This window comes from Pseudomonas sp., from assembly GCF_030683065.1.
Lineage (GTDB): Bacteria > Pseudomonadota > Gammaproteobacteria > Pseudomonadales > Pseudomonadaceae > Aquipseudomonas.
The window spans coordinates 1-49,939 of record NZ_JAUXMX010000048.1; the positions used below are offsets into that span (position 1 = coordinate 1).

43 protein-coding genes are annotated in these 49,939 nt (G+C 60.6%); 18 read left to right on the plus strand and 25 right to left on the minus strand.

Annotated features, from left to right (window positions below; all coding sequences use genetic code 11):
• Positions 1-205: 205 nt before the first annotated feature.
• Both adk and ppc read right to left on the minus strand, forming a co-directional pair.
• A complete protein-coding gene (adk, locus tag Q8K09_RS16070; RefSeq protein ID WP_305255992.1) occupies positions 206-853 on the minus strand; it encodes an adenylate kinase in 648 nt (215 codons plus the stop codon).
• Between the two features lie 400 nt (positions 854-1,253).
• Positions 1,254-3,890, minus strand: a complete 2,637-nt coding sequence (gene ppc, locus Q8K09_RS16075) for a phosphoenolpyruvate carboxylase (RefSeq protein ID WP_305255993.1) — start codon at positions 3,888-3,890, stop codon at positions 1,254-1,256.
• 186 nt (positions 3,891-4,076) lie between these two features.
• Between ppc and Q8K09_RS16080 the strand changes: the two genes are divergently transcribed.
• Positions 4,077-4,421 carry a pilin assembly protein gene (locus Q8K09_RS16080; RefSeq protein ID WP_305255994.1) on the plus strand — a complete coding sequence of 115 codons (345 nt, stop codon included), beginning with the start codon at positions 4,077-4,079 and terminating at the stop codon, positions 4,419-4,421.
• A gap of 72 nt (positions 4,422-4,493) precedes the next feature.
• On the opposite strand, the gene Q8K09_RS16085 is transcribed toward Q8K09_RS16080, so the two are convergent.
• Positions 4,494-4,793 (minus strand): hypothetical protein, encoded by a 300-nt coding sequence (locus Q8K09_RS16085; RefSeq protein ID WP_305255995.1) that lies wholly within the window; start codon positions 4,791-4,793, stop codon positions 4,494-4,496.
• Between the two features lie 132 nt (positions 4,794-4,925).
• On the opposite strand from Q8K09_RS16085, the gene Q8K09_RS16090 reads away from it, so the two are divergent.
• Both Q8K09_RS16090 and Q8K09_RS16095 read left to right on the plus strand, forming a co-directional pair.
• Positions 4,926-5,300 carry a YajD family HNH nuclease gene (locus tag Q8K09_RS16090; RefSeq protein ID WP_305255996.1) on the plus strand — a complete coding sequence of 125 codons (375 nt, stop codon included), beginning with the start codon at positions 4,926-4,928 and terminating at the stop codon, positions 5,298-5,300.
• A gap of 249 nt (positions 5,301-5,549) precedes the next feature.
• Positions 5,550-6,017 (plus strand): RNA methyltransferase, encoded by a 468-nt coding sequence (locus tag Q8K09_RS16095; RefSeq protein WP_172149172.1) that lies wholly within the window; start codon positions 5,550-5,552, stop codon positions 6,015-6,017.
• Positions 6,018-6,043: 26 nt separating this feature from the next.
• Here the strand turns inward: Q8K09_RS16095 and Q8K09_RS16100 are convergent, their stop codons facing one another.
• From Q8K09_RS16100 to Q8K09_RS16125, 6 genes are all read right to left on the minus strand, one after another.
• Positions 6,044-7,279, minus strand: a complete 1,236-nt coding sequence (locus tag Q8K09_RS16100; protein WP_305255997.1) for a hypothetical protein — start codon at positions 7,277-7,279, stop codon at positions 6,044-6,046.
• A 279-nt stretch (positions 7,280-7,558) separates the two neighbouring features.
• Positions 7,559-8,008, minus strand: a complete 450-nt coding sequence (locus tag Q8K09_RS16105) for a YcgN family cysteine cluster protein (protein WP_305255998.1) — start codon at positions 8,006-8,008, stop codon at positions 7,559-7,561.
• Positions 8,009-8,241: 233 nt separating this feature from the next.
• Positions 8,242-9,174: a D-2-hydroxyacid dehydrogenase gene (locus Q8K09_RS16110; protein ID WP_305256000.1), complete on the minus strand. Its 933-nt coding sequence runs from the start codon at positions 9,172-9,174 to the stop codon at positions 8,242-8,244.
• 5 nt (positions 9,175-9,179) lie between these two features.
• Positions 9,180-9,473 carry a YcgL domain-containing protein gene (locus tag Q8K09_RS16115; protein WP_305256002.1) on the minus strand — a complete coding sequence of 98 codons (294 nt, stop codon included), beginning with the start codon at positions 9,471-9,473 and terminating at the stop codon, positions 9,180-9,182.
• Positions 9,470-10,603 carry a ribonuclease D gene (gene rnd / locus Q8K09_RS16120; RefSeq protein ID WP_305256003.1) on the minus strand — a complete coding sequence of 378 codons (1,134 nt, stop codon included), beginning with the start codon at positions 10,601-10,603 and terminating at the stop codon, positions 9,470-9,472. Before rnd ends, Q8K09_RS16115 begins: the two co-directional genes overlap by 4 nt.
• A 71-nt stretch (positions 10,604-10,674) precedes the next feature.
• The gene (locus Q8K09_RS16125) at positions 10,675-11,418 is read right to left on the minus strand and encodes an SDR family oxidoreductase (RefSeq protein WP_305256004.1); all 744 of its coding nucleotides are present in this window, start codon (positions 11,416-11,418) and stop codon (positions 10,675-10,677) included.
• Between the two features lie 149 nt (positions 11,419-11,567).
• On the opposite strand from Q8K09_RS16125, the gene Q8K09_RS16130 reads away from it, so the two are divergent.
• Complete coding sequence (locus tag Q8K09_RS16130) at positions 11,568-12,482, plus strand: LysR family transcriptional regulator (RefSeq protein ID WP_305256005.1); 915 nt, start codon at positions 11,568-11,570, stop codon at positions 12,480-12,482.
• A gap of 164 nt (positions 12,483-12,646) precedes the next feature.
• On the plus strand, positions 12,647-13,708 hold the full coding sequence (locus tag Q8K09_RS16135; protein WP_305256006.1) for an SMP-30/gluconolactonase/LRE family protein: 1,062 nt from the start codon (positions 12,647-12,649) through the stop codon (positions 13,706-13,708).
• 303 nt (positions 13,709-14,011) lie between these two features.
• On the opposite strand, the gene Q8K09_RS16140 is transcribed toward Q8K09_RS16135, so the two are convergent.
• Complete coding sequence (locus tag Q8K09_RS16140; RefSeq protein ID WP_305256007.1) at positions 14,012-14,692, minus strand: spermidine synthase; 681 nt, start codon at positions 14,690-14,692, stop codon at positions 14,012-14,014.
• Positions 14,693-14,909: 217 nt separating this feature from the next.
• On the opposite strand from Q8K09_RS16140, the gene Q8K09_RS16145 reads away from it, so the two are divergent.
• From Q8K09_RS16145 to Q8K09_RS16155, 3 genes are all read left to right on the plus strand, one after another.
• The gene (locus Q8K09_RS16145; RefSeq protein WP_305256009.1) at positions 14,910-15,776 is read left to right on the plus strand and encodes a sulfurtransferase; all 867 of its coding nucleotides are present in this window, start codon (positions 14,910-14,912) and stop codon (positions 15,774-15,776) included.
• 344 nt (positions 15,777-16,120) lie between these two features.
• Entirely contained in the window at positions 16,121-16,600 is a 480-nt protein-coding gene (locus Q8K09_RS16150; protein WP_305256010.1) for a hypothetical protein, read from the plus strand.
• 183 nt (positions 16,601-16,783) lie between these two features.
• On the plus strand, positions 16,784-17,401 hold the full coding sequence (locus tag Q8K09_RS16155) for a response regulator transcription factor (protein ID WP_305256011.1): 618 nt from the start codon (positions 16,784-16,786) through the stop codon (positions 17,399-17,401).
• Between the two features lie 133 nt (positions 17,402-17,534).
• Here Q8K09_RS16155 and Q8K09_RS16160 read toward each other — a convergent pair whose 3' ends face one another.
• The 5 genes from Q8K09_RS16160 to Q8K09_RS16180 all read right to left on the minus strand — a co-directional run bounded on the left by Q8K09_RS16160 (position 17,535) and on the right by Q8K09_RS16180 (position 23,412).
• Positions 17,535-19,292, minus strand: a complete 1,758-nt coding sequence (locus Q8K09_RS16160; protein ID WP_305256012.1) for a hybrid sensor histidine kinase/response regulator — start codon at positions 19,290-19,292, stop codon at positions 17,535-17,537.
• A 48-nt stretch (positions 19,293-19,340) separates the two neighbouring features.
• On the minus strand, positions 19,341-20,411 hold the full coding sequence (locus Q8K09_RS16165) for a lipase secretion chaperone (protein WP_305256013.1): 1,071 nt from the start codon (positions 20,409-20,411) through the stop codon (positions 19,341-19,343).
• A gap of 47 nt (positions 20,412-20,458) precedes the next feature.
• The gene (locus tag Q8K09_RS16170; protein WP_305256014.1) at positions 20,459-21,385 is read right to left on the minus strand and encodes a triacylglycerol lipase; all 927 of its coding nucleotides are present in this window, start codon (positions 21,383-21,385) and stop codon (positions 20,459-20,461) included.
• Between the two features lie 123 nt (positions 21,386-21,508).
• On the minus strand, positions 21,509-22,060 hold the full coding sequence (locus Q8K09_RS16175) for a glutathione peroxidase (protein ID WP_305256015.1): 552 nt from the start codon (positions 22,058-22,060) through the stop codon (positions 21,509-21,511).
• 209 nt (positions 22,061-22,269) lie between these two features.
• Positions 22,270-23,412, minus strand: a complete 1,143-nt coding sequence (locus Q8K09_RS16180; RefSeq protein ID WP_305256016.1) for a DUF5610 domain-containing protein — start codon at positions 23,410-23,412, stop codon at positions 22,270-22,272.
• Between the two features lie 327 nt (positions 23,413-23,739).
• On the opposite strand from Q8K09_RS16180, the gene Q8K09_RS16185 reads away from it, so the two are divergent.
• Complete coding sequence (locus Q8K09_RS16185) at positions 23,740-25,002, plus strand: OprD family porin (protein ID WP_305256017.1); 1,263 nt, start codon at positions 23,740-23,742, stop codon at positions 25,000-25,002.
• A 65-nt stretch (positions 25,003-25,067) separates the two neighbouring features.
• On the opposite strand, the gene Q8K09_RS16190 is transcribed toward Q8K09_RS16185, so the two are convergent.
• A complete protein-coding gene (locus Q8K09_RS16190; RefSeq protein WP_305256018.1) occupies positions 25,068-26,276 on the minus strand; it encodes an ammonium transporter in 1,209 nt (402 codons plus the stop codon).
• Between the two features lie 382 nt (positions 26,277-26,658).
• Here Q8K09_RS16190 and Q8K09_RS16195 point away from each other — a divergent pair, with 382 nt between their 5' ends.
• The 6 genes from Q8K09_RS16195 (at position 26,659) to Q8K09_RS16220 (ending at position 33,394) form a co-directional block, all read left to right on the plus strand.
• Positions 26,659-26,976 (plus strand): YqjD family protein, encoded by a 318-nt coding sequence (locus Q8K09_RS16195; RefSeq protein WP_305256019.1) that lies wholly within the window; start codon positions 26,659-26,661, stop codon positions 26,974-26,976.
• 11 nt (positions 26,977-26,987) lie between these two features.
• On the plus strand, positions 26,988-27,374 hold the full coding sequence (locus tag Q8K09_RS16200) for a phage holin family protein (protein WP_305256020.1): 387 nt from the start codon (positions 26,988-26,990) through the stop codon (positions 27,372-27,374).
• Positions 27,371-27,706: a hypothetical protein gene (locus Q8K09_RS16205; protein WP_305256021.1), complete on the plus strand. Its 336-nt coding sequence runs from the start codon at positions 27,371-27,373 to the stop codon at positions 27,704-27,706. Before Q8K09_RS16200 ends, Q8K09_RS16205 begins: the two co-directional genes overlap by 4 nt.
• 199 nt (positions 27,707-27,905) lie before the next feature.
• Entirely contained in the window at positions 27,906-29,237 is a 1,332-nt protein-coding gene (locus Q8K09_RS16210) for a deoxyguanosinetriphosphate triphosphohydrolase (RefSeq protein WP_305256022.1), read from the plus strand.
• 3 nt (positions 29,238-29,240) lie between these two features.
• Complete coding sequence (locus tag Q8K09_RS16215) at positions 29,241-30,305, plus strand: FUSC family protein (RefSeq protein WP_305256023.1); 1,065 nt, start codon at positions 29,241-29,243, stop codon at positions 30,303-30,305.
• A gap of 137 nt (positions 30,306-30,442) precedes the next feature.
• The gene (locus Q8K09_RS16220; RefSeq protein ID WP_305256024.1) at positions 30,443-33,394 is read left to right on the plus strand and encodes an HD domain-containing phosphohydrolase; all 2,952 of its coding nucleotides are present in this window, start codon (positions 30,443-30,445) and stop codon (positions 33,392-33,394) included.
• 138 nt (positions 33,395-33,532) lie between these two features.
• On the opposite strand, the gene Q8K09_RS16225 is transcribed toward Q8K09_RS16220, so the two are convergent.
• On the minus strand, positions 33,533-33,877 hold the full coding sequence (locus tag Q8K09_RS16225) for a YggL family protein (RefSeq protein WP_305256025.1): 345 nt from the start codon (positions 33,875-33,877) through the stop codon (positions 33,533-33,535).
• Positions 33,878-34,112: 235 nt separating this feature from the next.
• On the opposite strand from Q8K09_RS16225, the gene dacB reads away from it, so the two are divergent.
• Complete coding sequence (dacB, locus tag Q8K09_RS16230) at positions 34,113-35,552, plus strand: D-alanyl-D-alanine carboxypeptidase/D-alanyl-D-alanine-endopeptidase (RefSeq protein WP_305256027.1); 1,440 nt, start codon at positions 34,113-34,115, stop codon at positions 35,550-35,552.
• A 28-nt stretch (positions 35,553-35,580) separates the two neighbouring features.
• On the opposite strand, the gene Q8K09_RS16235 is transcribed toward dacB, so the two are convergent.
• The 7 genes from Q8K09_RS16235 to recQ all read right to left on the minus strand — a co-directional run bounded on the left by Q8K09_RS16235 (position 35,581) and on the right by recQ (position 44,549).
• The gene (locus Q8K09_RS16235) at positions 35,581-36,009 is read right to left on the minus strand and encodes a hypothetical protein (RefSeq protein WP_305256028.1); all 429 of its coding nucleotides are present in this window, start codon (positions 36,007-36,009) and stop codon (positions 35,581-35,583) included.
• A gap of 107 nt (positions 36,010-36,116) precedes the next feature.
• Positions 36,117-37,250: a CynX/NimT family MFS transporter gene (locus Q8K09_RS16240; RefSeq protein WP_305256038.1), complete on the minus strand. Its 1,134-nt coding sequence runs from the start codon at positions 37,248-37,250 to the stop codon at positions 36,117-36,119.
• Between the two features lie 198 nt (positions 37,251-37,448).
• Positions 37,449-37,736 carry a SelT/SelW/SelH family protein gene (locus Q8K09_RS16245; RefSeq protein WP_305256029.1) on the minus strand — a complete coding sequence of 96 codons (288 nt, stop codon included), beginning with the start codon at positions 37,734-37,736 and terminating at the stop codon, positions 37,449-37,451.
• Between the two features lie 127 nt (positions 37,737-37,863).
• Positions 37,864-39,969: a FimV/HubP family polar landmark protein gene (locus Q8K09_RS16250; RefSeq protein WP_305256030.1), complete on the minus strand. Its 2,106-nt coding sequence runs from the start codon at positions 39,967-39,969 to the stop codon at positions 37,864-37,866.
• A 396-nt stretch (positions 39,970-40,365) separates the two neighbouring features.
• Positions 40,366-41,769 carry a DHA2 family efflux MFS transporter permease subunit gene (locus Q8K09_RS16255; protein ID WP_305256031.1) on the minus strand — a complete coding sequence of 468 codons (1,404 nt, stop codon included), beginning with the start codon at positions 41,767-41,769 and terminating at the stop codon, positions 40,366-40,368.
• Positions 41,769-42,215 carry a MarR family transcriptional regulator gene (locus Q8K09_RS16260; RefSeq protein ID WP_305256032.1) on the minus strand — a complete coding sequence of 149 codons (447 nt, stop codon included), beginning with the start codon at positions 42,213-42,215 and terminating at the stop codon, positions 41,769-41,771. Before Q8K09_RS16260 ends, Q8K09_RS16255 begins: the two co-directional genes overlap by 1 nt.
• A gap of 207 nt (positions 42,216-42,422) precedes the next feature.
• Complete coding sequence (gene recQ / locus Q8K09_RS16265) at positions 42,423-44,549, minus strand: DNA helicase RecQ (RefSeq protein WP_305256034.1); 2,127 nt, start codon at positions 44,547-44,549, stop codon at positions 42,423-42,425.
• A gap of 154 nt (positions 44,550-44,703) precedes the next feature.
• Between recQ and Q8K09_RS16270 the strand changes: the two genes are divergently transcribed.
• Positions 44,704-45,291 carry a YecA family protein gene (locus Q8K09_RS16270; protein ID WP_305256035.1) on the plus strand — a complete coding sequence of 196 codons (588 nt, stop codon included), beginning with the start codon at positions 44,704-44,706 and terminating at the stop codon, positions 45,289-45,291.
• A 15-nt stretch (positions 45,292-45,306) separates the two neighbouring features.
• The gene (locus Q8K09_RS16275) at positions 45,307-45,708 is read left to right on the plus strand and encodes a YbaN family protein (protein WP_305256036.1); all 402 of its coding nucleotides are present in this window, start codon (positions 45,307-45,309) and stop codon (positions 45,706-45,708) included.
• Positions 45,709-45,813: 105 nt separating this feature from the next.
• Here the strand turns inward: Q8K09_RS16275 and Q8K09_RS16280 are convergent, their stop codons facing one another.
• Positions 45,814-49,932 carry a VCBS domain-containing protein gene (locus tag Q8K09_RS16280; RefSeq protein WP_305256037.1) on the minus strand — a complete coding sequence of 1,373 codons (4,119 nt, stop codon included), beginning with the start codon at positions 49,930-49,932 and terminating at the stop codon, positions 45,814-45,816.
• Positions 49,933-49,939 lie beyond the last annotated feature (7 nt).

Consider the following 49,939-nt stretch of genomic DNA (forward strand, 5'->3'; position numbering starts at 1 on the left):
GAGATGACCAGTAAAAAGGCAGACGCGTCTGTAGGAGCCAGCTTGCTGGCGATCCGGGCCAGCAAGCCCATGCAACAGCATCGCCAGCAAGCTGGCTCCTACAGGGCATTGCTGCATGCAACACATAACGGGTACATAGCCAAACAAAAGCCCCGGAAACGACGACGGCCCGCAAGCGGGCCGTCGGTCAAGCAGTGCAGCGGGCTTAGCTGAGCGCGGCCAATACCTTGGCAGTGATCTCGTCGACCGTACCGACACCAGCAATGGCGCTGTATTTCGGTGTGCCGTTGGCGGCTGCAAGCTTTTGGTAGAAATCCACCAGCGGCTTGGTTTGCGAGTGGTAGACCGACAGGCGGTGACGCACGGTCTCTTCCTTGTCGTCATCGCGCTGGATCAGCTCTTCGCCGGTTTCGTCGTCTTTGCCGGCGACTTTTGGCGGGTTGTGTTCGGTGTGGTAGACCCGGCCAGACGCCGGATGCACGCGACGGCCGGCGATGCGGCTGACGATTTCCTCGTCTTCGACGGCGATTTCAACTACGTGATCGATATTCACGCCAGCGTCCTTCAGGGCTTCGGCCTGGGGAATGGTGCGCGGGAAGCCATCGAAGAGGAAGCCGTTGGCACAGTCGGCCTGAGTGATGCGTTCCTTGACCAGGTTGATGATCAGATCATCGGAAACCAGGCCACCGCTGTCCATGATGCCTTTGGCCATCAAGCCCAGTTCGGTGCCTGCCTTGACCGCGGCACGCAGCATGTCGCCGGTGGAGATTTGCGGAATACCAAACTTCTTGGTGATGAAACCGGCCTGAGTACCTTTGCCGGCACCGGGCGCCCCTAGCAGAATCACGCGCATCGATGTGCTCCTCAAAATGAAAGAAAAAAGCGTCGGACTCGCCTCGTGGGGCCAATCTCAGAATGGTTCGGACAACCCTGGCAAGCAGCCAAGTTGCCTGTGCCCAAGTGTCCAGGGGACTAAAAGGTTGATCAAGATACACAGCGCACCCCCACCGCACAAGCCACCAAAAGTCGGATAAACAGGGGCTTTCCAGACGTGATCAGGCGGCGCTCGGGTGCACCTGGAACACGCGACCACGCCTGACCCTGCGAGGCTGACAGCTCGCTATGAATGCGCAGACGCGGCAGGCTATACAAGGCAAAAATGGCCACAAAAACGCCATTTACTCGTGTAAATGTGCATTTTTAGGCCATTTTTAACGCAGTAACGCCCAATTGATTAATTTTTCAACAAGCCGCTAGCCAGTGTTGCGCAATCCGGCGGCGATACCTGCGACGCTGACTAGCAAGGCCTGCTCCAGAGGGCTGTCGGCCTGGCTATCGCGCTGCCTGGAGCGTGCCAACAGCTCGGCCTGGAGCAGGTGCAAGGGGTCAAGGTAGGTGTTGCGCACACTGATGAACTCCAGGGTCTCGGGACTGTGCGCCAGCAGCTGTGACTGGCCGGTCAAACCCAGCACTGCAGCAACCGCCTGCGACAATAAGTCGCGTAAGTGTTCGCCTAATGGCTGCAGGGACGGGTCGACCAAACGCTCGTCGTAGAGCCGCGCGATAGCGCCATCAGCCTTGGCCAGAACCATTTCCAGCATGTCGATACGGGTACGAAAGAACGGCCACTGCTCGCGCATCTGCTCCAGCAGTTCACCTTCGCCGCGTTGCATCGCGCTGCTCAGGGCGTATTCCCAGCCGAGCCAGGCCGGCAGCATCAGACGGGTCTGGGTCCAGGCGAAAATCCACGGAATCGCCCGTAAACTCTCCACCCCACCTTCGCGACGCTTGGCCGGACGGCTACCCAGAGGCAAACGACCAAGCTCTTGCTCCGGCGTGGCCTGGCGAAAATAGTCGACAAACTGCGGATGCTCGCGCACCACGCTGCGGTAAGCCGTGACGCCATCGGCGGCCAGCTTGTCCATCAGGTCGCACCAGGCCGGCTCAGGTGTCGGCGGTGGCAACAGGGTGGCTTCCAGCACTGCAGCCAGATAGAGGTTGAGGTTTTGCTCGGCGATATCCGGCAGGCCGAACTTGAAGCGAATCATTTCACCCTGTTCGGTGGTACGAAAGCGCCCCGCGACCGAGCCCGGTGGCTGCGACAGAATCGCCGCATGGGCCGGGCCGCCACCGCGGCCGACGGTGCCGCCACGGCCGTGAAACAGCAATAACTCGACCTGTTGCGCAGCGCAGATCTGCACCAGTTTTTCCTGGGCACGGTACTGCGCCCAAGCCGCCGCGGTGGTGCCAGCGTCCTTGGCCGAGTCGGAATAGCCGATCATCACCTCCTGTGGGCCATGCAGGCGTGCGCGGTAGCCCTTTAGACCAAGCAGGCGATCAATCACCGGACCAGCGTTATCCAGGTCGGCGAGGGTTTCGAACAACGGCACCACGCGGATCGGCCGCTGCAGTCCGGACTCTTTCAACAACAGTTGCACGGCGAGCACATCGGAAGGGGCACCGGCCATGGAGATCACATAGGAGCCCAGCGAGGCCGCTGGGGCGGCCGCCACCTCGCGACAGGTGGCGAGCACTTCGGCAGTGTCGGCGCTGGGCTTGAAGTGGCTGGGCAACAGCGGCCGCCGGTTGTCCAATTCCTTGACAAGAAACGCCTGCCGCGCCTCTTCATCCCACTCGGCGTAGCGTCCAAGCCCTAGATAGTCGGTGATTTCATCGAGCGCCGCGGCGTGACGACTGGAGTCCTGACGCACGTCCAGGCGCACCAGGAACAAGCCAAAGGTGGCGGCGCGGCGCAGGCAATCGAGCAGCGGGCCATTGGCGATCACGCCCATACCGCACGCGTGCAGCGACTGGAAGCAGCACTCCAGCGGCTCGATCAGGTCACGGTTGTCGTGCAGTACCGCATCTGACGCTGCGAGCGGTGCGTGCAACGCCTCCTGAGCCCAGCTACGGGTAGCACGTAAACGTTCACGCAGCTGCTTGAGCAGGCTGCGATAGGGCTCGGCACTGTCGCCAACCCGGGCCAGCAACTCGGGACTGGCTTGCTGCATGGACAGCCCGGCAGCCAGTTGGTCGATATCGCGCAAGTACAGGTCGGCCGCCATCCAGCGCGCCAACAACAGCACCTCACGGGTCACTGCGGCAGTGACATTAGGGTTGCCATCACGGTCGCCGCCCATCCAGGACGCGAAGCGAATCGGCGCCGCGTCCAGCGACAGGTGCATGCCGGTGGCTGCATGCAGCGCATGGTCAGCCTTGCGCAAGAAACTCGGCACCGCCTGCCAGAGCGAGTGCTCGATCACGGCGAAGCCCCACTTGGCTTCGTCCACCGGACTGGGCCGGACGCGACGAATTTCTTCGGTATGCCAGGCCTCAGCGATCAGGCGCTGCAGGTGCTCGGCAACCTGCTCGCGCTCGGCAGCCGACAGGTCGCTGTGATCACCTGCGGTTAGCTGCGCGGCGATCGCATCGTATTTCTGGATCAGGGTACGCCGCGCCACTTCAGTCGGGTGGGCGGTCAGTACCAGCTCGATGTCCAGACGGCCGAACTGCCGCGCTAGGGCATCGGCGCTATGGCCGCTGGCCAGCAGGCGCTGCAGCAACTCGGGAAACACTCGCGACTCGAACGGCTCTGGCTCGTCAGGGGCGCGCCGGCGAACCCGGTGGTATTGCTCGGCGATATTGGCCAGGTTGAGAAACTGGTTGAACGCCCGCGCCACTGGCAACAACTCATCGTCGGCGAGCTGCTCAAGGCTGGCGTTAAGCTGCTCGGCACCAGCGGCAGAGCCGCGCCGCGCCGCCTTGGCGCCCTTGCGGATGCGCTCGATCTTGTCGAGAAAAACCGCTCCGCGTTGGGCGCTGATGGTATTACCCAGCAGCTCGCCGAGCTGATGAACGTCCTCGCGCAGGCGCGCGTCGATTTTTGCCATGACTGACTCTCCGCTGAAGCGTGAGCCTCAAGAGTGCCCAGCGCGGCAACATCTTACAAGGGCGCGACACGATGCCGACAAGACCGCCCGACAGGACTAGGCTCTAAGCAGGCACGCCGCAAAAGGGCTAGGCTGGGGCACACACGTATAACCACCTACCACGAGTAGGTAAAGGATGACGCAGTCATGAAAATTCGCGAACTGGTCCACCACTGGGAACAAAACGCCAAGGGCCGTATGACCCGCAACCTGTATCAGATCAACCTCGATATTGAAGCAGCTGCGCGCCTGGCAGCGCTGGCCGAGATGTACCCCAAGCGCAGCCCGGAAGCACTCCTCGGCGAGCTGATCGGCGCGGCACTGGAAGAGCTGGAAACCCGCCTGCCCTATGTCCAAGGCAGTCAGGTAGTAGCCACCGACGAGGAAGGCAATCCGCTCTATGAAGATATCGGCCCGACCCCGCGCTTTCTCGCCCTGTCGCGCAAGTACTTGCAGGAGCTGAGCGCACAGCAGGCCAATACCAATCATTGATAACCGCTGAAAACCTCGCGCCGACCGAGGCCACCTGCACGCATCAGGAAGTGGCCGCGCGGCGGGGCTTGATCAGCGCTGATTGTCACCCTGGCGCTGTTGCTCCAGCAGGGGTAACTCACCATCTGGTGGCGCGAGGGAGCCGCCAGGAGGCTTGGTCTTGTAGCCCGTGCCATCGTTGAGCAAAGGGGGATTATACGGTGCCGGTGTCGGCAGGTTGCGCGGCTGCGCCGGGGTGAAAGGCTCTGGTGTAGCGGTGCCAGGCGAGCCGGCAGGCCGCTCCCCGCGCGGCTTCGCGGGATAGTCTTGGGCCTGAGCCAGCGCGCCGCACAGGACAGTCAGGCTCAGCAGTAGCACACTGATCAATCGCATCATCAACCTCCTTTATAGCGAAACTCTTGGCCATTGGGCCACGCATTAGGTCGATTAGTGCCCGCCCGGCTGTTTTCGCCGACCATCGGCAAGGCTACACTGTGGGTATTAGTAGTTAGCCAGAGACAAGTCATGAGCACGGACAAATCACCCTCGCCCACCGCCAAACTCGACCGCATCCTCGCCGATGCCCAGCGCAGTCGCGAAGAAGGCTACCGCGATAAAGCCCTGAAGATGTACCCGCATGTCTGCGGCCGTTGTGCCCGGGAGTTTTCCGGCAAGCGCCTGAGCGAACTGACCGTGCATCACCGCGACCACAACCACGATAACAACGCGCAGGATGGTTCCAACTGGGAATTGTTGTGCCTGTATTGCCACGACAACGAGCACGCGCGCTACACCGACCAGCAGTACTTCAGCGAAGGCTCAACCGCCAGCCCAACAGGGCCTAAATCGACCCACAAGGCCTTCGCCGACCTGGCCGCCCTACTGAAAAGCAAAGACTGAAGCGGCGGCACTGCCCCCATCTAGCGGCAGGCTGATCTGTGATGGGTATCGCTTCGCTCAAGCCTGCGCGGGATCACTGCTCAGTCAGCGCGCTCGGGGCTTTTGTAGGATGGCGTTGAGCGCAGCGATGCCCATCGGCACCAATCAATGCCATATCCCCAGCAGCCCCGGCATGCAGCTTCATCCGATTGCCCTGCCAGTGATGCCTGCAAGCCTTATACTGCCGCCTTTTGCGTAAAGGCCTGCTTCGTGGCGAACAAACGATACAGCTGCATTGGTTTATTCAACCCCAAATCCCCAGAGAACGTCGGTGCGGTGATGCGCGCGGCCGGTTGCTATGGCGCGGCCTCGGTGTTCTACACCGGCACCCGCTATGAGCATGCCCGCGACTTCGTCACCGATACCAAGAAAGTCTTCCAGGATATTCCGCTGATCGGCATCGACGATCTGCAGAAGATCATCCCGCTGGGCTGCACACCGGTTGCCGTGGAATTGGTGGAAGGTGCGCGACCACTGCCGCAGTACACCCACCCGGATCGCGCGATTTACATCTTCGGCCCGGAAGACGGCTCGCTGAACAAAGAGATACGCGCCTGGTGCGAGGATGTGATCTACATCCCCACCCAGGGCTGCATGAACCTGGCTGCCACGGTCAACGTGGTGCTGTACGACCGTATGGCCAAGGGTAACAACACCAAGTCCGGGCCGAAATTCTAAAGCGTTCGGCCCAGCCGGCGTAGCCACTACCTCAACAGTTTACTGTCGAGCACCTTGGAAGCCCCGCCCATCACGTTCTCGCTGATTTCGATAAAGTCCTTGGTGCTGACCTTATCCAGGCGCATCAAGCCACGGGCTACATCGTCCAGCGAACGTGGCTGGGTACTGCCCTTGGTCTTCTGGCGGATTTCCCGGTCCAGCTCGTGCAGCAACAGCACCGCTCGGGCGGTGACTGGCCCCTTGGAATTCGCCGTGCGCAGGCTTTTTACCGGCTTGCTCCATTTGACCAGATGCTCGCGGACATTCTGATAACGATCTTCGCTCAAGCCACCCGCGCGGCGTACCAGCTCGATCGCGTAGTACTCGGCCAGCCCTTCGGTGATCCAGTCGCTGCGATCACTCGACTGGATGCGGCTGAACACGTGCACCAGTTCATGGACCAGCGAGCTGGTGCCGTTTTCGCTGACCAGCGGGCGGTCAGCATGCATGTAATAGGAATTAGGCGCCGACAGGCCACCACGCCACATCGGATCGCCCGCACCAACGATCAATAGCTTGGCGGGGTCACGCGGGAATACCGCCTGGAGTTCCGGCCAAACGAAGGTCAGCAGGGTAAGAATGTCCATGCGACGCATGCCCTCACCAACCGGTGCGGCGATGGTCACATCGGTCTCGCCAAGCTTGGCGCGGCGTGTACCAATCTTGCCGGCGACAACCCAGCCGGTTGGGCGATCGAACTTGCGCTGCGGATTGTCGATGCGGAACTTGTTCTTGCCGATGCGCGGCCAGCCGGTCTCCACGCTACGCCAGCCTTTGGGCAGTTCAAACTGCAGGCGCGCGACCAGTTCGGTCTTATCCTGCTGACGCAACACGGCGCTGGGCACCAGATCATCGCCGCGCAGTAAGGCCCAGTCAGCAGTCATGCGTGCGTCGAAGCGATTCTCCAAGGTTTTGTGGGGATGACTGACCTGCACCCGGTACGTCAGCTTCGCCACGCCCTTGCCAGGTTGCCAGACCCCACGCTCTGGGCTTTCCTGGGTCCACTCCCCATCACCGCTAAAGTCGCTGTAGTAGCCCTTGTCGCCCAGATTGAAGGCCAGGCTGCGCACGCGCTCGCCGTCGCCAAGGGTCAGGCTGACCTCGGCCTGATCGCTCTCGGGCAGAAAGCGCACGTGGTAATCCAGGTCGACTTTCTGCGCCGCCCATAACGGCGTGCACAGGCTCAGCAGTAAGGCGGACAACACGCTGCGGTGGATCATCATGAGTATTTCCTTGGCGCGACGGGACAGTGAACAGACCCGCTATGGGCCAGGCAATTCAATAATAACCAACCGTTGTGCCGGCACCCGGTTATGTGTTGCCAGGGTGTCGGCCTTACATAGACGCGCTTGCGCCGCGAATTATTCGATTCACCGCAAACAGTGTGGCACGGCAAAAGCTTCGCGGCTGAAGCGCGCTCCTACGGGGTTGCAGGGGCGATTACTCTGGATTTCCCCATCAACAGATAACGTGCACATCACGTGTCTAAACCGCAACCCACCTCAGCCTGCGCGGAAAATCAGGTGTTCTTCCCAATCGTCCTCGGCCACGCTGTTTTCGCTGAGCATGCGCCCTGACTGGGAAATACGTTGCGTGTGCACCTGCTCCGGATCGCCGCAGACCAGGTGATGCCACAACAGCAGATCCTTGCCCTCACTCACCAGGCGATAGGCGCAGGTCGGCGGCAGCCACTGGAACTGGTCCGCCTGGGCCGGGGTGAGCTGAATGCAATCGGGCACGGACTTGCGCCGCTCGCTGTAGTCCGTGCAGCGGCAGGTCTTCAGATCCAGCAGTTTGCAGGCAACGCGCGTGTAATAGACGCTACCGTCCTCGTCATCTTCGAGCTTTTGCAGGCAGCACAAACCACAGCCATCGCACAGCGATTCCCACTCGGCCTGATCAAGTTGCTCGAGGGTTTTGCGTTTCCAGAAGGGTTCAACTTTGGCGGCCATGGCGAGGGTACAGTGACTGGCGAAAAGGCCGGCAGTCTAGCGTGCCGCCTGCCCAAGTCCAAGGCCGGCGGGCCGAATGGCAAACAATGCGGCAACACGTCAGCGTAGGGTGCGCCGTGCGCACCAGGTGCCCTCAATCAATCGGTGGTGCGCACGGCGCACCCTACCCGCTGGCGAAATCGAGATAGTTGCGTAGCCCGGATGCAATCCGGGGAAGACAGCAAGGCTGCGATTCAATAGCCGCGGGCAAGATCCACAGTGCCTTGGAGCTGGCCGCCAGTCTGGTAACGACGCAGATTGTCGAGAAACAACTGGGCCATCAACCGCGGCTCGGTCGGCGCGGCGCTGTGCCCGGTGAGCAACAGACGCGGCGTGTTCCAGAACGGATGCCCGGCGGGCAGCGGCTCCTCGCGGCAGACATCGATCACCGCAGCGGCCAATTGGCCCTGCTGCAGCGCCGCGACCAGGTCGGCATCGACCACCGCCACGCCACGCCCCGCGTTGATCAGCAGCGCGCCGGGTTTGAGCTGGGCAAACAGCGCGGCATCGTAGATATCGCGGGTGGCCGGGGTGTCCGGCAGCAGGTTGATCAGGTAATCGGCCTGACTGGCCAGGCGCGGCAACTCAGCGAGCCCGGCCACTTCGAGAAAAGGTGCAAGGACGCGCGCGCTACTGGCTACGCCGTAGAGCTCAATGCCGAATGGAGCGAGAAAGCGTGCCACGCTGAGGCCGATATCGCCGCTGCCGACGATCAGGGCCCGACGCCCGGCCAGGCTCTGCGGCAGACGGTTATCCCAGCGCTGTTCCATCTGGGCAGCCAGACGGGCGAACAGCTCACGCTCGTGGGCCAGCAGGTGGCACAGCACGTACTCGGCCATCACCTGGCCGAAGATACCAACCGCGCGACTCAACGAGTAATCACGCGGCAGATCGGCGGCCAGCAGCGGCGTGATGCCAGCCCAGGTCGACTGCAGCCAGTGCGGTTTGTGCCCCTGACGCAACAAGGCAGCGAGCAGAACCGGCTGGCCGAGCCAGAGCGGACAACGGCCCGCCCAATGCGCCAACTCAAGCGGATCGGCGCTGCCGTGCAGCTCCAGCTCGGGCACAGCCTGATGCAGCAACTCGGCATAGCGGGCATGTTCGGCTTCGCCGATCAGTACGCGCATGGCCGTTACATCGGGTCGTTGCGGCGTAGCAATTCGTCCGGCAGGTGCTCGATATAGTCATCATCCGGTGGCGGCATCTGCAGGTGATAGCCCTGGGTTTCGAGGTTTTCCAGGACCTTGTGAATATCCTCGCTGGCCAGCTCGCGCTCCGGCGTGAGCACCATACTGAAGGCCAGGGTCGGCGCACCGAATGCGACCAACAGCGCTTCCGGCACCCGCTCCAGCGCATCGCTTTTCAGCACATAGAGGTACATCCCGCTCTTGCGCGGACTTCTGTAGATCGAGCAGATGCGCTTCACGCAGATTCTCCTTCAACGGCCAGGCAGTCGAGCAGCACCTGACCCATCAATTCACGACGCCAGCCGCGCAGCGAGTCCGGCAACTGGTAAGGGCCATTGGGGTAGCCGGTTTTCAGCAGGGCTTCGAGGGTTTTCTTACGCAGCATCAGCTCTGGGGCGATGTTCAACCGCTCACCTTCACGCTGGCCGATGGCGCGCAGCTTCTTCAACAATCCCGCGGCTTCCAGCGGCAAGGGCTCGGGCAATGCCTCAGGCCAATCGACCGATGGCGTGGCCGCAGCGTCCTTGATCAGTTGGAGCAGGAACTCGCCATCCTGACGCACGGTTTTCGGGTGCATGTCCTCGATCCGCGCCAGGCTCACCAGGTTATCTGGCTGGGTGCGGGCCAGTGGCCACAGCGAATGCTCGCGGATAATCCGGTTACGCGGCTGGTTGCGCGCCCGCGCCTGACGCTCGCGCCAGGCGCAGAGTTCGCGCAGCACCGTGAGCTGCGCGCGGGACAGTTTCCAGGCCAGCTTGGCCTCGCGATAGGCATCCTGCGGAGCGACTTCACGCCCCAGATTGGCCACCAACTCGGCGCCGTCTTCCAGCACCCAGGCATTTTTCTCGGCCGGCAGCTGTTGCTGCAGCAGGTTATAGACCTCGGCCAGGTGCAGTACATCTTCGGCGGCGTAGCTGACCTGGGTTTCGGTGAGCGGGCGCTGCAGCCAATCCGAGCGGGTTTCGCCCTTGGGCAGTTCGATGTTGAGCACTGCCTGAACCAGGCGTGAATAGCCCATGGAGAAGCCGAGATTGAGGTAGGCGGCGGCCAGCTGGGTGTCGAACAGGGCTACTGGCAGGCTGCCGGTCAGGCGCAGGAAGACTTCCAGGTCTTCACTGCAGGCATGCAACACCTTGACCACGGCTGGGTCGTGCAGCAGTCCAGCGAACGGCGCCCAGTCGTCGATCAGTAGCGGATCGATCAGGTAGGCACGCTCGCCTTCGCTGACTTGCAGCAGGCCGGCGATCGGGTAAAAGGTGTCGACCCGCATAAATTCGGTGTCTACCGCCACAAAGGGCAGGTCGCGCCAGTTGGCACAGTGCTGTGCCAGGCTGGCGTTGTCACGAATCCAGTGAATATCAATAGCCACGCGGCGCTCCCATCAAGAATGCCGCGCAGTATATATCGCCCCGGCCATTTGCCGGGGTATTGCGTCCGGAATCAGAAGTCCTGACAGGTTGGGCGCAACACCACTTCATTGATTTCTACCTCGGCCGGCTGCTCGATGGCATAGGCAATGGCGCGGGCTACCGAGTCAGACGGGATGGCCTGCTGATAGAAATCCTTGACGGCCTTGCTCGAGGCTTCGTCGGAGCTGCCGTTTTTGAGTTCCGAATCCACTGCACCAGGGGAAATGATGGTGGTGCGAATCTTCGCCCCCACTTCCATACGCAAGCCCTCGGTAATGGCACGCACCGCATATTTGGTACCGCTGTATACCGTACCGCCCGGCGCGAAGACCTTGAGCCCCGCCACCGAGGCGATATTGATGATGTGCCCGCTCTCTTGCGTCTGCATGTGCGGCAAGGCAGCCGCAATGCCGTAGAGCACGCCCTTGATGTTGATGTCGATCATCCGGTCCCACTCGTCGGTACGCCCCTGGGCTATCGGCGCGATGGCCATGAGCCCGGCGTTGTTGACCAGCACATCAATGCGGCCAAAGGTGTCCAGCGCGCCCTGCACCAGCGCATTGACATCGCTGGCCACGGTGACGTCGGTGGCAAAGGCCACTGCCTTGCCGCCTGCTGCGGTGATCTCACTGACAATCCTGTCAAGGTTGTCTTTGCGCCGTGCACCCAACACCAGGGAGGCGCCGAGAGCCGCCAGATGGCGTGCGGTGACTTCGCCGAGGCCGCTGCTGGCGCCGGTAATCACAACAACTTTTCCGGCAATATTGTTACTCATTGAAATTCCCTCTCTGACAGTTACATAAGAACTAACGTGTCTGGAGTATGCCTGGCCATTTCAATCCTATTAATGGAATAGTATGGATTTTGGAATTCCACATAATGGAATAAACCAATACTCCCCATCCTTCAAGCAAGGCCTATGACGTGCTCAATCGAATGGAAATGTTGCGCATCTTCACCGTTGCCGCGCACACCAACAACTTCCGCGAGGCCGCCAGCCGCCTCGGTGTTTCCCCGCAAAGCGTGACGCGGGCGATCAAGGAGCTGGAAGAGCTGTTCGGCGAACTGCTGTTTCACCGCAGCACCCGCCAGGTGCAGATTACTGCGTTCGGCGCACGGCTGGCTGGCCAGGCGCAACAAACCCTGAACAGTTTCGATGAGCTGTTCCAACACAACCGTCAGCAACCAATCAACGACCTGGCGGGGCGCGTGCGCATCACTGCACCGCAGGCCGTGGGCAGGCGTTTTGTCATGCCGGTGCTCGGCGAACTGATGAGCGAATACCCGCAGATCGACTTCGACCTGCGCCTGTCGGACGCGATGACCGATGCCGTTGATGCACAAATAGACATCGGCGTGCGCATCGGCTTCATCCGCGATCGCCGCTACATTGCCCGTGCAGTAGCGCATATTCCTCTGTTCGTCGTGGCCACCCCTGCACTACTGGCCAGAAGCGGCACGCCTGACAGTCTGGACGCCCTGCATACACTACCGACCAGCACCCTGGTTGACCGTGGCAGCGGCCGCCCCTGGCCTTGGTATTTCGCCAATGACCATCACCTGCAACCGGCCAAACCGAGCTTCACCACCGACGATCAAGAGGTCGAACTGGACGCCGTACTGGACGGCTTGGCGATCGGCCAACTACCCAGTTATCTGGTGCTGCCAGCGCTGCGCAGCGGCAGGTTGCGCAGCCTGCTCGATGAACACCGGCCAGCGCCCTGGGAGCTGTTCATCTACCGCCCGCAGCGCGGTCCGGTAGCCCCGCGTGTACGCCTGGTCTACGACCGTCTGAGCGAACGCCTGGCTGACCCGGCCCTGCTGCCCAGCGAGGCCTGAGAGGCTGTGAAAAAGCGTTCGCCTACTGCGAACGCCTCTGCGGACGCCTGGAGTCGCTCTCGCAACGGCGCTCGATCTCTGAGCACCGGCCAATCTCGCCTTGCGACCTGCTTACTGTGTAATCTGGCGGCCGCCCGCACGCTTCGGCACAAGGAATATGCACAATGAACAAACTGCTTGGTCTACTCGTCCTGCTGATCGCCGCCACAGCGATCTACCTGGCCATTACCCCCAGCCCCATCGACCCGCTGGCCTGGCAGGCACCGCCTGCCCCGGCGATGACCGGCGTGCTGGAGCCCAACGACACCCTGATGAAAGCCGAACTACTCGGCCGCGGCCAACTGCATGGCCCGGAAGATACCGCAGTGGACGCACAGGGTCGGGTCTACGCCGGCCTGCATGATGGCCGCATCGTGCGCATCGAGGCCGACGGCAGCGTCGCGACTTTCGCCGACACCCGTGGCCGGCCACTGGGTATGGACTTCGACGCGAGCGGCCAGCTGATCGTCGCCGATGCCTACAAGGGCCTGCTGTCCATCGACCCGCAAGGGCAGATCAAGGTACTGACCACTGAAGCCGAAGGCCTGCCCTTCACGTTCACCGACGACCTGGATATAGCCAGCGATGGCACTATCTATTTCAGCGACGCCTCCTCGCGTTTCGAGCAACCGGATTATTTGCTCGATCTGCTCGAAGCCCGCCCCCATGGCCGCCTGCTCAGCTACGCGCCAGGCAGCGGCGAGACCCGCGTACTGCTCAAGGACCTGTACTTCGCCAACGGCGTGGCCCTGTCGGCCAACGAGGATTTCGTGCTGGTCAACGAAACCTACCGCTACCGCATCACCCGCTACTGGCTAAAGGGCGATAAAGCCGGCAGCCATGACGTGTTCATCGACAACCTGCCGGGCCTGCCGGACAACCTGCAAGGCGACCGCGCCGGCACCTTCTGGGTCGCTCTGCCGACGCCGCGCAAGGCCGATGCCGACTTTCTCCATCGCTACCCCTGGCTCAAAGCGCAGCTAGCCAAGCTGCCGCGCGCACTGTGGCCGAAGGCGATTCCCTACGGTTTCGCCATCGCCATCAACGAACAGGGGGAGATCGTACGCAGCCTGCACGACACCAGCGGTACGCACCTGCGCATGGTCACCTCGGTCAAACCGGTGGGCGACTATCTGTACTTCGGCAGCCTGGATAACGACCGCATCGGCCGCCTGAAGATTCGCTGAATATAAACGCCGCGCGGCAGCGGCTGCGTAGCCCAGCTGAGCGTCAGCGCAATCCCGGGTGGTCGCGGCCCTGGATTGCGCCGCACTGGCCGGGCCGCGCAGGTGACAGGCCATCAATCGCGGCCTGCGGGTACAGACCAACCGTAGGATGGCGTTGAGCGTAGCGATACCCATCAAGCGACTTATGCCTGTACTCGACGTCATGGCCACTATCGCTAATGGGTTACGGCGCCATTGCTCTTGTGGCAACAGGCCAATTTGCGCGCGCCTAGCCGCGGCCTGTCCAACGTGGCCCGACCCTTCCTACAGCTTCTCGGCAATCCAGATGGTGTGGCGGGTGCCCTTGTTGCCGTGGGCGTAGACCTGCACCTCGTCGACCTTGAAGCCGGCTCTGCGCACCTTGTCGGCGAACTTGCTGTCGGCGCTGGCCGACCACACGGCGAGCACACCCTTGGCGCGCAATGCCTGGTGACAACGCTGCAAGCCTTGCGCGCTGTACAACCAGCTGTTGCGTTTCTGGGTCAGGCCCTCGGGACCGTTGTCGACGTCCAGCATGATCGCGTCGTAACGCTTGTCCGCCGTCATCAGGCTGTTGGCAACATCCTCTTGCAACACCCGCGTGCGCGGATCGAGCAACGGGTAGCCAGCCTTGGCCCCCAGCGGGCCACGGTTCCACTCGACCACGCCCGGCACCAGCTCGGCGACTTCCACCTCGGCAGTCTTGCCCAGGTTCTGCAGGGCTGCAGCCAGGGTGAAGCCCATGCCCAGACCACCGATCAATACCCGCGACTCAGGGCGGCCAGCGACTTTTTTGCAGGGGATCGCCGCCAGGGCATCTTCGGAGCCATGCATACGCGTGTTCATCAACTGACCGCCATCGCCACCGGCAATCTTGATCACAAAATCCTCGCCGTACTCGAACAGGCAGAGCGCCCCGGAGCCATCAGGAATCTGGGCGGTGTCCAGCAGTACGAAGCGCTTCATGGTTGTCTCATGCCTGATTGGTTGAATGAAGAAAACAGGGCGTGCAGCATGCACAGAAACGGCCAAAGATGCAGCGCCGCACATAATAAAAATCTCGCCTTGCCGAGCTGCTGCCGCTCAGGCTTCGCGGCCGCGGCGCCCGTTTTTCTGCAATCGCATAAGTCCGACACAGCCTTTATCATGCCTGCAGTCTTCAGCGAACCCCCGGACGCCCGCCATGCCCCTCGCCCAACTGCTCACCGCCGCTCAACTCCAGGCCCGCCTAGGACAACCCGAACTGCTGATCCTCGACTGCCGCTTTGCCCTTGATGACCCGGCCTACGGTCAGCGCAGCTATGCCGCCGGGCATATCGCCGACGCCCAGTTCGCCGACCTCGAACGCGACCTGTCCGGATCGGTGCATAAGGGCGTCAGCGGCCGACACCCGCTACCGGAGCCGACCCAACTGCTGGCACGGCTGCGCGCATGGGGCTTGCACGATCACAGCACAGTGGTGCTCTACGACGATGGTCCCGGCACCTTCGCCGCTCGCGCCTGGTGGCTGCTGGCATGGCTGGGCAAGCGCGAGGGTGTCTATCTACTCAACGGCGGCCTGCGGGCCTGGCGCGAAGCCGACTACGAACTGAGTCAAGCGCTGCCGAGCCCCGCCCCCGGAAACTTCGACGGACAGCCTGATCCCAGCCTGCTGGTCGACGCTAGCCAACTGCTACAACGCCTCACCGACAGGCAACTGACCCTGCTCGACGCCCGCGCGCTGCCACGCTTTCGCGGCGAGGTGGAACCGCTGGACCCGGTTGCCGGACATATCCCAGGTGCCCGCTGCGCACCTTGCAGCGACAACCTGGACAGCAGCGGGCGCTTCCTGCCGGCGGTCGAGTTGCGCCAGCGCTTCGCCGCGCAACTCGGCGAACGCCCAGCCAGCGAACTGGTGGCCTACTGCGGCTCCGGCGTCACGGCCTGCCACAACCTGTTCGCCCTGTGCCTCGCAGGCTACCCGCTCGCGCCACTTTATGCAGGATCCTGGAGCGAGTGGATTACCGACCCAAAACGGCCTGTAGCAGTGGGTGATGAACCGGCTATCTGAGAGCCGCAGCTGGTGTCAATTACAGGTTAGCGCGGAGCAACGAAGCCCAGGCGGACTGAGGCTCGGCGACCGCTGCAGGCGCACTCCAAACCAGTTGGCGCGACGCCAATCAGCCGGACAGTGACGATTGACCAAGCACAGCACCGCCGGGCAGCCCTAAGTACCAAGAGGAATATGCAAAATATCCGAAAGCATAAATCAATTTAAAAACAGTATTTTACAATCGAAAGGTCGCACTACACTTCAAATCAAGCGGCTAAACCCGCTTCCGGTGGGGCCTTTCCAAGAGTGATCACAAGCTGCCACGCGCCCCGGCCTCACCGGTCATTTTTCACGAGGGCTATATGGGAATTGCAGCCTGCGAGTTAACCCAGCACGTCATACGCCCCACACTGATTTATCTGGGCCGTCACTCACCTGCTGCCGAAACACTGCTCTTGGGTGCCGCCGCCTGCCAATCGGCACTGGGCTCGGCACTCGACGACCAAAGCGGCCACGGCCTCTACCGCATCGCCGAACTGCGTCACCAACAGCTCTGGGATCACTACCTGGCACTCGATCCAGACATGGCCAGCCAGATCCGCGGCCTGGCCAGCCAGCATGCCTTTCTGGCGTCGCCGCACCTTGAACTGACCGTCAACCTACGCTACGCCACAGCCATCGCCTGGATGCTGATTGAGGTGGAGCGTCGCGAACTGCCCGCAGCCGACGACCTGTTCGCCCTGGCCCGGGTCTGGCACCGGGTATTTTGCCCACAGGGTGACCCGCGCGACTTCATCGAAGCCTGGCAACGCTGTATCGGCAACTTCAGTCAGGTCGCCTGACCTGGTAGCCTGCTGTGATCAGGCATCCCGCAGCGCCAGCACGAACTAGGCGTCCCCCTGGCGCCTGCACATCCGGCTCCCCTGCCCTGCCCCTTCTATTAATGACCTGGCGCCTAAACCAGCCAGCGCATTGGGTTACACTCGGCTGGCGACCATAACCACAAAAAACCGCGTGAAACTGCCATGACAGCACTCTGTACTGCCTTGCCCAACCAGCTTCGCCTGTTGCTGGTGGACGACCATCGGATTTTTCTCGACGGCCTCAGCCTGGCCCTGGCGCCACTCTGCCCGGACCTGCAAATCCAGACCGCGCAGAACGCCAGCGAAGCCGAGGCCTGTCTGCGCCAGCACGACTTCGACCTGATTCTCCTGGATTTGCGTCTGCCGGACATAGCCGGCCTCGAATTGCTGCAGCGCTGGCAGCAACAGGGGCGCATGACGCCGGTGGCGATTCTCAGTGCCAGCGACTCCAATCTGGATGCTCAGGCGGCGATGACCGCAGGTGCCCTGGGCTTCATTCCGAAAAGCGCCAATAGCGAAGAGCTGCGCCAGGCAGTGACCCGCGTGCTGCTCGGGGAAACCCTGCCGGCGCCGACAGCCGGGGGGAAACCACAGCTCACGCCGCGACAACTGCAGATTCTCCTGCTGCTGGCCGATGGCTTGCCGAACAAGGCCATCAGCAGGCAACTGGGGGTTTCCGAAGACACGGTAAAAACTCACCTGAAGACCCTGTTCCAGGAACTCGATGTGCACACCCGCACCGCCTGCGTCAGCGCCGCGCGCCAGCGTGGATGGCTGTAGCGCTGATAAATGAAAAAGGCCTGATCCACACCGCTCCCGTAGCCCAATGAAATCCGGGAGCGGTCGAACAGGCGATGAACTTACCGGACTTCATCCGGGCTACCTGGCTGTAGGAGCGGCCGGCGCTCCGCTTCTAGGCTTTTTCAGCGATCGGCAACAGCACCGCCACAGCCTGACGCAAACGTGCCGGCAGCAGGGGTTTACCAAGCAGGGTGACGTGTGCGGGCATGCAGCGCTCCTGCAGCTCAGGGCTGATATCGGCGCTGATCAACAAGGCCGGGAGCATGCGCCCGGCCTCTTCGCGCAACCGCTCGATGGCGCGCAGACCATCTTCGCTGGCGGCCAGACGGTAATCGCTGATCAATAACTGTGGCATCGCCTCTGCCAGGCACTCCAGGGCCGCCTGCAGATCGGCGCAGGCCCAGACCTCGCAACCCCAGCGGCGCAACAGACCGGACAACGCCTCGCGCCCGGCCTCGTCATCCTCCAACAGTAAAACCCGACCGCTCAAGGCAGCAGCGACTGGCTTGGCTGCCTGCCACGCCCCCACGGCGGCGCGCGGCAGGCGCAAAGCGAAGCAAGTGCCCTGGCCCGGACTGGAGTCCAGCTGCAGCGGATGCTCCAGTAGCGCTGCCAGTTGCTGGACGATAGCCAGACCGAGGCCCAAGCCGCGCTCGGTATTGCGTCCGGGATTGTCCAGTTGGCGGAACTCCTCGAAGACCTGCGCCTGCTCTGTTGCGCTCAGACCACGACCGTCGTCAGCGACTTGCAGCAGCACGCTGCCCCCATCCTCCCGGGCGCTTAACCTCACGCACCGCGCCTGGGCATGGCGCAGGGCATTGTTGAGCAGATTGCGCAGCACCCGTTCGAGCAGCAGCGGGTCGCTGCACACCCATAGATCCGCGCACTGCAGGTCCAGCTCGACACCCTGCAATTCGGCCTCGCGGCGGGTCTCGCCGCTCAGGCGTTCGAGCAGCGGACGCAGGGCGAACACTTCACGCTTGGCCTGCACCCCGCCGGGCAAGGTGAGTCGGGTGTAATCGAGCAGCGATTGCAGCAAGCGGCTGAGCTGCTCCACCGAGGTTGCCAGACGAGCGCTGACCCGACGAATGCCCGGTTCCTGGCTTTGCTCAAGCAAGTGCTGGGCGAACAGGCCCATAGCATTCAGCGGCTGGCGCAGGTCATGGCTGGCCGCCGCGAGCAGGCGCAGCTTGCGCGCGTCATCGGCTTCGGCGCGCTGCCGCGCCAAGTCGAGCAGGCGCAGATTGAGCCAGGCGCCGCGCTGCCCGTGCTCCTGCAGGTAGGCGCCGGCACTGCCAATCAGGTTGGCGCAAATCAGGAACAAGCCCTGATAAGCCAACTGGCTGCCCGGCTCGGTCAGCAGCAACCCAAGTGCCAGAAACAACAGGCAAAAGCCCCAGGCCGCCAGGCTCACTGCGCGAAACGAGACGCCGAGCAACACATAACCGAATAACAGGATCAGAAACAGCCCGTCATAGGGCATAGCTTCGCCCTGAGCCCAGCACAGGTGAATGATCACCGCCACGCAGGCGCCGTTCAGCGCGTAGGCGCCGGTGTAGGCGAACAACGCACGGCGCGGCGGGCTCTGCGGACGACGGCAGTAGACGAAAACAGCCAGTACGCCAAGGATACCCAGCACGCGCAGGGGGACTACGGACAGACTCACCGCCAGCGGCATCAGCAGCAGATCAAGGACGCTGTAGATCAGCTGAAAGACAATCGCCGTGCTGACGATCAACAGTAAGCGGCGGTGCATGCGCTGGACCCGGTGCTCGACGAAACCCAGCTCCAGCTCCGGGACAAAGCACAAACGCCGGTAGCCGCGGCGCTGTTGCGCCAGTAGCAGACGTTCCTCCTGCTCCAGAGTCATCGGTCGTCGCCCGCCTGAGCCAGGGCCAGCACTGACCCCGGCCCAGACTCAAGGCCTGGGAATCTCGCTGACCTGCTGTTTGGCGGCAATCGCATCATAGGTGTCGACTCGGTGTTGATCGGCGGCGTCGAACAAGCGCTGGCGCAGACGCTGCTGCTCATGTTGCTGATCAGCCGGACTCAGGCCGGTGCTGCGCAGCGTGGCCAGTTGCTCGCGATAAGCGCTGTAGCGCTGTTGCCAGGCGCGCTCGTTGCGTTGTTCGAGCAGCAGGCGTTCGACGGTTGACGGATCATAGGTCAAAGCCAGGGACTGACGCACCTGCTCCTCGCTCGCCCCTTCGCGCCACAGCCGCTCGCTTTGCGCCTGCTGCATCTGCGCCTGACTGTGCCGTTCCTCGCTGGCGCGCATGGCGGCGGGCAATTGCTCACGCAAGCGCTCCTGGGCGGCGGCTTTGTCCTGTTCACTCAAGTCTTCGCGAGCGAGTACGGCCAGACTGTCGAGGGTATAACGCGAGTAGGCCTCCTCGGCACCGAACAGGGCTTCCACCGCCCCAGGGGAAAAGTGGTTACGGCGCAGCTGAGCCAAGCTGTCGAAGGCCTGCTGCAATGCCACCAGCTGCGCCTGCGGCAGGGCTTGCTGGTGGGCGCTCAGCGGTTGCTGCAGCAGCGCCAGGCTGGCGCGCTTGTACTCCAGATAATCGCCAAGCAAGCCGATCAGCTGACCCAGTGCCGGCTCCTGCAGACGCCCGCCGGCATCCGCCAGCAGCGCCTCGATCGAGGCATCGAGCCCGGCCTGGTCGACAGCACTGAGGAAGTAATCGAAATAGTCGCGCAGCGCCAGGTTGAGCTGCAGATTGCCGGCGCTATCAGCCTGCAACCCGCCATCGACCTCGGTCCCGCTCATGCCCGGCAATACTGCCGGCGGCATGGCCTGGGCGGCAGCAGTTGGCACAGGCTGATGCTGCACGGGGCTGGCAATCAGCGGAGCGACAGGCTCAGCCTGGCTGGCCGAGTCGGCCTGGACCATGACCGGCTCCGGCCATTGCCAATAGAGGATCAGCCCGGCAGTGGTGAGACCCAGCAGAGTCAGCAGGGCGAGGGAGCGGATCGGCAAGGGCATGCGACCTCCAGGACGGGCTGTCTAGCAGCCCGCAAGCGTGGCAAGGATCAGACGCCTTTGTTCTTCAGGCGATTGGCATGCTGGCGATACAGCGATACCGGCTCGGTCCAGCCGCGGATGCCGAACAGGTGGTTGATCGCATCGACGTGGTTCATGTTGTAGCTGTCGCCAAGCACCTGACCCAGGTAAGTCGCACAGACCCCGACCAGACCGTCGTTCTTCTCGCTGCCGAAGGCCAGACCGGTGATGGCCAGGAACGGATCGACCGCATCGAAAATATTGGTGTAGGCCGAGTTACCAGTCCAGGAAAAGTAACGGATGTTGTAGCCGCGCACAGTGTGCACTTCGGTGGATTTGGCGCAGTAGCTGGCATTGTTCACCCCCCACGGATGGCGGCTGTTGAGGGCCGTGGTGCCAGGGGTGGTCAGGGTTTCCAGGGCGGCCAGACCGTTCTGCGAATTGCTGCTGCCGGACAGCAGGTTGATCACCGCGCCCAGGGCATTGGCGATGGCAGTGGCGCCGCCTTCGATGGCGCCGTTTGGCGGGATCACCCCGCGCACCACGTCGGCGACTTTCGAGCCCTTGTTGACGCCGTTGATCGAGGTCACCGAAGCGACCAGGTCCGGACGCAGGGAAGCGGCCACCCGCGCGGTTGGCGAGCCCTGGCTGTGGCCGATCAGGTTGACCTTGCCGCCGTTGGCGCCGGCCCAAGGCACGATCTGCCGGGCCAGTTCGGCGCCGCGCTGCTCGCTGTCGTTGAACGCGGCAACGCTGGCGACATAAACCTTGGCGCCGTCGCGTTCGAGGTTCCAGGGGATGGTATGGAAGTAGTTGACCAGGCCGCCGATGGTGTTGAAACCGGTGACGCCGTGCACCAGCACGATCGGGTACTTGGTTTTGGTGTAGTCGGCCTGGGCTTCGACGGCGCCGACCAGGGCCACGGCAGCTAGAGCAGTGCAAAGAACGCGACGCATGGGTGCCTCCATTATTTTTATTGTGGGCACGCCGGGAGACTGCGTCCGGCGTGCCCACACTTTAAGGAGGCGTGAATGACCCGCCCATCGCCCAGATGGGTGAAGGACGAACCTGGCTGCCGTTCAAGGCGTCGAGGCGATGGCCTGTTCCACAGCCGCGATCAATGCCGGATCATCTGGCTGGGTGCCACTAGAGAAGCTGGCGATCACCTTACCCTGACGATCAACCACGTACTTGGTGAAGTTCCAGCGCGGCGCTTGGCTCTGGGCTGCCAGTTCCTTGAACAGCGGAATTGCTTCGGTGCCGGTAACTGACTGGGATTCGCTCATGCTAAAGGTTACGCCGTAGTTGACGTAACAGACCGTGGCGGTTTCCTCGGCATCGTCCGACTCCTGCTTGAAGTCATCCGAGGGCACACCCAGGACTTGCAGGCCCTGGCCCTTGTAGCGCTGATACAACGCCTCCAGCCCTTTGAACTGCGGGGCGAAGCCGCAGAAGCTGGCGGTATTGACCACCACCAGCGGCTTGCCGGCAAACTGGCTGCACAGGTCGATACTGTTCTTGCTACGCAGCATGGGCAACTCGCCTTGCAGCATAAGCGGACACTCGGCCGCCCAACTTGGCAACGCCAGGCCAGAGAGGGTAAAAAGCAGGACAAGGGCACGCAGTGACATGGGTAACACCTCCAAAAGAAGCCAAGGCGCAACGCTACTCGCAAGCCCTGCAGACGGCAATCAACGAGACGCCCTGGAACAAGGCTTTTCCGCGTATCAGCAACCATTACATAGCGCCCAAGGCTAGCGCCTTTAATAGTCGGCTAGCAGCCCGATAATCGATGTATTCACCCCAAGACGAGCACGCAGGTAACGGACTGCTCGGCGACTCAGGAGAAAGTCGGACCCGCAGCAGGATCGAGCAGACCTTGCAGGCCATCGAGCAAACGATTGTTAAGCAGTTCGGTCTTATCCAGACGTGCCATGTCGAAACGTGGATCCAGGGCGAAACCGCCCCTGAGCAACTCCTGTAGACCGTTGCGACTGTTCTCAAGCAAATCATTGCTAGCGCGCAACGCCTCGAGTAGCCCCTTTGCATAATCAATCAGCGGCGCGTTAACCGCACTGGCCGCCTGACCACCCTGCTCGGCCACGGCGCTGTATGCATCGGTCGCCTGGCGAACGCTGCTCTGGGTCAAGCGCAGGGACATTGAAGCCAGCTGCTCGCCATCCATATCCAGCGCCATGGCGCGATCGAAGGCGCCGGCTAAATCGCCGGAATAGAAGGTGTCGGAGAGATCCTGCACCTGGGCAAAAAGCTTACCCAAGGCCGCACGTTCCTGCTCGTCCAGCTCGCCTTCGACGCTAACCTGCCAGGCGCCGATCTGCACACTGCCGGACTGACTGCTGGCGATCAGCGAGGTATTACTGCCATTGCTACTGGCGGCAACACTGGTTTGCGACCAACTGGCCGACGCCTGAGCGATGGATATACGCAGGCGATCGCCATCGCGGGTAGTCACCGCCATCTCGAAGGTTTGTGCAACGGCGGCGAACCGCTCGCTAGAGGCTGCGACCTGGCTATTGCTGGTGGCTTCTAATGCGCTCGGGTCGAAGCGTTTACCGAGGTCGCCCAAGCCATTCTGGATACGCTGGTAGGTGTCGTCGATGTCTGCCGCTACTTTGCCTTGCAACACGCCCATGCCATCGAGAATCTTGCGCGCCTCGGCAAAGCCTTTTTCCACCCCATCACGCGCCTGAGTCATTAGCGCCTCTAGCTTGGCGGGATCGGCGCCAGCGGCTGCCTCACTGTGCAGACGTTGCTCGATAAAACCGAGAACCACCGCAGCAACCTTTTCCGGGCTAAAGGCATCTGCCTTCTTGCCACTTAGCGCACCGGGTTCCAGACCAAGCCGATCAGTCAGCCGGTTGGCCAGCGTCTGCTGCGCATCAGCAGCATTACGCATAGTTGTTGGATGGCTCTGCAGTGAAGAACGCGAAGCCGGCGATGCAAGGGAGGCCAGAGGGTTCATGACAAGGTACCAAGGCAAGATATCTACTCAGTTGACGGCCGCGTGCAGACAAACTTGAGTAACCCGCGGGTATTGGCTGACCAACGGCGTGCAGGTTGAAAAAATCCGGCTTTAAGCCAACTCCATCGAGATGGCCGAGGTCGACTCATTGCGCTGACGGCCTGAACCACCGCCCAATACAGACTCACCAGTCACGCGTAAGTAACTGATAAATAAGGAGTGCAGACTAAAGTCTAAAGGCTAGCCCGGCGCACTCGTGGTTTATTCCGCAATGCCGTAACAGGTCAGTCATGTGCCGGCTCGCACACCACCATGGAGACAATAATAATGAGTACAACGCGCCTCGCCCAAGCAGTGGCCTTCGCCACCCTGGGCGCCAGCCTCACACTACCGTCCCTGGCTCACGCCGAATTCATCAAAGACAGCAAAGCCAGCCTGGAGCTGCGCAACTTCTATATGAATCGCGATTTCCGCAACTCAGCGGCGGACAAGCAATCAAAGGCCGAAGAATGGGCCCAAGGCGCCATCCTCAAGATCGAGTCGGGTTTTACTGAAGGCACCGTGGGCTTTGGTCTGGATGCCTATGCGGGCCTGGGTCTGAAACTCGACTCGTCGGATGATCGTGCCGGTACTGGATTGCTGCCTAACTCCTTTAACAATGAAGGCCCTGGCGAATACTCCGAGGCCACTGCGGCGCTCAAAGTTAAAATGTCAAAGACCGTGGCCAAGGTCGGTGGTCTGATGCCGAAACTGCCAATCGTTTCTTCGGGTGACTCGCGCTTGCTGCCGCAGGTTTTCAACGGTGGCATGATCAATTCCCAGGAAATCGATGGCCTGAGCCTCAATGGTGGTCAACTGCGTGAGGTGAACTTCCGCAACTCCACCGATAGCCAGGACATTACTGCCACCAACTTTAGTGGTACCAATTTTCCAGGTGTGCAGAGTGACCGCTACAACTTCGCTGGCGGCGATTACAAGTTCAACAGCGGCAACACCACGGTGGGCCTGTGGTACGGCGAGCTGGAAGACATCTACGACCAGAAGCTTTACAACCTAGTGCACATTCAGCCGATCGGCGACTGGAAGCTCGGTGCCAACCTGGCGTACTTCGACTCCCAAGACAATGGCAAGAAATTGGCCGGCAAGCTGGATAACGACCTGACTTCAGTCAACCTCTGGGCTGGCCTGGGTGCGCACACCTTCCGCCTGGGTTATCAGGAAGTCGGCGGCGACAACGCCTTTCCCTTCCTCAGCGAGACCGACCCCTACATCGTCAACTACCTGCAGATCCTCGATTTCACCCGCAAGGACGAGAAATCCTGGCAGGCGCGCTACGACATCAACTTCGCCACCTATGGCGTACCCGGCCTGACGGCCTTCGTACGTTATGTAACCGGCGATGGTTTCGAGGTCGCAAACCAGAACGGTAAAGAGTGGGAACGCGACTTGGATATCAGCTACGTTGTTCAGGAAGGCCCCCTGAAAAACCTCGGCGTGCGCTGGCGTAATGCCATGGTGCGCTCCGACGCCAGCACCGGTGAGCTCGACGAAAACCGCCTGATCGTCAGCTACAGCATTCCGCTGCTGTAATCTGACTGAAAACAAAAAGCCCGCGCTCATTCGAGCCGGGCTTTTTGCGTTTTGCAATGCCTTGATCAGTCTTGGCTAAGCGAGCCGATCTTGTGGATGGACAGGTCGGCGCCATTGAACTCGTCTTCCTGACTCAGGCGAATGCCGACCAGCGCCTTGAGCGCGCCATACACCAGCAAACCACCCAGCAACGCCACCACTACGCCCAGCGCGCTGCCGACCAGTTGACTGCTCAGACTGACGCCACCCAGACCGCCCAACGCCTGCTGACCGAAGATCCCGCAGGCGATCCCGCCCCACACGCCACACAAACCGTGCAACGGCCAGACGCCGAGTACGTCATCGATCTTCCATTTGACCTGGGTCGCGGTGAACGCCCAGACGAACAGGGCTCCGGCGATGGCGCCAGTGGCCAGGGCGCCGACCGGGTGCATCAGGTCGGAGCCGGCGCAGACCGCCACCAATCCGGCTAACGGGCCGTTGTGCAGAAAGCCCGGGTCATTGCGCCCAACCAGCAAAGCCGCCACCGTACCGCCAACCATCGCCATCAGCGTATTGACCGCTACCAGGCCGCTGACGCTGCCGAGGGTCTGCGCACTCATGACGTTGAAACCAAACCAGCCGATGATCAGAATCCACGAACCCAGGGCGAGAAACGGAATATTCGACGGCGCGAATGCCACCAGCTTGCCGTCGCGATAGCGCCCGTTACGCCGCCCCAGCAACAGCACTGCACCCAGGGCCAGCCAGCCGCCCATCGCATGCACCACCACCGAACCGGCAAAGTCATGGAAAGGCGCACCAAACTGCGCCGCAAGCCAATCCTGAACGCCATAGTTACCGTTCCAGATCACGCCCTCGAAGAACGGGTAGATGAAGGCGACGATCAGAACAGTGGCGCACAGTTGCGGACCAAACCGCGCCCGTTCGGCGATACCACCGGAGATGATCGCCGGGATCGCTGCAGCGAAGGTCATCAGAAAGAAGAACTTGACCAAGGCATAACCGTTGCCTTCGATCAGCACGTTTGCCGGTTCGAGGAACGTCACACCGTAGGCGATCCAGTAGCCTATAAAGAAATAGGCCAGCGCCGAAACAGCAAAGTCGGAGAGTATTTTCGACAACGCGTTGACCTGATTCTTCTGCCGTACCGTGCCCACCTCAAGAAAGGCGAAACCGGCATGCATGGCCAGCACCATCACCGCACCAAGCAGAATAAACAGGGTATTGGAGCCGTGAATCAAGGTTTCCACAGCACTATTGATATTTTCCATCGGCAAAGAAAACTCCGTATTTAGGGAAAAAGCACCAAAGCGGATCACCGGAGGCTGCATGCGCACCATCTGGCAGCACAGCGACCGGTCCACTTCACCCAAGACAGCCTTACAAGGCTCTGAAACAGAGCCTGTCAAAACTGCCAGGAAGGTACTTAATCTATATTTATTAGTGGCTTATCAATGCACCATGGCGTCCAGGCCAACCCTTGGCAGGCCCTATAAAAGAGCACATCGACAAGGGCGCGCACCAGCACATAGCAAACGCTGTACCAGCATCTGATTAGTCCGTTTCCGCCCGGCGACATAAAGGAATGAACCCAACCCCCCGAACAGCACTCGAAGCTCTTACACTGAACAAAACTGCTCAAGGAGAGACCCGATGCCACGTAAAAACGCCAGCACAACCAGCCAGGATGATCTGCTCAACGAATTTCAGGCACTGGTTACCGATACCGAAAAACTGCTGCAGCACTCAGCCAGCCTGGTAGGCGAGCAAGCTGAAGAGCTTCGCGAACAGATTCGCACCAGCCTGGGCCGCGCTCGCTCCACCTTGCACAATGCAGAAGATTCGTTGCGTGACCGCGGCAGGGCTGCAGTCCAGGCCACCGAAGGTTATGTGCAGACGCATCCGTGGCAAACTCTGGGCGTTGCCGCCGCCATAGGCTTGCTGTTGGGCATGCTGATCACGCGGCGCTGAAGAGAGAAGACATGGACGCCACAACACCACCTTCCACACCTAGCCGCGGCAGTTCACCGCGGCGTTTTGGCGGTGCCCTGCTGGGTTTATTGCAGGGTCATATCGCACTGTTCGGCGAAGAACTCAAAGAGCAGCAAAGCCACACGCTTCGCCTGCTGGTGCTAACCAGCCTGAGCCTGGTGTTTGGCTTGCTACTGGTGATTGGCCTGTCCGCTGCGCTGCTGATCAACTTCTGGGACAGCCATCGGCTGACCGTGATCATCGCTTTGTGCGCAGCCTATACCCTGGGTCTGCTGGTTTGCCTGCTGCGCTTGCTGGCACACCTGCGCAATGCCCCTCCACCGTTCAGTGCCAGCCTCGAAGAACTGGCCCGCGACCGCGAGCAACTGCTGCCATGAGCCTACCTGAACTGCCCGCCAAAGCCTCGCGCAGCGAGTTGCGCAAAGCCATGTTGCGCCTGCGCCTGGAAATGCATCGCCAGGAACTGCGCCACGAAACCCTGGTAATGCTCCAGCCGCTGCGGCAGGCGCAGTATTTCAGCAGCCATTGGCGCGAAGAGCTGGGCAACAGTAACGCACCACTGTGGGTCGCCGGTGGCGCTCTGTTATTGGCGACGCTGGGCGTACGTCGTGGCAACTGGCGCCGCTGGCTGCGTATTGCCCTGATAGCTTTCCCGCTGCTAAGGCGTAACCCGCCACGCGACGCTGACAGCCAGGCAAAAGCCCCCTAAGTGTTTACCTAGCTGAACCATAACGCCGCAATTCGCGGCGTTTTGTTGCACGCCCATCAACGCAGCAAGTACCCGCACAGCCCCGTAACACCATTGGCCACCTGCACAATCAATCGACAGGGATGCCCTACAGCGCTTGCAGCCGATCGCGCGAACCCCGAAGCTAGCGACATCAGCCACTGAATGGCGAGGACTGGCCTTGGACTGGCAAACACTGCTCAACCGTGAACGACTCGGCAAACCGACTCATAGCGCCGACGAACTGGGCCGCACCCCCTTCCATAAAGATCATGACCGGATCATCTTCTCCGGGGCTTTCCGCCGCCTGGGGCGCAAGACCCAAGTGCACCCGGTATCAAGCAACGACCATATCCACACGCGCCTGACCCATTCGCTGGAAGTCAGCTGTGTGGGGCGTTCGCTGGGCATGCGCGTCGGCGAGATGATTCGCGCCGATTTGCCCGCCTGGTGCGATCCGAGCGACCTGGGCATGGTCGTGCAGTCGGCGTGCCTGGCCCATGACATCGGCAACCCGCCCTTCGGCCATTCCGGCGAGGATGCGATTCGTCACTGGTTTCTGCAGGCTGCAGGGCGCGGCTGGCTGGACGGCATGAGTGCGACGGAGCGCGGTGACTTCCTCAGTTTTGAAGGCAACGCCCAGGGCTTTCGTGTGCTCACACAACTGGAATACCACCAGTTCGACGGCGGCACCCGGCTGACCTACGCAACCCTTGGCACATACCTGAAATACCCCTGGACCGCGCGTCACGCTGAAGCGCTCGGCTACAAGAAGCACAAGTTCGGCTGTTACCAGAGCGAACTGCCGCTACTCGAACAAATCGCCCATAAACTGGGTCTGCCACAGGTGGAAGACCAGCGCTGGGCGCGTCACCCTTTGGTCTATCTGATGGAGGCGGCGGACGACATCTGCTACGGCCTGATCGATCTGGAAGACGGCCTGGAGATGGAGCTGCTCGACTACAGCGAAGTCGAGGCCCTGCTGCTCGATCTGGTCGGTGACGACCTACCGGAAACCTACCGCCAGCTTGGCCCGCAGGATTCCAAGCGGCGCAAGCTGGCGATTTTGCGCGGTAAGGCCATCGAACACCTGACCAACGCCGCCGCCCATGCCTTCGTCGAACAGCAAGAGGCCCTGCTGGCCGGGACTCTGCAGGGCGATCTGGTCGAGCACATGCACGGCACTGCCAAACGTTGCGTGCAGAGTGCCAAGGACATGGCACGGGAGAAAATCTTCCAGGACAAGCGCAAAACCCTGCACGAGATCGGTGCCTACACCACCCTGGAAATCCTCCTCAACGCCTTTTGTGGCGCGGCGCTGGAGCAACATGGCGGGCGCACGCCCTCGTTCAAGCACCGGCGCATCCTCGACCTGCTCGGCAACAATGCGCCGGACCCACATGGCTCGCTGTATACCTCGTTCCTGCGCATGATCGACTTTATCGCCGGCATGACCGACAGCTACGCAACTGAAATGGCCCGTGAAATGACGGGGCGTTCGAGTCCGGTGTGACCCATGAAGAACGTGCTACGGAAAACCTTGAGCTGGCATGCCGGACCGCCGGCCTGGGGACCTGCAATGGTCGCTGGCTTCGGCTGCGCCCTGCCCTTGCTGCTTGGCTTGTTCAGTGCCCACCCGGGCTTTCTCTGGGCATCGGTTGGCGCCTTTCAGGCCGCCCAGGCAAACCCCCTGCACCGCTTCGGTATGCTGCGCATGTTGATGCTTATCGGCCTTGGCGCCTGCAGCGCCGGCCTGGGGTTCTGGTCGGCCAGCGATCCACTGATCAGCCTGGGTCTGTTCGCTGCCTTCGGGCTCTTGCTCGCCTGGCTACAACGCTTCGGTAGCGAGGCCGGTAAACTCGGCATCGGCCTGGCCGTCTGCCTGTGCCTGGGCCAAGGCCAGCAAAGCCTGGGCAACCTGGACAAACCGTTCGCCATTGCCATGCTGTTCATCCTCGGCGGGCTCTGGGTGATGCTTCTGGCATTCGGTCTGCGGGGCATGCATGGCCTGCGCATGTGGCCGTACATGCCACGCTTCGTCAGCATCCTCAAGGTCCTCAAACGCCGCGCCAAACGCCTGCCGAAACAGCAGTGGCGCCTGCATGCACTGGCGTGCACCCTGGCCTTCTCCCTGGCAGGCGTGGTCGTCAACCTGGCAGGTCTGGAGCGCGGCTACTGGCTGACATTGACCGTGGTAACCACCCTGCAACTGGAGTTTCAGGGCAGTCTGGTGCGCGCCCTGCAGTCGAGCCTGGCCAGCCTGGCTGCTGCCGGGTTATTAATTGTGCTCGGGCATAGCCTGCAAGATCCGCAGCTGATGGTTGCCACCCTGCTGCCGCTGATCGCCCTCAGCCGTGCCATACAAGCCAACCACTACGGCTTGTTCGTGCTGCAAACCACCGTCTGCTTCGTCTTGCTCGCCGAAAGCCTTGCGCAGGACTGGCAGCTTGCCGAGGTGCGTTTGCTCAACGCCCTGTTTGGCGTAGTACTGGTGCTGTTTGTCGCTCTGCTGATGCACGGCCTTGGCCAATTACTGGTGAAACGCGCCAGGCCCATGGCCGAGCCGGCGCAAACACCTTGAGTCGCATGACGCGGCAGCACTCACCTAAAAAGCTCTAAATAGAAATCTTTTTATAGTTAATCGCGTTTAACCGGCAGCGCTGCAGAGCGTTCGCTATGCTTGATCGATCCGCAGCGCAATTCAGGGACAGACGCGTGATGCCCAAGCCCAACGACCGCCGCTTCCCCCTGTATATACATATCAGCGCGCTTTTCACCATGCTGCTGCTATTGACTGGCGTAGTGCTGGGTTTATTCAACTATCAGCAGAACTCCCGCATCATCTTCTCCAGCAGCACCACGCTGTTCGAGCGCATTCAGCAGGACGTGCAAAAAGACCTCAAGCATACCTACCAACCCATCAACCACCTGCTGAATATGCTGGTGCTCAATCGCGCAACCCAAGCGACTGATCTTCAGGGCCGCCTGGAACTGCTTGAGCCCCTGGCCCAGGCATTGCGCGATAACCCCAAGCTGGCCTCACTGTACCTGGGCTATGCGGACGGTGATTTCTTCATGCTGCGCCCGCTGCGCAGCGCAGCACTGAAGCAACTTCTGGCGGCTCCTGAGCAGGCGACCTTTCAAGTCTGGTCGATCGACCGCAGCGAGACCGCAATAGAGGCCCAGTACCTGTTCTTCGATGATGCACTGACGCTGATCAGCCAACAGCAGCGCCCCCTGGAAACATTCGACCCACGCCGCCGCAACTGGTACCTGAACGCCAGCAGCCGCTCAGAGCAGATCACCACTGAGCCGTATGTGTTTTTCTCCACCCAGGAAGTCGGCACCACCCTGGCCAAGCGTACCGGAGCGAACAGTGTTCTAGCTGCGGACTTGACCCTGTCTGACCTGTCCACGACCCTGGCCGCACATAAGGTCACAGCCAACAGCCAAGTGATCCTGTTCGACGCCAAAGGCAACACCGTGGCCTATCCCGATAGCGCTCGTGTGCTGATGATGGATAACGGCAAACCGCACCTGACCCCCGCCCGCGACCTTAGCCCTGAACTCGCGATTCTCCTCGCAGAGAATGAGCGGGAGACCACGCATCAGGGCATTCTCGAACTGAGCGAACGGCGCTGGATCGTTTCGCGCAGCCATCTACAGGAAGGTGGGCCGCAAGGTCTGCACCTGGCGCTCTTGGTGCCCGAAAACGAGCTACTCACCGACGCCTACCGCATCCGCTGGCAAGGCGCACTGATCACCCTGACCACCTTGCTGTTGTGCCTACCCATGGGCTGGCTGGCCTCGCGAATGTTAACCAAGCCCCTGCGTAACCTGGTGTTGGAAGCCGAGGCCATCCGCCGCTTCGACTTCAACTATCCCGCCAGCGATCACTCATTGGTACTGGAAGTGGATCAACTGGCTAGATCCATGGCGCGGATGAAGGAGACCATCTCCAGCTTCCTCGACATCACCGCCAGTCTCTCTGCGCAAACCCGTTTTGAAGCCCTGCTTGAGCGAGTACTACAAGAAACGGTGACAATCAGTGCGGCCCATGGCGGCTTGATTTACTTGATCGATGCCGACAGCGGTCGGCTGGAGCCTTATGGCCTGTTTCTCGACGGTGCGCAACACAGCCTCGAGCAACACGGCATTCGTGGCTACGACAACGCCACTGACCAACTGCCTTCCTGGCTGCAACAATCGGCCAATGGCAGCAAAAGCAACATCGCTTCGCTGGGTTTCGACCAGGCTGGCGATTACCAAAGCCTGCTGCACACTCTCGACAGCCCACGCATCCACCTGGTTGCAACAGGCCTGCACAATCGCCAAGGCGATAGGCTGGGCATCCTGGTGCTGTTGCACTGCGACCGTGGCGAGCTGTCCGATCTGGCGATACAGAGCCCCGAGCGCGTAGCGTTCGTGGAGGCGGTTTCCGGCGTCGCGGCGCTGTGCATTGAAAGCCAACGCCTGCTGGAACGACAGAAACAGCTGCTCAATGCCTTTATCCAACTGATCGCTGGCGCCATCGACGCCAAGAGTCCCTACACCGGCGGCCACTGCCAGCGCGTGCCGGAGATCACCCTGATGCTGGCCCGCGCAGCGGCAGACAGCAATGAACAACCCTTTCAAAACTATCGACCCAACGACGAGGAATGGGAGGCGTTGCATATCGCCGCCTGGCTGCATGATTGCGGCAAGGTCACCACACCCGAATACGTGGTCGACAAGGCGACCAAGCTGGAGACCCTCTACGATCGCATCCACGAGGTGCGCATGCGTTTCGAGGTGCTCAAACGTGACGCCTGGATCACCTACTGGCAAGGCTGCGCACACGCTGGCGATCAGACTCAGCTGGCCGCTCTGCGCGATGAATTGCTGAGTACCCTCGACAACGAGTTTGCCTTCGTCGCGCGCAGCAACCTGGGCGGCGAAGCAATGGCCGAGGCAGATCTGGCGCGCCTGCAGCAGATCGCAACACGCACCTGGACACGCACCCTGGATGACCGCCTCGGCTTGTCCTGGGAAGAAACCACGCGCCATGAACAGCAGCTGGCGCCGAGCCTGCCAACCAAAGAGTCGTTGTTGGCCGACAAGCCCGAACACCTGATCGAGCGCCTCGCCACAGAAATACTCCCGCCCGATAATCCCTGGGGCTTCAAGCTGGACGTACCGCTGCATAAATTCAATCGCGGCGAACTGCACAACCTCAGCATCTCCCGCGGCACCCTGACGGCCGAAGAGCGTTACCTCATTAACCACCACATCGTGCAGACCATCATCATGCTCGATCGCCTACCCTTCCCCGCGCACTTGCAAAGCGTTAGCGAAATCGCTGGCGGCCACCACGAGAAAATGGATGGCAGCGGCTACCCGAAACGCCTGCACCGAGAACAGATGAGCCTGCCGGCGCGCATGATGGCCATTGCTGACATTTTTGAAGCATTGACGGCCGCAGATCGTCCCTACAAAAAGGGCAAGCAGCTCTCGGAGTCGCTAAATATCATGGCGGACATGTGCAAAAACGCACACATAGACCCGCAGCTGTTTGGCTTGTTCGTGCGCACGAAAATCTATCAGCGCTACGCCGAACGCTTCATGCAAGCGCAACAGATCGATGAGGTGGATGAGGTGGACGTGCTGAGCAAAGCCGGGCTTACAGGCTAATCGGGTTACGACCAGTTCGCTGTAGGCGCTTGAGGGACGGACAACCTTATACAGTCGCTGAAGTTGATGCCTGCTTGCGAAACGGCAGGGGGACAGTAGAACAACGGCTGGGCATGTTGCATGCCCAGCCGTTAGACATCAGGCCGGAGTGTTGATGGTGCTGTCCGGGTACCAGACGTCCATCAGCGGGCTGACGGTAATGTCGACCAGCTCATCGCGACCTTTCAGCCAAGCTTCAACCTGGGAACGCTGCTCTTCGCTGACCGAGCCACGCTTGGCCAGGCATACCAGACCATAGTCATCGCCGCCGACATAACCAAGACCATTGGCGGTCATGGCGTCACGCAGAAACTGATCGAGGAATGCATCAATGGCCTCTTCGGCCAGATCGTCTTTGAAGTTCAGGTTCAGCTCAAAACCCAGCTCCTGGAATTCATCCACGCAGAGTTTTTTGCGCAGACGGCGGGAACGGTTAGTAGCCATGGAACAATCCTCAAAAGTGATAACGCGCGGCACTTTAGCAGTTTGCCGAAGGAATTGCCCGCCTCTCTGCCAGCAGGGCGACAGGCGCCACACTTGAGCACGCATTATGCTGACAGCAGGACGGCGCACTCAGGACTAGCCTGGGGCATAATGTGCGGCAATTCGCAAAACCTCGACGGGATTTTCCGTACATGTCGCCCATGATTTTCACCCCTCACTTGGAGGGTATATGCCCATGATCAACACATTGCGCAAACTGGCCATCGCAGGCTTGCTCCTGCCCTTCGCATTGCCTCTGCATGCCGCAGTCAACAGCAGCCTGCCCGCCAAGGTTGAGCAATCGCTGAAAGCCAGCAAAATCAGCAGTCGATCCCTGTCGGTGGTCACCCTGCCACTTACCGGGCCGGGTACCAGCACCTTCTTCAACGCCGACGTGTCGATCAATCCGGCCTCGACCATGAAGCTGGTGACAACCTTTGCCGCGCTGGAACTACTCGGCCCCACACACCAATGGAAAACCGAGTTCTATACCGACGGCACGCTGAAAGACGGTGTGCTGCACGGCAACCTGTTCCTCAAAGGCGGTGGCGACCCCAAGCTGAACATGGAACGACTCTGGCTGTTGCTCCGCGACCTGCGAGCCAACGGCGTGCATCAGATTACCGGTGACCTGGTGCTTGACCGCGGCCACTTCAACCAGCCAACCCTGCCGACCTTCAACGATGACGGTGGCGACAGCAACAAACCGTACCTGGTCACTCCCGACGCATTGCTGGTCAACCTCAAGGCGCTGCGCTTCGTTGCACGTACCGACGCCGGCAAGGTGCACATCGCCGTCGAGCCACCGATTGCCGAGATTCGCATCGACAACCGGGTCAAGGCTTTACCTGCAGGCAAGTGCCCAGGCTGGCCGGATGTACGCTACAACCCGGTGAAACAGTTCGACGGCACCACCGTGATTGTCAGCGGCCAACTCGCAGAAGGCTGCAGCTCCCAGACCTATTTGTCCCTGCTCGACCATCCTGACTATGCAGCAGGGACCGTGCGGGCCATCTGGCAGGAACTGGGCGGCAAGATCCTCGGCAAGAATCGCCTCGCCGATGTGCCGAAAAACGCCCGCCTACTCGCACGCGCCTTCTCTCCAGATCTGGTGGAGATCATCCGCGACATCAATAAATACAGTAACAACACCATGGCCCGTCAGCTGTTTCTGAGCCTCGGCGCGCAGTTTCGCAATGAAGCCGACGGTGACGATGCCAAGGCCGCCCAGCGGGTAATTCGAGGTTGGTTGGCGCGCAAGGGCATTACCGCACCGCACCTGGTCATCGAGAATGGCTCCGGCCTGTCGCGTGACGAACGGGTCAGTGCGCGGGAGTTGGCGCAGCTGCTGCAGGCCGCCTGGAAAAGCCCCTACGCCGCCGAATTCATCAGCTCCATGCCGCTGGTGGCCATGGACGGCACCATGCGCAAACGCCTGCACCGCACGGCCCTGGTCGGCGAGGCGCATATTAAGACTGGCACCCTGAACAATGTCCGCGCCATCGCCGGCTTCAGCCGCGACAGCAATGGCAATAGCTGGGCGGTGGTGGCGATTCTCAATGATCCGCGCCCCTGGGGCGCCTCATCGATTCTCGACCAGGTGCTGATCGACCTGTATCGCCAACCTAAACTCTGAGCGCCGGAGCAGGTGGCTGCCGGGTTTATTAGCCGCGCACGCCACCTTCGCGCTCCCAGGCACAGCGCACCCGCAGCTCACCCTCTTGTGGGCTGTGGCAACCGTTGTCTGACTCCCAGCGAAAGGTATGAGTGCCGCTCAATTCGGTTTCCAGATGAACCACGGCACTGGCCCAGTACAAGCGCTTGAGCAGGGTCTCGAACTGCTCGACCCACAAGCCCCACTCGTACTCGACTGCGCGGTAACTGGCACCGAAGTGAATCACCTGCGTCTGGTACAAGCCTTCACCGGGCTGCTGGCAAAAGGCAAACATCTCGCGCCCGAGAAATGGCCAGGCCTCACCAGCCGGCAACTCAGCCAATACCCGATGGTTGATCTGACGACGCAGACGGCTCTGCGCCGGGCTGTCGGCAGGCCAGTCGCGAATGCAGCCATAGACGATCGATTCAGACTCCACATGAGTACTCCCGAAAATCAAGGCTGCCTTCTATCACAGCGCCGTTTATCGAGAAAGGAGCCACAGGGAAACTTTTTCACTTTGCCAGTCGACTCACACTCGCCTGATCAGCGATGGCGCGGAGCGCGGCGCATGACCCAGGCCAGCACTGTCATCAGCAGCGCCAAGCTGGTCAACACCATGAACGGCAATTGATAGTGGCCGGCCAGATCGCGTGCCAACCCAGTGAGAACTGGCGTCAGGCACGCCATGCTGTAGCCCATGCAGAGCATCATTGCGGTCCAACGGCTGACCGCCAGCGGCGAGCGCGCCTCGTAAAGCGGCAGCACTAGGGACAGGGAAAATGAACCACCGAGCCCGAAACCGATAGTCACAGCCCACAGCTCTGGAACGAAGGTCGGCACGAAGGTAATCATCGCCAGGCTCACGGACGACAACAATCCGCAGGCAACCAACAAGGCATAGCGATTGCCGAAACGCTGTGCCAACCAGGGCAACAGAAAAGCACTGGGCATGCCCATCAACATCGAGATACTAAACAGCGCATTGCTGTGCAGCAGCGTCAGGCCTGCCTCGTGGTAACGCGCCACCGCCCAGGTTGCCAAGGCATAGAACAGCCCGGCCTGAATCGCAAAAAAGCAGCTGATCAACCAGGCCCGCGGTTGATTCCATGGCAAACCGCTGCCGGCTTCTGCAGCATCTGCGGACTCCGCACGATTAGGCAGGTACAACCACAACAACAACCCCACTACCGCGGGCAAGGCCCAAACCGCCAACCCCTGAGGCCAACTGTCACCTAACAGTTGCGTCGCTGGCGCCGTCAGTACGGCGCCAGCAGCGCCGCCGACAGCCATGCTCAGGGAATACCAGCCGACCACCGTGCCCATCTGTCCCGCGAAGTGGCGCTTGATGAATCCCGACAGCAAGGGGCCGGCAATGGCAATGGCCGTACCGAGCAAAACCGCACTGGCAATCAACACAACACTGGACTGACCGGCCAGGCGCATCAATAACGCGACGCTGATCACCCCCATACACAAGGCAATGGTCCGCTCCAGCCCTACACGCATCGCCAGGCGCGGCGCAAAAGGCGCAAGCAAACCCATACACAGCACCGGCAATGCCGTGGTCAGACTGATCAAGCCACGACTGAGGGCCAGCTCTTCGGCAATCCGCTCAATCAGGGGTGCCAGGGAGGTGATACCGGGGCGCAGATTGATCGCCGCAATCACCAGAGCCAGCAATAGCAAAACTCTAGATGGCGCTTTCAATTGGCGCTGCCCAAGGAGGGTCGAAAATATAAGTGCAGACAGGCTTCTGGCAAGGTTTTCACTAAGCTTCCAACATCGTGACGACTAGACTGACAAGGCTCGCAACCCTAGCCCCTGGAAAGCCAGAGAGCAAGTCCGCAAGCACAAAAGCTGACCAAGCGATCAAGCTCAGCTCGTACGATCATTGTGGCCAAGATCACGCGCCGGATCGATCAAGTCGCGCAAGCGCTGCTTGAGTACCTTGGCCTCGGGAAAGCCGCCATCGGCCTTACGCTCCCATATCTGCACGTCATCGCAGGTCACGCGAAACACTCCGCCGGTACCAGGCTGCAGGCTGACCTTGCGCAAGTCATCGGCAAAGGTCGACAGCAGTTCCTGGGCCAGCCAGGCTGCGCGTAACAGCCATTGGCACTGGGTGCAGTAAGTAATGGTGACTTCAACTTTGCCGCTGGACATAACCACTCCGCCTACGCAAAAAAATGATGATACTCCCACCCCAGCTTGCAACGTAAAAAGGCCCGCCTACCTTGCGCAGGTAAGCGGGCCTTTCAGGTGAAAACCCAAGCAGCTAGAGGAAATGCCTTCAGGCAATTTTCGCCAACAACTCGCGGGCTTCCTGCCTCTGCTCATCATCCCCATCGCTGATGACTTCGTTGAGGATATTGCACGCGCTTTCCAGACTACCCTGCTCGATATAGGCCAGCGCCAAATTCAGCTTGGCCAGGTTGTCGTGGTTCCCGGCCAACTGTTCGAAGTCGTGCAACAGCGGACTGTCTTCGATAAGTGGCTGAGCGAGAAAGTCTTCGCCCAGATTTTCCTGCAACCAGTCGTCTGCCGTGGCCTCTTCAACCAGCATGGATTGGGCGAAGGGACTCCGCGCATCGCGATTGCTCGTCGGTTCAAACCCTACTGCGACATCGTCACCCTCGAAGCCATCGGACGTCGCGTCAGTACTTTTCTTACGCATGCTGGTTGGGAACGGACTGACCAGATCCCAATCTGCGTCCAGCGACAGGTCATCCAGATTAAGTTGAAAGTCATCCTCCAGCGCTTCATCTGCTGCGTGCGCTGGCGCCTGCAACTGCGACTCGTCCAGCACCAGCGCGGCATCGTCTAGCGTCTCGGCAGCCGCAGGGGCATCGAGCAACCTGGGGTGACGCGCCTTGAGCTGATCAATACGCGCAGCAGTGAAACCGGACGCACGCAAGACTGCTTCCTCTTCGGCAAAGGCCCGGGCATCACCCTGCTGCGCCAGCACTTCAAGCAAACGAAAGCGAATATCGCTGCGCTCTGGCTGCACATCCAACGCCTTGCGCAGAATCACTGCGGCCTCACTGAAGCGGCCATAGGCAATGTAGATATTCGCGCCTTCCAACGCGTCGACTGGATTGTTTGCAGCTGCCGATGCTGGAGTAGCACGAGCGGCCAAAGGAACGCTACGCAGCGGCGGCGTAATAGGTTCAGGCGCGATCACTAAGGGCTCAGCAGATACTGCCTGAGGGTTTTCTGGCGAAGGCGCGCGACGGCGGCGCCAAAACAGCCCAAGCAAGCCGACCAGCAACAAGGCCAGCGCAGCCAAAACGATGCTGAACCAGTTACGGCCCGGCGTCTCGCCGGACTCGTTCGGCACACCCACCGCAGGCTCTGCAACTACAGGCGCGGGAGGCGATTGTTCGACTACAGAGCGCTCGACCAACTGGGCTTGCAACTCGGCCAATTGCTGATCCCTGCCGCTCATCTGTGCCTGCAATTGCTGCACCTGTGTCTGCAGGTCAATAACGCTCTGTTGCAGCTTGAGATTTTCCTCGGCCTGACTAAGCAATTCCTGATCCAGGCGCTGCTGCATCAGTGCCACCTGCTCAACCTGCGGGTCAGCTGGCGGCTCTCCTGGCGCTTGAGCTTGCAGCTCAGCGCTGACATCAGTATCGGCGGTGACGCGCATGATCGGCGCACTGCCGGCTTGCGCTGTATCGGGGAGAAGCAAGTCGCCCCCCGCCTGCAGGCGGTTGATATCACCACGGGTGAATGCCTGCGGATTAAGCGCATGGATATCGCGCATCAACGCTTGCTGCGATGCCTGACTACCAGCGGCGCGCAAATCTGCCGCTATCTTCCACAGACTGTCGCCGCTGACGACCTGATACTGCGCGCCCGCATCAGCCACTGGCATGACGCGCGGCGCGGCGGGGGCTGGCGTTGACGTTGACGTTGACGTTGACGTTGACGAAGCCTGTGCACGCTCAGGAGAAGCTTGCACTTCTGGCGCGGCAGCAACGGTACGAAAAGCCGATGAATTGGGCGGGTCGAGCAACAGGGTGTATTCGCGCAACAACGCACCGTTGGGCCGCGCCACCTCGACAATGAAGTTCAAGTAGGGCTCGCGCACCGGCTGACTCGACACCACGCGGATCACGCTGTTGCCGCCTCGCAGCAAGGGGGTGAAACGCAGGTCGTTCAGGAAGAACAGGCGATCGACACCTGAGCGACTGAATACATCGGCAGATGCAAGCCGCACCAACAGATCACTGCTGGTCAAATCGGCGACTTCCAGCAATTCGATTTCAGCATCTAACGGCTGATTCAGGGCCGAATGCAGGGTGATTTCACCCAGCCCCAAGGCGGGTACTACCCCGGAATAAAATGCCGAACTTGAAGCAAGGCCGATCAGCAATTGCCGGACTCGAGACATGTTAACTCTCCCGCTGACTCCGCTCCCGAGTCGTTACACCACCCCACGCGCTGGCGTGCATATCCCTCAGTGGTGAAAACAGTGGGTGCAGCAAATTCTAACGCCGGGAAACATTCCATGTCGAACCCGGCTAGTGAGTGAGTATGGCTATGATCTACAGGGCTGCGCGAATTTGTGCGTTAGTAGTTACAAGGCAGGTTGCCATCATACGCAAAAGCGCAGGATGGCAGTCAATAAAATGGCTTTATCAACGTTATGCGCCAGATGCCGCTACCCGCCCCTTGCTCAGCCTAATTTAGCGACTGAAACACAGACCGTCATCCCGCAGGGCTCGCAGCACTGACTAACGGCTACATGGCCCGTAAAAGCGCCTTCAATAACCACCGGCATATTGCGTTAGCGGCGTGTCGGGCGCACGCGCCAAGCGGCTAGCACAGTCAGCGCGAAGACCAAGGCCATCAGCCAGAAACTCTGCTGGAATGCCATGGCCTCGGCGGCCGGATCGCCGCCTTCACGGCTGTGGCGCCACTCGAGAAAGAACGTCAGCAAGTTGACGCCAAAAGCTCCGCCGAGCTGCCGCACGAAGGTAATCGCACCCGCACCCAAGGCCAGCTCCTGGGCACTGAGGATGTCCAGCGACCCGGTGCTCAACGCCGGCAACAGCAGCCCCAGGCCAACCCGTCCAACACACGCCCAAAAGCACAGCACGGTGAACGATGCACCCTGCTCGAGCCAGCCCAGTCCTGCGCTAGACAGCGCGAAGATCAGCAACCCGCTGACCAGCAGCAAAGCCGCCGACTGCTTATCGCTGAGCCAGCCACCGACAAAGGAAGCAGCGCCCATCAGTACGCCGGTTGGCAGCAACAGCAAGCCTGCGCGCCCGGCGCTATAGCCTTCGACGGTTTGCAGGTACAGAGGGATGAGATAGGTCGAGCCATACAGGCCCATGCCCAGGGTCAGGGCCACCCAACTGGCATTGCGAAAGCCGGCATTACGCCATAAGCGCAACGGCAAAAGCGGTTTTTCGCTGTGCCAACTACGTGTGAAAAACCCGATGAATGCCAACGCACCCAGCAGACCGGGCAACCATACCCGCGGTGCCAGCCAGGCAAAACGCTGAGCCTCGGCCAAGGCGCCGAGCAAGGCAAACAAGCCCACGCACAATAAAATGAAGGCCCATACATCCAGAAAAGGCGTGGTTCTATCCCGCCGACTGGGCAACAACCACTGTCCGCCCAGCATCGCCAGGCCGCACATGGGCAATGGCATCCAAAATACCGCCTCCCAGCCGAAGTGATCGACCAGATAGCCGCCGATAGTCGGCCCCAGCGTGGGCGCAACCATCACCCCCAAACCATAGACCCCCAAGGCCATCCCACGGCCGCCGCCAACAAATACACGAAAGATCAGCACCACGGCTAAGGGCTGAACGATACCGGCGCACAAACCCTGAACGATGCGCAGGGCAATCAGCTGCCAGGCCTCATGAGCGACCAGTGCCAGCAACGAACTGATGACGAACAACAGCAAGCCGAACTGTGCGGTGCGCCTGGCACCAAAACGCGAATGAGCCCATGCGGCCAGTAACAGACCCGCCGTCATGGCCGCAAGAAAGCCGGTGGACAGCCACTGCGCTTGCGGCCGGCCAATCGAAAAATCCAGCATGATCGCAGGCAGAGCCACGTTGATACTGGTCGAAGCCAGCACCATGGCCATGCTGGCGATCATCAATATGCCCAACAACCAGCGCGGATAGCGCGCGCCAAAGCGGGCCTGCAGATCAGGCAGGTCCTGCCCCATCAACGTTTTTCCAGATTACCCAGAATCCGCGCATGCACCTGCTGGCAACGGCGCAGCTCTTCTTCATCGATACCCGCGAAGAGCTCTTTGCGCAACTGAGTGGAAATGGCCTCGATCTTTTCAATCAATGGTTGCGCGGGCGGGCTCAGGGCAATTTTCTTGGCACGCCGATCTTCCGGCACCGCCTGCCGGGTGACCAGGCCCTGGGCTTCAAGGCTGTCGAGCAAACGTGCCAGGGTTGGCCCCTCGACCCCCACGCTTTGCGCCAGCTCGCGCTGGGTCGGTAATTCGGCAAAGCGCGACAGGTGCAAGAGCACGAGCCAGCGCGCCTGTGACAGGCCGAGCCCGACCAGACGGCGATCAAGTTCGGCGCGCCAGGAGCGTGATAGCTGGGCTAACTGCATGGCGAAACGGTGTGGATCCAACTGCGACGGCGACTGCGACATGGCTAAAAGACTCTTTAAGTATCAAAAACTAACTATTAGCGAGCTAATCATAACCACAGCCTCGAGAGCAAGCCCTTGGACCCCTTCAATATTTACACCCTTCATATACCGACTCACGGCGAGGACTCGAACGCCGGTGATAGTCACTGGCGACAACACTCCACTGCCTGCTCGTGGTCGCGGGGCAGAAGGGTTCAGGCAGAGCTCTCAGCCGCCGAACTCAGCCTGCAACGCCGCGCGCACGCAGTACAACACGCCGTCCCCGGCGCGCCCAACGAACAACCGGCTGACTTCGGCCACCGGCGGCAGCTCGCCTTCTCCGTCGAGAAAAGCATCCTGGATCTCACCGAGCAGCTCTTCCGGCAGGTCCAGCGCTTGCTCCAGAGATAGCTGCTGGCGGCTAATGGCTTCGGCCAACATGCTGTAGACGTTCTTTTCGCTGCATTTGAGCTGGCCAGCGATCTGCAACGGAGTCATACCGGCGCGGGCCAGGCTGACCAATTCATGACGCAAGTCGAGCACCACCCGCGGCGCCTCGGCATTTCCACTCAGCACCTCAAGAAAAGCCTCGCCGTAGCGCTCCAACTTGCGCGCGCCGACGCCGCTGACCTGAGCCATTTCGGCAAGGCTGCCAGGCTTGCTGCGCAGCATTTCCAATAGCGTGGCGTCAGGGAAGATCACATAAGGCGGTACCGCATGCTCCTCGGCCAACTTGCGCCGCAGCGCGCGCAGGGCTTCCCACTGCTCGCGCTCGTCGCCACGCACCAGCTGGCTGGCAGCACTGCTGGAAGTTTTCGCCGTGTGTTGCGGTTTAAGGTCGCGGCGCAATTGCAAAGCCACCTCACCGCGCAACAAGGGCCGACAACTGTCAGAGAGACGCAAGCCGCCATAGCCTTCGAGGTCGACATCGGCCAGGCCGCGGGCCACCAGTTGACGGAATAACGAGCGCCACTCGCCGTCGCTGAGCGCCTTGCCGACGCCAAATACCGTCAGGTGCTGATGACCCAAACTGCGCACCTTGTCGTTATCACGCCCGAGCAAAAGATCGACCAGATGCCCAACGCCGTAGCGCTGACCGCTGCGATAAATCGCCGAGAGCGCCTGGCGTGCCGGCTCGGTGGCATCCCAGGTCTGTACCCCATCGATGCAGTTGTCGCAATGGCCGCAGGGATTGGGCATGTCCTCGTCGAAATAAGCCAACAGCGTCTGCCGCCGGCAGCGAGTCTCTTCGCAGAGCGCGAGCATGGCGTCGAGCTTGTGCTGTTCGACACGCTTGTGCCGTTCGTCGCCTTCGGAGTTGTTGAGCATCTGCTTGAGAAAAATCACGTCCTGCAGGCCATAGGCCATCCAGGCGTCCGCCGGCAATCCATCACGACCACCACGACCGGTTTCCTGATAGTAGGCCTCAAGCGATTTAGGCAGGTCCAGGTGCGCGACGAAGCGCACGTTCGGCTTGTCGATGCCCATGCCGAAGGCGATGGTCGCCACCATGATCAAGCCTTCCTCGTTGAGGAAGCGCTTCTGGTGATAGGCGCGCAACTCATTGGCCAGGCCGGCGTGGTAAGGCAACGCCGGGAACCCCTGCTCGCTGAGGAAAGCCGCCATATCGTCGACTTTCTTCCGTGACATGCAATAGACGATGCCGGCATCGCCCTTGCGCTCGGCGAGAAAGGCCAGCAACTGCTTGCGCGGCTGATCCTTGGGCACGATGCGGTAGAAAATGTTTGGCCGGTCGAAGCTGGAGAGAAAACGCTCGGCATTTTGCAGATGCAGGCGCTGCACGATCTCTTCACGGGTGCGCATATCTGCCGTAGCGGTCAGGGCGATGCGCGGCACAGTGGGAAACAGCTCGGCCAACTGGCCCAACTGCAGGTACTCCGGCCGGAAGTCATGCCCCCATTGCGATACGCAATGCGCCTCGTCGATGGCGAACAACGCAATATCCAAGCGCTGCAGAAACGCCAACATGCGCGGCTGCACCAAGCGTTCTGGAGCCAGGTAGAGCATTTTTATTTCGCCGCGGTTGATTCGCTCGGCGATCTGGCGCTGCTGCTCGGCATTCAGGGTGGAATTCAGGGCCACTGCCGCCACCCCCAACTCGTCGAGGGTGGCAACCTGGTCGTCCATCAAAGCGATCAGAGGCGACACCACCACCGCCAAGCCCTCGCGCAACAAGGCCGGCACCTGAAAACATAGCGACTTGCCACCGCCGGTTGGCATCAATACCAAGGCGTCGCCACCACCCGCCACGCGCTCGATGATCGCCCCCTGGCGGCCACGGAAGCTGTCATAGCCGAAAACGTCTTTGAGGATGCGCAGTGCCTGGTCAAGCATGAAAAGGTCTCCGAAACGAGCTGCGCAGTATACGCACCTGCTTGCCGGACTGAGTTTTGATATGTTTTCACCGGGCATTTGCCTAGAACTGTGGCCGCTGTAGCAGGTCTGGACTAGAATCCATCCTCGTTTACTTCTTCAAGGTAGCCCCACGATGTCCTTCGCCGAGCAACTGTCCCGCCTGCAAGCCTTTCTCGACGCCGATGAGCTGCACGAAGAGGCTCTGGACTACGTGGCCGCCCACGGCTACCTCACTGCCTTGTCGATCTGTCCCGAACCGGTACCGGAGCGTGAGTGGATCGATGCCCTGTTCTCCGAGCCACCGCATTACCGCAGTGACGAGGAGCGCGACGACATCGAAGCCACCCTGGTGCAACTGCAGACTCATATCGCCCGCCAACTGGCCAGCGATGACGATCCAGAAGTACCTTGCGAACTCGACCTCGGCGACGATCCAGACGACTCCGACCTGCGCGGCTGGTGCATCGGCTTCATGGAAGGGGTATTCCTGCGTGAATCCGTCTGGTTCGACGATGCCGAAGACGAAGTCAGCGAGCTGCTGCTGCCGATCATGGTCGCCTCCGGCTTGTTCGATGAGCAACCAGAGTTCACCGAAATCGCCAGCGACCGCGACCTGGTAGACAGCATGGTGGAGCAGATACCTGAACTACTGACCGCACTGTTTCTGCTGTGCCAGGCCCCGGAAGAAAAACCAGCCCTGCTCAAGCCTCGTCACCACTGAGTCTGCGCCAAGGCCATGGCGCATGACATAAAGGAAAACCGTAATCCACTGATACGCTATGCACTGCTGGCCTTGGGTTGGCTGTGCGTAGCACTCGGGGTGATCGGGATTTTTCTGCCGGTACTGCCTACCACGCCATTCCTGTTACTCGCCGCAGCCTGCTTCGTGCGCAGCTCAAAACGCTTTTATCTGTGGTTAGTGCTGCACCCCAGGCTGGGCCCATGGGTGCGCGACTACCTTGAAGGGCAGGGTATACCGCTCAAAGCCAAGGTCTACAGCATCGCCCTGATGTGGCTCAGTATTGCCCTCTCCTGCTACCTGGTTCCCCTGTTCTGGGCACGCGCCTTTATGCTGACCAGCGCAGTACTGGTCAGCATTTATATCCTCAAACAGAAAACCCTGCCCAACCGGCGCTAGCCACATGCGTTATTCAGCGCGCCACGCACGAGCATACGCACCGATTACACTGCTCACCGCAAAGTCGCTGCCCGCAGGAAAAGCCGCAGGCAGGACGGCGACGGTTTAGACGGTATCGACTTTAAGCGCATTATCATCGAGCAGACTGGTGATTATGCTGGCTTCACTGGCCGTGCCATAGAACGTCGACAAGTTGATGTTATCCAACACTATCTGCTGCTCTACTGGCCCGCCCACATTAGTACTCACTGAAATAGTGGTTGTCGTCCCGGCGAATGCGAAATCCAGGTAACTTTGCAGACTCGCGATACTTGTATCAGCACCGGTTAACAGTTGTGACAAGTCCAGAACATCCGAATCGCCGATATTTGATCCAATAAAAAAGTCGGTAATATGATCAACTCCACCACCCAGATGCCCTAACTGCCAAATAAAAGTATCTTGGCCAGCCCCACCACTCATGATATCGGCGCCCAAACCGCCGATCAGAATGTCATCGCCATCACCGCCCAATAGCGTGTCGTTACCCGACCCACCGAACAATACATCATTACCACTGCCGCCGAAGAGGGTGTCATTACCCTCTTGCCCATACACCAGATCGTTCCCCGCACCGGCATCAATGGTGTCATGACCGAGTGCACGTCCAGACTCTTGAGCGAGTTCATCCGCGTGAGTCAGGACATAGTCCAAGGTATCTGCGCGGGTCCATGTCGCATACCCACCCGCTCCGGCCCCGGCTTCCAGTAAAGCAAAAACCTGCCAACCTGCACCCGCCGAGGTGGGTAACGCCGCAGCAGCGGCCAGGATATCGGTGTACAACACGTCGCCGAAAATCAAGTCATCTCCAGCGCCACCCAAAATGGTGTCATTGCCTGCATCATAAAGCTGAACCTCAGGATTAAAATCGGCTAGCACACTCGCCAGTTGCTCACCGGTGGTGATATTACTGGCCACATCAGGGCTCACCGAGGAAAGTTCACCCTCGACCTGATTGAGAATATCAAGGGCCGCACCACCCACATTGATGCCAACAGCTTGAATCTGCCCAAAGCTCGCTTCGAGCAAAGCCACTTCGCTTACCGTGTCGTCATTCTGGCTGCCTGACGGATTGTGCGCACCCAGGACATGAGCAACCGCCGTGCTGGTAGCGCCATTAGTCACGGTATTGTTGAGGTTGGTCGAGTCACCGGCTAGCCAACTGTTCGGCGCACCATCAGAAACGAACACAACCTGATTGATCACATTTGCCCCTGTATGAGGGGCATCAGCCCCCACACTCGCGACCCAATTCAAGGCCACTTGCAGGCCCGCTTCATAATTGGTCCAGCCGTTGGTAGTCAGGCCGTTTACCGCATTTTGTGCAGCCGTAAGTTCTCCACCCTTGATATCGAAGACCCCAAGGCTCTTGGCCGAATTATTGAAGTCAATAAGCTGGATTCGCACATTATCGGCGGCGCTAACTGCGAGCCCCGCAAGCAGACCGTTAACCGCTAATTTGAGAGCGTCCATACGACTCATGATCGTCCCATTGAAGCTGATATCCGTCGTCATGCTGCCGGAGGAATCAAGCACAAGGATCATGTTGACATTTTTGCCTAGAAGATCACTACGCCCCTCATCCCCCACCAAAATATCATTCCCATCTTTACCCGTAATAACACCCGCCCCTGTCGGGGTCACATAAAGAAATGCACTTCCCGCCACATCGGCGGCATTGGAACCAACCACCAACTGGCCTGCAAACTGCGGCTGAAAAACAACGTCCAGAGTGGCCGATGCAGAGTCACCGTCGGCATCAACAACTCCGACTTGAAAAGACGTGCCTATTGGGTCTTCTTCGATACGGTCAACAATTGAGGAGCCATTCACCCGGAACCCAGCTCCCTCGGTATCGGAGAGATCGATTCGGGTTATCCCGGTCAACAATGTAGGAATAGTGGTCAGCACATTTTCGGTAAATACCGTTGCGCCACTCTCTGTAACGCTATTACCCAACGCGTCTTGACCATAAACAGTCCAATTGACTACGTTCGTTGAACCTGAACCCTGAATATCAATAGAAAACTGTGCGCTGACCACTGGACTGGTGAAGGTGAAGTAAAGTGCCACATCACTACTTATCCACTGACTGTCCGCGGCAAGGCCCTGCTGACTTGAATTCACTGTCCCGACCGAAGAATCTACCGACATAACGACAGTCTGTCCGGCTGGAATTGAGTCACCGGGTTTATAAAGGCCACCTGTATCCGTCACCAACAGGTAGTCCTGATTGCCGCCAATATTCTGATTAAACATCGCGCCGAATACCTGGACAGGGCCATCGAGCTTACCGGTCATATCGATTACATAATTACCGGCCACATCATAGGTCAGGGTAAAGATCAGCGACTGCCCTACCCCCCCGGTATAGTGCGCTGGCGTTGCGCTGGTAAAGGCGTAAAGCGTGCCCGTGTCGTCAGGGTTGACTGAGTAATAGACGGTATTACCGCCCGATGTTAGCGACGATGCGCCGAACGTGACACTGGTGCCATTCCAGCCTGCAATATTCCCGGTCAAATCAGCGCTGCCAGGCGCATCTGCGCCGATAACAGGATCAGAAGTCCCTGTCGCATAACCGGAAGGATCATTGCTCAGCGATGCCGGCGCAACAGTGGTAAGCGTCGGTACATCGTCAATGATCCGCACAATAAGCTCATCGCTGGCCGAACTGCCGCCGACGCCCAGCACACTGATCGTGATGCTGTCGTCGAAGTGTGTACCGGTGGCCCCCGTGTGACTGTCGTTGTCGATAGTCGCGCTCAGCGTGTAGCTGTAACTCAGCGTACCTGCACTGGCCGTACCGGTGTAATTAGTCAGCGTCAATAAGCCTTCGCCAGTGTTGATAACCTGATGACTCGCTGCCAAGGCCTGCAGTTGCGCCAGGTTCAGGCTCACCCCGCCGACCGTAACGCTGGCTATGCCGTCGGTGGCCGATACCGTGAAGCTGCCTCCAGTTGTTTCGCTGGTATCCGCTGCCGAAGTCAGACCTTTTTCGTAGACCGTTTCATCGGGCCCCTGAAGCGCAGCAGTCACTACCTGGGCGCTGTCATTTGCCCCCCGGATGGTGATCGTCAGGGTCGCAGTGCCTGGGTCGCCGTCGGCGTCCTGCATGGTGTAGCTGAAGGTTTCTGTGAGGCTCTCGCCTTCATCCAGGGCCTGGACTAGTGGATTGCTGTTGTCCAGCAGGTAGCTGTAGGTGCCGTTGCCGGTGTCGGTAAAGGTGCCGTAACTGGCCGCGGTACTGCTCCAGCTGACCAAGCTGATCGGCGCATCCGCGCCCGGTTGGCCGTTGGGGTGCAGGTCGTTGGTCAGCACGTTGCCGCTGATTGGCGCGATCGCGTCTTCGCCGATGCTGTTGCTGTCGTCGACCGCGTTCGGTACGTCGTCGACGATCTCGATAAGGATGCTCGCTGGCGCCGAGCTGGCCGTGCCATCGAAGACGCTGAGGCTAAAGCTGTCGGTCTCGATACCTGGGCCATCGCTGGTCGGGCTGGTCAGTTCATAGCTGTAGCTGGCCACACCGCTGGCCGCGTTGTAGGTGTTGATGGTCAGGGTGCCGTTGCTGCCGGCGAAGCTGCTGCCGGCCAGACTGGCGATGGCCACGGTGACACCGTTGATGGTTACGCTTTCAAGATCATCGAGGCCATCGGCGTCGCTCAGGGTGAAGGTGCCGCTGGCAAACTCACCGTTGCCGGCTGCCGCCGAGCCATTGGCCAGACCGGCTTCGAACACCTGATCGTTAGCACCGTCGTTGCCCGGATCAACGTTGACCAACGGCACATCATTGCTGCCGGTAATGGTGATCGTCAGGGTCGCAGTGTCTGGGTCGCCGTCGGCGTCCTGCATGGTGTAGCTGAAGGTTTCCGTGAGGCTCTCGCCCTCATCCAGGGCCTGAACCAATGGGTTGCTGTTGTCCAGCAGGTAGCTGTAGGTGCCGTTGCCGGTGTCGGTAAAGGTGCCGTAACTGGCCGCGGTGCTGCTCCAGCTGACCAAGCTGATCGGCGCATCCGCGCCTGGTTGGCCGTTGGGGTGTAGGTCGTTGGTCAGTACGTTGCCGCTGATTGGCGCGACCGCGTCTTCGCCGATGCTGTTGCTGTCGTCGACCGCGTTCGGTACGTCGTCGACGATCTCGATAACGATGCTCGCTGGCGCCGATGACTGTGTACCGTCCGAGGCGCTCAAGACGAAT

What these genes read in the sequence shown, in the direction of transcription:
- adk (WP_305255992.1), bottom strand. Translation starts at nt 853, where the DNA reads ATGCGCGTGATTCTGCTAGGGGCGCCCGGTGCCGGCAAAGGTACTCAG.
- ppc (WP_305255993.1), bottom strand. Translation starts at nt 3,890, where the DNA reads ATGGCAAAAATCGACGCGCGCCTGCGCGAGGACGTTCATCAGCTCGGC.
- Q8K09_RS16080 (WP_305255994.1), top strand. Translation starts at nt 4,077, where the DNA reads ATGAAAATTCGCGAACTGGTCCACCACTGGGAACAAAACGCCAAGGGC.
- Q8K09_RS16085 (WP_305255995.1), bottom strand. Translation starts at nt 4,793, where the DNA reads ATGCGATTGATCAGTGTGCTACTGCTGAGCCTGACTGTCCTGTGCGGC.
- Q8K09_RS16090 (WP_305255996.1), top strand. Translation starts at nt 4,926, where the DNA reads ATGAGCACGGACAAATCACCCTCGCCCACCGCCAAACTCGACCGCATC.
- Q8K09_RS16100 (WP_305255997.1), bottom strand. Translation starts at nt 7,279, where the DNA reads ATGATGATCCACCGCAGCGTGTTGTCCGCCTTACTGCTGAGCCTGTGC.
- Q8K09_RS16105 (WP_305255998.1), bottom strand. Translation starts at nt 8,008, where the DNA reads ATGGCCGCCAAAGTTGAACCCTTCTGGAAACGCAAAACCCTCGAGCAA.
- Q8K09_RS16110 (WP_305256000.1), bottom strand. Translation starts at nt 9,174, where the DNA reads ATGCGCGTACTGATCGGCGAAGCCGAACATGCCCGCTATGCCGAGTTG.
- Q8K09_RS16125 (WP_305256004.1), bottom strand. Translation starts at nt 11,418, where the DNA reads ATGAGTAACAATATTGCCGGAAAAGTTGTTGTGATTACCGGCGCCAGC.
- Q8K09_RS16135 (WP_305256006.1), top strand. Translation starts at nt 12,647, where the DNA reads ATGAACAAACTGCTTGGTCTACTCGTCCTGCTGATCGCCGCCACAGCG.
- Q8K09_RS16140 (WP_305256007.1), bottom strand. Translation starts at nt 14,692, where the DNA reads ATGAAGCGCTTCGTACTGCTGGACACCGCCCAGATTCCTGATGGCTCC.
- Q8K09_RS16145 (WP_305256009.1), top strand. Translation starts at nt 14,910, where the DNA reads ATGCCCCTCGCCCAACTGCTCACCGCCGCTCAACTCCAGGCCCGCCTA.
- Q8K09_RS16150 (WP_305256010.1), top strand. Translation starts at nt 16,121, where the DNA reads ATGGGAATTGCAGCCTGCGAGTTAACCCAGCACGTCATACGCCCCACA.
- Q8K09_RS16155 (WP_305256011.1), top strand. Translation starts at nt 16,784, where the DNA reads ATGACAGCACTCTGTACTGCCTTGCCCAACCAGCTTCGCCTGTTGCTG.
- Q8K09_RS16160 (WP_305256012.1), bottom strand. Translation starts at nt 19,292, where the DNA reads ATGACTCTGGAGCAGGAGGAACGTCTGCTACTGGCGCAACAGCGCCGC.
- Q8K09_RS16165 (WP_305256013.1), bottom strand. Translation starts at nt 20,411, where the DNA reads ATGCCCTTGCCGATCCGCTCCCTCGCCCTGCTGACTCTGCTGGGTCTC.
- Q8K09_RS16170 (WP_305256014.1), bottom strand. Translation starts at nt 21,385, where the DNA reads ATGCGTCGCGTTCTTTGCACTGCTCTAGCTGCCGTGGCCCTGGTCGGC.
- Q8K09_RS16175 (WP_305256015.1), bottom strand. Translation starts at nt 22,060, where the DNA reads ATGTCACTGCGTGCCCTTGTCCTGCTTTTTACCCTCTCTGGCCTGGCG.
- Q8K09_RS16180 (WP_305256016.1), bottom strand. Translation starts at nt 23,412, where the DNA reads ATGAACCCTCTGGCCTCCCTTGCATCGCCGGCTTCGCGTTCTTCACTG.
- Q8K09_RS16185 (WP_305256017.1), top strand. Translation starts at nt 23,740, where the DNA reads ATGAGTACAACGCGCCTCGCCCAAGCAGTGGCCTTCGCCACCCTGGGC.
- Q8K09_RS16190 (WP_305256018.1), bottom strand. Translation starts at nt 26,276, where the DNA reads ATGGAAAATATCAATAGTGCTGTGGAAACCTTGATTCACGGCTCCAAT.
- Q8K09_RS16195 (WP_305256019.1), top strand. Translation starts at nt 26,659, where the DNA reads ATGCCACGTAAAAACGCCAGCACAACCAGCCAGGATGATCTGCTCAAC.
- Q8K09_RS16200 (WP_305256020.1), top strand. Translation starts at nt 26,988, where the DNA reads ATGGACGCCACAACACCACCTTCCACACCTAGCCGCGGCAGTTCACCG.
- Q8K09_RS16205 (WP_305256021.1), top strand. Translation starts at nt 27,371, where the DNA reads ATGAGCCTACCTGAACTGCCCGCCAAAGCCTCGCGCAGCGAGTTGCGC.
- Q8K09_RS16215 (WP_305256023.1), top strand. Translation starts at nt 29,241, where the DNA reads ATGAAGAACGTGCTACGGAAAACCTTGAGCTGGCATGCCGGACCGCCG.
- Q8K09_RS16220 (WP_305256024.1), top strand. Translation starts at nt 30,443, where the DNA reads ATGCCCAAGCCCAACGACCGCCGCTTCCCCCTGTATATACATATCAGC.
- Q8K09_RS16225 (WP_305256025.1), bottom strand. Translation starts at nt 33,877, where the DNA reads ATGGCTACTAACCGTTCCCGCCGTCTGCGCAAAAAACTCTGCGTGGAT.
- dacB (WP_305256027.1), top strand. Translation starts at nt 34,113, where the DNA reads ATGATCAACACATTGCGCAAACTGGCCATCGCAGGCTTGCTCCTGCCC.
- Q8K09_RS16245 (WP_305256029.1), bottom strand. Translation starts at nt 37,736, where the DNA reads ATGTCCAGCGGCAAAGTTGAAGTCACCATTACTTACTGCACCCAGTGC.
- Q8K09_RS16250 (WP_305256030.1), bottom strand. Translation starts at nt 39,969, where the DNA reads ATGTCTCGAGTCCGGCAATTGCTGATCGGCCTTGCTTCAAGTTCGGCA.
- Q8K09_RS16255 (WP_305256031.1), bottom strand. Translation starts at nt 41,769, where the DNA reads ATGGGGCAGGACCTGCCTGATCTGCAGGCCCGCTTTGGCGCGCGCTAT.
- Q8K09_RS16260 (WP_305256032.1), bottom strand. Translation starts at nt 42,215, where the DNA reads ATGTCGCAGTCGCCGTCGCAGTTGGATCCACACCGTTTCGCCATGCAG.
- recQ (WP_305256034.1), bottom strand. Translation starts at nt 44,549, where the DNA reads ATGCTTGACCAGGCACTGCGCATCCTCAAAGACGTTTTCGGCTATGAC.
- Q8K09_RS16270 (WP_305256035.1), top strand. Translation starts at nt 44,704, where the DNA reads ATGTCCTTCGCCGAGCAACTGTCCCGCCTGCAAGCCTTTCTCGACGCC.
- Q8K09_RS16275 (WP_305256036.1), top strand. Translation starts at nt 45,307, where the DNA reads ATGGCGCATGACATAAAGGAAAACCGTAATCCACTGATACGCTATGCA.